General features: G+C 30.7%; 56 protein-coding genes (2 of these 56 running past the window's edge). 9 read left to right on the forward strand and 47 right to left on the reverse strand.

Annotated features, from left to right (window positions below; all coding sequences use genetic code 4):
- The 4 genes from SAPIS_RS04815 to SAPIS_RS04830 form a co-directional block, all read right to left on the reverse strand.
- A protein-coding gene (locus SAPIS_RS04815; protein WP_023790209.1) for a dihydrolipoamide acetyltransferase family protein crosses the window boundary here: on the reverse strand, nucleotides 1–920 show its 5' portion. 25 nt of this gene lie to the left of the window's left edge; the window shows 920 of its 945 coding nt (coding positions 1–920); it begins with the start codon at nucleotides 918–920; its stop codon lies off the left edge, out of view.
- Between the two features lie 77 nt (nucleotides 921–997).
- Entirely contained in the window at nucleotides 998–1,987 is a 990-nt protein-coding gene (locus tag SAPIS_RS04820) for an alpha-ketoacid dehydrogenase subunit beta (RefSeq protein ID WP_023790211.1), read from the reverse strand.
- Entirely contained in the window at nucleotides 1,987–3,096 is a 1,110-nt protein-coding gene (gene pdhA / locus SAPIS_RS04825) for a pyruvate dehydrogenase (acetyl-transferring) E1 component subunit alpha (RefSeq protein ID WP_023790213.1), read from the reverse strand. Before pdhA ends, SAPIS_RS04820 begins: the two co-directional genes overlap by 1 nt.
- Before the next feature lie 10 nt (nucleotides 3,097–3,106).
- Nucleotides 3,107–4,102 (reverse strand): lipoate--protein ligase, encoded by a 996-nt coding sequence (locus SAPIS_RS04830; protein ID WP_023790215.1) that lies wholly within the window; start codon nucleotides 4,100–4,102, stop codon nucleotides 3,107–3,109.
- A gap of 151 nt (nucleotides 4,103–4,253) precedes the next feature.
- Here SAPIS_RS04830 and SAPIS_RS04835 point away from each other — a divergent pair, with 151 nt between their 5' ends.
- Nucleotides 4,254–5,129: a Cof-type HAD-IIB family hydrolase gene (locus SAPIS_RS04835; RefSeq protein ID WP_023790217.1), complete on the forward strand. Its 876-nt coding sequence runs from the start codon at nucleotides 4,254–4,256 to the stop codon at nucleotides 5,127–5,129.
- Nucleotides 5,130–5,181: 52 nt separating this feature from the next.
- Nucleotides 5,182–5,613 (forward strand): peroxiredoxin, encoded by a 432-nt coding sequence (locus tag SAPIS_RS04840; protein WP_023790219.1) that lies wholly within the window; start codon nucleotides 5,182–5,184, stop codon nucleotides 5,611–5,613.
- Between the two features lie 34 nt (nucleotides 5,614–5,647).
- Here SAPIS_RS04840 and pepF read toward each other — a convergent pair whose 3' ends face one another.
- The 8 genes from pepF to SAPIS_RS04880 all read right to left on the reverse strand — a co-directional run bounded on the left by pepF (nucleotide 5,648) and on the right by SAPIS_RS04880 (nucleotide 14,794).
- On the reverse strand, nucleotides 5,648–7,435 hold the full coding sequence (gene pepF, locus SAPIS_RS04845) for an oligoendopeptidase F (protein ID WP_023790221.1): 1,788 nt from the start codon (nucleotides 7,433–7,435) through the stop codon (nucleotides 5,648–5,650).
- A 41-nt stretch (nucleotides 7,436–7,476) separates the two neighbouring features.
- The gene (locus tag SAPIS_RS04850; protein WP_023790223.1) at nucleotides 7,477–8,817 is read right to left on the reverse strand and encodes a M17 family metallopeptidase; all 1,341 of its coding nucleotides are present in this window, start codon (nucleotides 8,815–8,817) and stop codon (nucleotides 7,477–7,479) included.
- A gap of 72 nt (nucleotides 8,818–8,889) precedes the next feature.
- Nucleotides 8,890–9,483, reverse strand: a complete 594-nt coding sequence (locus SAPIS_RS04855; RefSeq protein WP_023790225.1) for a GIY-YIG nuclease family protein — start codon at nucleotides 9,481–9,483, stop codon at nucleotides 8,890–8,892.
- 148 nt (nucleotides 9,484–9,631) lie between these two features.
- Nucleotides 9,632–10,819, reverse strand: coding sequence for an elongation factor Tu (gene tuf, locus SAPIS_RS04860; protein WP_023790227.1), 1,188 nt, complete (start codon nucleotides 10,817–10,819; stop codon nucleotides 9,632–9,634).
- 107 nt (nucleotides 10,820–10,926) lie between these two features.
- Nucleotides 10,927–12,996, reverse strand: a complete 2,070-nt coding sequence (gene fusA, locus SAPIS_RS04865) for an elongation factor G (RefSeq protein ID WP_023790229.1) — start codon at nucleotides 12,994–12,996, stop codon at nucleotides 10,927–10,929.
- Nucleotides 12,997–13,019: 23 nt separating this feature from the next.
- Nucleotides 13,020–13,487: a 30S ribosomal protein S7 gene (rpsG, locus tag SAPIS_RS04870; protein ID WP_023790231.1), complete on the reverse strand. Its 468-nt coding sequence runs from the start codon at nucleotides 13,485–13,487 to the stop codon at nucleotides 13,020–13,022.
- Between the two features lie 42 nt (nucleotides 13,488–13,529).
- On the reverse strand, nucleotides 13,530–13,949 hold the full coding sequence (gene rpsL, locus SAPIS_RS04875) for a 30S ribosomal protein S12 (RefSeq protein WP_023790233.1): 420 nt from the start codon (nucleotides 13,947–13,949) through the stop codon (nucleotides 13,530–13,532).
- An 86-nt stretch (nucleotides 13,950–14,035) separates the two neighbouring features.
- Complete coding sequence (locus SAPIS_RS04880) at nucleotides 14,036–14,794, reverse strand: hypothetical protein (RefSeq protein WP_023790235.1); 759 nt, start codon at nucleotides 14,792–14,794, stop codon at nucleotides 14,036–14,038.
- Between the two features lie 72 nt (nucleotides 14,795–14,866).
- Between SAPIS_RS04880 and SAPIS_RS04885 the strand changes: the two genes are divergently transcribed.
- A complete protein-coding gene (locus SAPIS_RS04885; protein ID WP_023790237.1) occupies nucleotides 14,867–16,000 on the forward strand; it encodes a hypothetical protein in 1,134 nt (377 codons plus the stop codon).
- A gap of 29 nt (nucleotides 16,001–16,029) precedes the next feature.
- Here SAPIS_RS04885 and SAPIS_RS04890 read toward each other — a convergent pair whose 3' ends face one another.
- The 32 genes from SAPIS_RS04890 to SAPIS_RS05040 form a co-directional block, all read right to left on the reverse strand.
- Nucleotides 16,030–16,224, reverse strand: a complete 195-nt coding sequence (locus SAPIS_RS04890; RefSeq protein ID WP_023790239.1) for a hypothetical protein — start codon at nucleotides 16,222–16,224, stop codon at nucleotides 16,030–16,032.
- Nucleotides 16,225–16,296: 72 nt separating this feature from the next.
- Nucleotides 16,297–16,983, reverse strand: a complete 687-nt coding sequence (locus SAPIS_RS04895; protein ID WP_023790241.1) for a hypothetical protein — start codon at nucleotides 16,981–16,983, stop codon at nucleotides 16,297–16,299.
- Between the two features lie 40 nt (nucleotides 16,984–17,023).
- The gene (locus tag SAPIS_RS04900) at nucleotides 17,024–19,306 is read right to left on the reverse strand and encodes a hypothetical protein (RefSeq protein WP_023790243.1); all 2,283 of its coding nucleotides are present in this window, start codon (nucleotides 19,304–19,306) and stop codon (nucleotides 17,024–17,026) included.
- A gap of 12 nt (nucleotides 19,307–19,318) precedes the next feature.
- On the reverse strand, nucleotides 19,319–21,163 hold the full coding sequence (locus SAPIS_RS04905) for a hypothetical protein (RefSeq protein WP_023790245.1): 1,845 nt from the start codon (nucleotides 21,161–21,163) through the stop codon (nucleotides 19,319–19,321).
- Nucleotides 21,164–21,255: 92 nt separating this feature from the next.
- On the reverse strand, nucleotides 21,256–21,780 hold the full coding sequence (locus SAPIS_RS04910) for an L-threonylcarbamoyladenylate synthase (protein WP_023790247.1): 525 nt from the start codon (nucleotides 21,778–21,780) through the stop codon (nucleotides 21,256–21,258).
- Nucleotides 21,781–21,894: 114 nt separating this feature from the next.
- Nucleotides 21,895–23,325, reverse strand: a complete 1,431-nt coding sequence (locus SAPIS_RS04915; protein ID WP_023790249.1) for a hypothetical protein — start codon at nucleotides 23,323–23,325, stop codon at nucleotides 21,895–21,897.
- 8 nt (nucleotides 23,326–23,333) lie between these two features.
- Nucleotides 23,334–24,152 (reverse strand): peptide chain release factor N(5)-glutamine methyltransferase, encoded by an 819-nt coding sequence (prmC, locus tag SAPIS_RS04920; RefSeq protein ID WP_023790251.1) that lies wholly within the window; start codon nucleotides 24,150–24,152, stop codon nucleotides 23,334–23,336.
- A 3-nt stretch (nucleotides 24,153–24,155) separates the two neighbouring features.
- Nucleotides 24,156–25,244 (reverse strand): peptide chain release factor 1, encoded by a 1,089-nt coding sequence (prfA, locus tag SAPIS_RS04925; RefSeq protein WP_023790253.1) that lies wholly within the window; start codon nucleotides 25,242–25,244, stop codon nucleotides 24,156–24,158.
- Between the two features lie 11 nt (nucleotides 25,245–25,255).
- On the reverse strand, nucleotides 25,256–25,858 hold the full coding sequence (locus SAPIS_RS04930; protein WP_023790255.1) for a thymidine kinase: 603 nt from the start codon (nucleotides 25,856–25,858) through the stop codon (nucleotides 25,256–25,258).
- A gap of 32 nt (nucleotides 25,859–25,890) precedes the next feature.
- The gene (locus SAPIS_RS04935; protein WP_023790256.1) at nucleotides 25,891–26,844 is read right to left on the reverse strand and encodes a DHH family phosphoesterase; all 954 of its coding nucleotides are present in this window, start codon (nucleotides 26,842–26,844) and stop codon (nucleotides 25,891–25,893) included.
- Between the two features lie 9 nt (nucleotides 26,845–26,853).
- The gene (locus SAPIS_RS04940) at nucleotides 26,854–28,713 is read right to left on the reverse strand and encodes a hypothetical protein (protein ID WP_023790258.1); all 1,860 of its coding nucleotides are present in this window, start codon (nucleotides 28,711–28,713) and stop codon (nucleotides 26,854–26,856) included.
- A 90-nt stretch (nucleotides 28,714–28,803) separates the two neighbouring features.
- On the reverse strand, nucleotides 28,804–29,091 hold the full coding sequence (gene rpmE, locus SAPIS_RS04945) for a 50S ribosomal protein L31 (protein WP_023790259.1): 288 nt from the start codon (nucleotides 29,089–29,091) through the stop codon (nucleotides 28,804–28,806).
- A gap of 97 nt (nucleotides 29,092–29,188) precedes the next feature.
- Complete coding sequence (locus SAPIS_RS05480) at nucleotides 29,189–29,362, reverse strand: hypothetical protein (protein WP_023790260.1); 174 nt, start codon at nucleotides 29,360–29,362, stop codon at nucleotides 29,189–29,191.
- 57 nt (nucleotides 29,363–29,419) lie between these two features.
- Nucleotides 29,420–30,313, reverse strand: a complete 894-nt coding sequence (fba, locus tag SAPIS_RS04950) for a class II fructose-1,6-bisphosphate aldolase (RefSeq protein WP_023790261.1) — start codon at nucleotides 30,311–30,313, stop codon at nucleotides 29,420–29,422.
- An 82-nt stretch (nucleotides 30,314–30,395) separates the two neighbouring features.
- The gene (locus tag SAPIS_RS04955; protein WP_023790262.1) at nucleotides 30,396–32,006 is read right to left on the reverse strand and encodes a CTP synthase; all 1,611 of its coding nucleotides are present in this window, start codon (nucleotides 32,004–32,006) and stop codon (nucleotides 30,396–30,398) included.
- A gap of 55 nt (nucleotides 32,007–32,061) precedes the next feature.
- On the reverse strand, nucleotides 32,062–32,499 hold the full coding sequence (rpoE, locus tag SAPIS_RS04960) for a DNA-directed RNA polymerase subunit delta (protein WP_051372145.1): 438 nt from the start codon (nucleotides 32,497–32,499) through the stop codon (nucleotides 32,062–32,064).
- A 19-nt stretch (nucleotides 32,500–32,518) separates the two neighbouring features.
- Nucleotides 32,519–33,712 (reverse strand): HD domain-containing protein, encoded by a 1,194-nt coding sequence (locus tag SAPIS_RS04965; RefSeq protein ID WP_023790266.1) that lies wholly within the window; start codon nucleotides 33,710–33,712, stop codon nucleotides 32,519–32,521.
- A 9-nt stretch (nucleotides 33,713–33,721) separates the two neighbouring features.
- The gene (gene gltX / locus SAPIS_RS04970) at nucleotides 33,722–35,152 is read right to left on the reverse strand and encodes a glutamate--tRNA ligase (protein WP_023790268.1); all 1,431 of its coding nucleotides are present in this window, start codon (nucleotides 35,150–35,152) and stop codon (nucleotides 33,722–33,724) included.
- Nucleotides 35,139–35,621, reverse strand: coding sequence for a 2-C-methyl-D-erythritol 2,4-cyclodiphosphate synthase (ispF, locus tag SAPIS_RS04975; RefSeq protein ID WP_023790270.1), 483 nt, complete (start codon nucleotides 35,619–35,621; stop codon nucleotides 35,139–35,141). Before ispF ends, gltX begins: the two co-directional genes overlap by 14 nt.
- A gap of 91 nt (nucleotides 35,622–35,712) precedes the next feature.
- Complete coding sequence (ychF, locus tag SAPIS_RS04980) at nucleotides 35,713–36,810, reverse strand: redox-regulated ATPase YchF (RefSeq protein WP_023790271.1); 1,098 nt, start codon at nucleotides 36,808–36,810, stop codon at nucleotides 35,713–35,715.
- Complete coding sequence (locus tag SAPIS_RS04985) at nucleotides 36,810–36,998, reverse strand: DUF951 domain-containing protein (protein WP_023790273.1); 189 nt, start codon at nucleotides 36,996–36,998, stop codon at nucleotides 36,810–36,812. Before SAPIS_RS04985 ends, ychF begins: the two co-directional genes overlap by 1 nt.
- The gene (locus SAPIS_RS04990; RefSeq protein WP_023790275.1) at nucleotides 36,988–37,869 is read right to left on the reverse strand and encodes a ParB/RepB/Spo0J family partition protein; all 882 of its coding nucleotides are present in this window, start codon (nucleotides 37,867–37,869) and stop codon (nucleotides 36,988–36,990) included. Before SAPIS_RS04990 ends, SAPIS_RS04985 begins: the two co-directional genes overlap by 11 nt.
- Nucleotides 37,856–38,629 (reverse strand): ParA family protein, encoded by a 774-nt coding sequence (locus SAPIS_RS04995; RefSeq protein WP_023790277.1) that lies wholly within the window; start codon nucleotides 38,627–38,629, stop codon nucleotides 37,856–37,858. Before SAPIS_RS04995 ends, SAPIS_RS04990 begins: the two co-directional genes overlap by 14 nt.
- A 13-nt stretch (nucleotides 38,630–38,642) precedes the next feature.
- On the reverse strand, nucleotides 38,643–39,338 hold the full coding sequence (rsmG, locus tag SAPIS_RS05000) for a 16S rRNA (guanine(527)-N(7))-methyltransferase RsmG (protein ID WP_023790279.1): 696 nt from the start codon (nucleotides 39,336–39,338) through the stop codon (nucleotides 38,643–38,645).
- A gap of 60 nt (nucleotides 39,339–39,398) precedes the next feature.
- The gene (locus SAPIS_RS05005; protein WP_023790280.1) at nucleotides 39,399–40,970 is read right to left on the reverse strand and encodes an APC family permease; all 1,572 of its coding nucleotides are present in this window, start codon (nucleotides 40,968–40,970) and stop codon (nucleotides 39,399–39,401) included.
- 24 nt (nucleotides 40,971–40,994) lie between these two features.
- Entirely contained in the window at nucleotides 40,995–42,866 is a 1,872-nt protein-coding gene (mnmG, locus tag SAPIS_RS05010; RefSeq protein WP_023790282.1) for a tRNA uridine-5-carboxymethylaminomethyl(34) synthesis enzyme MnmG, read from the reverse strand.
- A gap of 18 nt (nucleotides 42,867–42,884) precedes the next feature.
- Nucleotides 42,885–44,423, reverse strand: coding sequence for a methionine--tRNA ligase (gene metG / locus SAPIS_RS05015; RefSeq protein ID WP_407636225.1), 1,539 nt, complete (start codon nucleotides 44,421–44,423; stop codon nucleotides 42,885–42,887).
- Nucleotides 44,407–44,928 carry a phosphoribosyltransferase gene (locus tag SAPIS_RS05020; RefSeq protein ID WP_023790286.1) on the reverse strand — a complete coding sequence of 174 codons (522 nt, stop codon included), beginning with the start codon at nucleotides 44,926–44,928 and terminating at the stop codon, nucleotides 44,407–44,409. The genes metG and SAPIS_RS05020 overlap by 17 nt, the downstream gene beginning before the upstream one ends.
- Nucleotides 44,929–46,224: an adenylosuccinate lyase gene (gene purB / locus SAPIS_RS05025; protein WP_023790288.1), complete on the reverse strand. Its 1,296-nt coding sequence runs from the start codon at nucleotides 46,222–46,224 to the stop codon at nucleotides 44,929–44,931.
- A 12-nt stretch (nucleotides 46,225–46,236) separates the two neighbouring features.
- On the reverse strand, nucleotides 46,237–47,526 hold the full coding sequence (locus SAPIS_RS05030; protein WP_023790290.1) for an adenylosuccinate synthase: 1,290 nt from the start codon (nucleotides 47,524–47,526) through the stop codon (nucleotides 46,237–46,239).
- Nucleotides 47,527–47,535: 9 nt separating this feature from the next.
- The gene (gene pth, locus SAPIS_RS05035; RefSeq protein ID WP_023790292.1) at nucleotides 47,536–48,099 is read right to left on the reverse strand and encodes an aminoacyl-tRNA hydrolase; all 564 of its coding nucleotides are present in this window, start codon (nucleotides 48,097–48,099) and stop codon (nucleotides 47,536–47,538) included.
- Nucleotides 48,092–49,138 carry a ribose-phosphate diphosphokinase gene (locus SAPIS_RS05040; RefSeq protein ID WP_023790294.1) on the reverse strand — a complete coding sequence of 349 codons (1,047 nt, stop codon included), beginning with the start codon at nucleotides 49,136–49,138 and terminating at the stop codon, nucleotides 48,092–48,094. The genes pth and SAPIS_RS05040 overlap by 8 nt, the downstream gene beginning before the upstream one ends.
- A 652-nt stretch (nucleotides 49,139–49,790) precedes the next feature.
- Here SAPIS_RS05040 and SAPIS_RS05050 point away from each other — a divergent pair.
- The gene (locus SAPIS_RS05050) at nucleotides 49,791–51,323 is read left to right on the forward strand and encodes an ABC-F family ATP-binding cassette domain-containing protein (protein ID WP_023790296.1); all 1,533 of its coding nucleotides are present in this window, start codon (nucleotides 49,791–49,793) and stop codon (nucleotides 51,321–51,323) included.
- Between the two features lie 13 nt (nucleotides 51,324–51,336).
- Here SAPIS_RS05050 and SAPIS_RS05055 read toward each other — a convergent pair whose 3' ends face one another.
- The 3 genes from SAPIS_RS05055 to rnmV are packed head-to-tail and all read right to left on the reverse strand — an operon-like array spanning nucleotide 51,337 to nucleotide 53,341.
- Nucleotides 51,337–52,014 (reverse strand): GHMP family kinase ATP-binding protein, encoded by a 678-nt coding sequence (locus SAPIS_RS05055; protein ID WP_041612635.1) that lies wholly within the window; start codon nucleotides 52,012–52,014, stop codon nucleotides 51,337–51,339.
- Complete coding sequence (rsmA, locus tag SAPIS_RS05060) at nucleotides 52,001–52,804, reverse strand: 16S rRNA (adenine(1518)-N(6)/adenine(1519)-N(6))-dimethyltransferase RsmA (RefSeq protein ID WP_023790300.1); 804 nt, start codon at nucleotides 52,802–52,804, stop codon at nucleotides 52,001–52,003. Before rsmA ends, SAPIS_RS05055 begins: the two co-directional genes overlap by 14 nt.
- A complete protein-coding gene (rnmV, locus tag SAPIS_RS05065; protein WP_023790302.1) occupies nucleotides 52,805–53,341 on the reverse strand; it encodes a ribonuclease M5 in 537 nt (178 codons plus the stop codon).
- Nucleotides 53,342–53,438: 97 nt separating this feature from the next.
- Between rnmV and mreB (SAPIS_RS05070) the strand changes: the two genes are divergently transcribed.
- The 5 genes from mreB (SAPIS_RS05070) to mreB (SAPIS_RS05090) all read left to right on the forward strand — a co-directional run.
- A complete protein-coding gene (mreB, locus tag SAPIS_RS05070; RefSeq protein ID WP_023790303.1) occupies nucleotides 53,439–54,482 on the forward strand; it encodes a rod shape-determining protein in 1,044 nt (347 codons plus the stop codon).
- Between the two features lie 91 nt (nucleotides 54,483–54,573).
- Nucleotides 54,574–54,927, forward strand: a complete 354-nt coding sequence (locus SAPIS_RS05075) for a helix-turn-helix domain-containing protein (RefSeq protein ID WP_023789092.1) — start codon at nucleotides 54,574–54,576, stop codon at nucleotides 54,925–54,927.
- The gene (locus tag SAPIS_RS05080; RefSeq protein ID WP_041612618.1) at nucleotides 54,855–55,862 is read left to right on the forward strand and encodes an IS3 family transposase; all 1,008 of its coding nucleotides are present in this window, start codon (nucleotides 54,855–54,857) and stop codon (nucleotides 55,860–55,862) included. Before SAPIS_RS05075 ends, SAPIS_RS05080 begins: the two co-directional genes overlap by 73 nt.
- Before the next feature lie 100 nt (nucleotides 55,863–55,962).
- Nucleotides 55,963–56,991, forward strand: a complete 1,029-nt coding sequence (locus tag SAPIS_RS05085; protein ID WP_023790306.1) for a rod shape-determining protein — start codon at nucleotides 55,963–55,965, stop codon at nucleotides 56,989–56,991.
- 186 nt (nucleotides 56,992–57,177) lie between these two features.
- Nucleotides 57,178–57,671, forward strand: the 5' end (the start) of a protein-coding gene (gene mreB, locus SAPIS_RS05090; RefSeq protein ID WP_023790308.1) for a rod shape-determining protein. It continues 544 nt past the right edge of the window; the window shows 494 of its 1,038 coding nt (coding positions 1–494); it begins with the start codon at nucleotides 57,178–57,180; the stop codon falls past the right edge of the window.

A 57,671-nucleotide genomic window follows, 5' to 3' on the forward strand; every position in this document is an offset into this window, starting at 1 on the left:
GCAGGATTTTCTAAATAACTTGCTATTTTAGATAAAAACCTTCCTGCATCGGCTCCATCAATAACTCTGTGGTCAGCGGTTATTGATAAGGGCATAAAGTCTCTAATTGCAATTTGATTGTTTAAGACACCGGGTGCTTTTGTTATTGTACCAATCCCTAAAATGGCAGACTCAGGGAAATTAACTATTGGTGTTGCATAATCTAAACCAACCGCTCCGAAATTCGTAATTGTAAATGTTGCACCTGACATTTCTTTACTACTTAGTTTTTTAGTTCTAGCTTTAACAGCTAAATCATTTATTTTAACAGCAATCTGCAAAACACTCAGTTTATCTGCGCCCTTTATAACAGGGACCATTAAACCATCAGGGGTGTCGCAAGCCATACCAATATTTATTTGACTAGCATATTTGATTGCTTTTTGTTCTTGATCAATTCTGACATTTAAATTAGGCATTTCTTTCAAAGCCATTGCTGTAGCTTTTATAACAAAAGCTAAATAAGTTAATTTAATATTCAAAGAATCAGCGTAGTCTTTAATTTGTTTTCTCAAAACCACTAAATCAGTTACATCTACATTTCTAAGACCTGTAAAACCAGCTACCTGAGCGTGGGCTGTTTCCATTGCCTTAACAGTTGCTTTTCTGATTGGATTTCACGGTTTTGATTCAAAAGATAATGGATCATTGAATTCAGGCACATCTATTGTAGGACTTGAATAATCGATATTAGATTTTTTAGTTGGGGCTTCACCAACATTAACTGATTGTGTTTGTTCAACTAAAGGTTTTACTACAAAATTTTCAATATCTGATGCTAGTATTCTTCCGTTTGGACCCGTACCAATTACATTATTTATGTCAATTCCTTTTGCGGCAGCCATCTTTATAGCTAATGGTGAAGCTTTGATTATTGACATATGATTTTTAATAAATGTTTATTAGATTTCATTTATTTTCTCCTTTTTTCTTAATACCCGTATGGAATATACAATTTCTAGAATTGGAAGTTTAAAGCTTCTTCCATTTTTAAAATGATTTTATTTGGTACTGGTTGGTGATATCCTTCACCAGAATCAAAAGGTATTATTATATCGTACCCTGTACAACGCATAAGTGGTGCTTTTAAATATTCAAAACATTCTTCTGCCACAGTTGCAATAATTTCTGATGATACTGAGAAAGAACGTATTGCCTCATGAACAACTACCAATCTTCCTGTTTTTTTCACAGACTCTATAACCATTTCTTTATCTCAAGGTTGAATACTTCTTAAGTCTATCAATTCGATAGTAACATCTGGATTTTTAGCTTCCAGTTCTGCAATAGCTTTTTGACAATCAACAGTTTGGGCACCATATGTGACAACTGTTAAATCATTTCCTTCTTGAATCTTGAAGGCTTCGCCAATAGGTACAGTGTAATAATCTTCTGGCACCTCTTGTTTAAATGCTCTATATAATTTAGTTGGTTCAAAAACTATAACAGGATCTGGTGATTCGATAGCTGCTAATATCAAACCTTTTGTGTCATATGGGGTTGATGGACAAACAACTTTAATTCCAGGAACATGAGCATAAACAGCTTCCATAGCTTCTGAGTGTAACTCAAGCGCTCTAATTCCTCCCCCCATCGGCATTCTGATAACAACTGGTGCTGGATATTTACCTCTAGTTCTGTTTCTCATTCTACCAAGATGACCAAATATGTTCTGTAAAGACATTCATCCAAGACCTTCAAATTGAAGCTCAACGACTGGTTTCAAACCATTCAATGCCATTCCAATAGCGACTCCAACAAACATACATTCACTTATAGGAGCATCAAAACATCTATCTTCACCGAATTTTTTTTGCAATCCTTCAGTTGATCTAAAGACTCCACCTTCAAATCCAACATCTTCTCCATAAACAACGACTTCTGGTCATTTATTCATAGCAGTTTCCAAAGCATCTGAGACCGCTTTTACATTATTTAATACTTTCATTAGTGGTGTCCTCCTTTAGGTTTAGGAAATTTTTCAAAGAAACTTTTAGCTTCATTATATTGTTTCACTAAGTCTGGTGTTTTTTCTTTATATACAAAATCAAATACATCCTCTAAATTGTACTCTTTGTTAGCCTCGGCTCAGTCAAACTCAGATCTGATAAATTCATCTTGTTCTTGATTAAGAGCCTCTTCTTTTGTATCATCTCAAACTTTTTTACTAATTAAGTAGGCTTTCATTCTAACTAGAGGACATCTTTTTTGGGCAGCCTCAAACTCATCTTTTGGTCTATATATATCTGGATTGTCAGAAGAAGAGTGAGCACCAAGTCTATAAGTATCGCATTCGATAAAAACTGGTCCTTTACCTTCACGAACATACTCAACAGCTTCTTTTACAACACCATAAACAGCTAAAAAGTCATTACCATCCACTTTTATAGACGGTATTCCAGTAGCAATACCTTTAACCGCAATGTTGATTGCTTTTGTTGATTTTGCATAAGGAGTAGAAATAGCTCATTTATTATTCTCACAAATAAATATTACTGGTAATTCGTGCAATTTAGCAAAGTTCATAGCCTCGTATGTTTCACCTTCACTCATTCCACCATCTCCAGTGGTAGTAACTACAACTCCTCCTGTTTTTTTATATTTCTCCGCAAATGCTATTCCTGCAGCTTGTGAGAATTGAGAACCAATAATTATATTTGGTGGTAAACAATTAACTCCCTCAGGAGATTTAGCTCCATACTCATTTCCCATTCAGTAAAGCATTATATTTCTCATGGGTACACCCATTTTCAATCATGCTGCATTATTTCTATAACCTGGTGCCAATCAATCCTTACCTTTTATTAAAGGTCAAGTATAGCCAAATTCACTTGCTTCTTGACCAGTTGAAGAAAGAAATGATAATAATCTTCCTTGTCTCTGTGCTTTATTTTGAAAATCATCTTGTCTTCTAGACAAGTTCATTAATTTATAAACTTCCACAAGTTCTTCATCACTAATTTCAGGTAACAAATCTTTATTAACGATTTTACCTGCGGCATCCATAATTTCTACTCTTTCATTTTTTATTGGGTCAAATTTCCCTAAGTATTTCATATTTTTCCTCCTATTGAATTAACAAATCAAGAATATCTTGGTTTGTAAAGTTTTCTCCGAAGATGTCTTTAATGTCAAACTCTTCTAAAACCTTTTCCAAATCTTTTGTATTATATTTTGTACCAATCAACCTTTCCTCAAGTTCCTCTGTACCAGCAAAACCCAAGAAATCCCCATATATTTTAGCGTCCTCAATCACTCCTTTTTTGACTTCTAGAAGAACCTCAACTGTGCCTTTTCCTTCAAATCTATTTTTATTACGATAAGAAAATGTCTCGTTTTTGGAGAAAGTTCAGTCTGGGTTGCAATATTTCTTTTTGAAAATCTCTTCGATAGCAGCAAGATCATCTTTGGTAAGGACTATTTCTGTCACATCATCAGTTTTTTTATAAGTTTCGATTAGTCTATTCATAAACTCATCTATCTCGATCTTGTTTTCTACCTCTTGGTTAACATTAGTAACCCTTGCTGCAATAGATTCAATATTTTTAGATAAAATTTTGCTTCTATCGACAGTTAGATATTTGGTAAGTTTGTCTAAATTTGCGTTAAACAAAATAGTTCCATGTTGTAGAAAACGCTCTTTATGCTTTCACATTGCATTCCCTGATATTTTTTTACCTTTTATAACGATGTCATTTCTTCCCGAGAATTCTGCTGCTGCTCCCATTTCGTTCAAAGTTGATATTACTGGTTTTAACATTTCCGAGAAAAGAGAAACAGCTTTATTATCTTTATCAGTGTAGATAATACTAAAATTCAAATTTCCTAAGTCGTGAAATACTGTACCACCACCGGTGTTCCTTCTAATTATCGTTACACCATCATTTTGTGCCTTTTGCAAGTTTATCTCCCATGCTGAGTTTTGATTTCTACCGACAACAATGGTATTATCATTCTGTCAAAGAAATAAAATGGGTTGATCATACTTTTCTGCCATTGTAAGATATTCTTCAATCGCTAGATTATACCTTGGGTCAACACAAGTCGTTTTATAAATATACACAATAAGCTCCTATCTATTCTTCATACAGATAAATTATATTCTATAAAATAAAATATATGTGTGATATTAGTGAGATTTCTATTTAATGAAATTTTTTTTCAAAAAATTTCCAGTAAAGTATTTATAAAATTATGACTAGAGGGAAAGTATTATGAAATTACAACACTTAAATAAAAAAAGATTGATATTAGTTGATTTAGACGGTACGGTTTTAAAAAGCAATGGTGAAGAAATACACGAAAAAACTCTTAATGTTTTAGCAAAAGCAAAAGAGGATGGGCATAAGGTCTGTATAATCACCGGAAGACCGCATAGAGCAAGTATCAAATTTTACAAAGCACTAGGATTAAATACTCTATTAACGAATTTCGACGGAGCTCATATCCACGACCCGTATAAACGACAATTTAAAAGAATAGTATTACCTATAAGTGAGGAAATAATAAAGAGTATTATCAACATGCCAATAGTTATGAAGGGTACTTCAAATATTCTTATAGAGTCTTACGATAAAGCAATTGTCAAAGAAAAAAATGAATTTGTTGAAAAGTTTTTTCATTTAGATGATGAAGATGAAGATGAAGAATACTTAATTTCAGATCCTTATGATAAATGAGATGGTCCAGCAACGAATGTAGTTTTATTCTTAAAAGATAACAAATATAAAGATGAGTTATTACGCCAACTAAGTATGTACAAAAATACAATCAAAATACAGTCTGGTAATGCATACGGTAATTTAAGTAAAGTATCAATGACGATGATTACACTAACTAACAAGTTAGCTAACAAAGGGTTTGTTTCAGAAATATTAGCACAATATTACAATACTGACATAAGAGATGTAATTGCTTTTGGAGATCAGATGAACGACTACGAAATGATTAAAAAAGTAGGTTACGGGGTAGCAATGAAAAACGGTTCTGATGATTTAAAGAATGTAGCAGACGGAATAACAACACTAACAAATGATGAAGGTGGTGTTGGAGATTATTTGGATAAATTGCTAAGAGGCGAAGAAGTGTAAACTGAATGAGTTTTTTAATTATTACGGTTTACTATTATTACGGAGGAAGAAAATGAAACTACAAGATAAAGAATATAAACTTAGCACAGGGGTTACAAAAAAACTTTCTGAATTAACTGGTGAAAAAGGTTTAATAATGTTTTGTTACCCGAAAGCTTTTACTGGGTATTGTACTTTAGAGGTCCAAGAATACGAAAAAAGAAAAAATGAATTTATGGAGCTCGGATATAATATCGTCGGGGTTAGTGGAGATGATTACAAAGAGCAAGATAAATTTTCTTGTGAATATGAAATAACTTACCCGCTGATCGCAGATATTGATAAAGAACTAATTAAAGAAATAGGTGCTTACGAAAAAGACGTTAATCCCTTCGACACACGCAGAAACACTTATGTCTTAAAAAATAATCTCGAGTTAGTTAAAGAATTTCTAGATGTAAATCACTTAACACACATAGATGAAGTTTTAAAATTTATTAAATAATAAAAAGACAGACTGCGGTCTGCCTTTTTATTATTTATTTTTCGTTTGCGAATAAAAGATCTTCTAGCAAATCTAAATAATCATTCATGGCTGCTAAAAAAGGTAGATACGTGTCTAATTGCTCAAAATTGACCCCGCAGTCATTCAAAATTGACATTGGTTCCTTATGCCCACCTGATTTTAAGAAGTTTAGAATACCTTCTTTATCCCCTTTTTTGTAATCTGTATAAAGTTTATAACTTGCTACAATATCTAGAGCATATTTATGAACATAGAAAGGTGAGTGGAAGAAATGTGAAATAAACGGTCAATTGTAAACATTTCGATCTTTGTTATCGAAAAAGTCATAACCAAACTTATCTTCTTTCTCTTTGAATAAATTCATCAAAGTCTCGGATGTTACAGGTTCAGAGTTCTCAATTAACCTATGAGCCGAGTATTCAAAATCAGCAAATTGTATTTGTCTGAAAAAAGTCGCAATCAAGTCTGTTATTCTCTGTTGAAGTAGATAAATCTTATCTTCCTTAGTTTCTGTGTTTTCAAAGAGATAATCAAATAATAAATGCTCATTAAATGTAGAAGCGACTTCAGCAAGAATTATTGGATAGTCTGTATTCGGGTATTGTTGATACCTATCTGCAAAGATCGTATGCACTGAGTGACCTAATTCATGAGCCAATGTAAACACGGAGTTGATTTTATCATCTCAATTCATTAATATAATCGGTTCTAGTCCATTACCACCAGAAGAGTACGCTCCATCCATTTTATTCAAACTCTCAAAGTAATCTATTTTTGAGTCTTGAGAAGCAATGGATAGATAATTTAAATACTCTTCTCCCAAACCTTTTAATGATTCTTTTACAATCTCTAAGCCTTCATCAACATTGAAAGTTTTATTATAGCCACTAACCAAGTTTAAGTCTTTATCTGTTGTAAAAAACTTATCCAGCTTAAAACTTTTTTTCAATAGTCGTAAGTACCTTGTAAAAATATTTATGTTAGCTTCTCCTACTTCAATTAATTTTAAATACGTCTTTTCTCCAATATTATCGTGAAAGAGATTCATTTCCAAGACTGATTTAAACTTACGTACTTTAACATCTTCGAACTGTTTTTGTAAAATAGATTCATATATTTTTGCAAAAGAGTGCTTATTATCAATTATATTTTTAAAATATAATTCTCATGCTTTTTGTCGAATATTTTGATCATTAGGAATAGAGTTTTGTAGGATATCGTAGTAAAGGGTTGCAGTTAAAACCTTATCTCTTCCATCGTGATTTATACTTACTTCTTGTTTATCAGCATATGCTAAAACATCGTAGAGATTAGCTACAGCTTCCCTACTTCTAGAAACTTTACTTAAAAGCTCTTCCTTACTTTTTTCTAAAATATGACCTTGATTTCTGAAAAACTCTTTAAAGTTGAACAAGTAATGTTCTTTTTTATTTTTGATGATTCATTTATTTATTAAATCTTCTCCTAAAGTTAAAAGTTCATTTTTTATAAAACTTGTGTTTATATTGTAATAATTCAAAGCATTGTTATATAGACTGCTTAGTTCTTGTAGTTCACTATTTGTAGAATCTACATTTATCAAATTAATATAATAACCTAATTTAGAGTTAAGTTTGTCAACTTTTTCATCAAGTTCTAGATAAAGTAAAAAGTTTTTTTCTTCATTTAGCTTACCTTTAAGGCTAGATAATTCATCCACATATTTTTTAAGTAGAACTGAGTCTTCTCTTCACTTATTATGATTTTCGTATATGCCACTAAAATCTCATTTGTGTTTACTCTGTGCTTCGTTCCTATTCATTTTAAACCCCTTTTAAAAAAACACCTTCTGGTGTTTTGTTTTTATTTATTTAATAATTCAAACATTGCTCTAGTCATAGGAGCTCTACCACGTCTGTTTATGTCCGCAGTTGCTGCTATATCTAAATGTATATAAGCTTTTTTTTCAGCAAATGAATTTAAGAAAGCTGCCGCAGTTGATGAACCTGCTTCGCGTCCTGGTTCTGAGTTTGCTAAATCAGCTACTTTTGAACATTTCATTGCTTTTAAATGTTCGCAAATCAGCGGTTGTCTTCATATAGATTCTTGCGCTACTTTTGAAGCATTCTCAAACTCTGAGTAAAATTCATCATTTGTAGAAAATGCACCAGTAAATCATCTACCAAGTGCTACTGCGATTGCACCAGTTAATGTAGCAACAGTTATAATTTTCTCCGCTTTCTCGTTTCTTATTGCATAAGTAATTCCATCTGCAAGAACCAGTCTTCCTTCTGCATCAGTATTAGTGATTTCAACAGTTTGTCCATTCATTGAAGTTATAACTGATTCGGTTAGAGTTGCTTTCCCCCCGATTCTGTTGTCAGTTAACAATCCAATTGAAACCACATTACATTTTGCTTTAGCCTTAGCCAATGCCATTACAGTTGATGACACTATCACGGCTCCTGACATATCAAATTTCATGTTTTCTAAGAAGTTAGATGGTTTTAGGTTGTATCCACCACTATCAAAAGTGATACCTTTACCTACTAATGCAGTTCTGGTTTTTGAAGGATCTCCAACATATTCTAATACTACCAATCTTGGTTCCACTGAACTTCCTGCATTTACTCCTAAAAATAGACCCATACCTTGTTGTTCTATTTCTTTTTTATCAAGAACAGTTATTTTTATACCTTCTATTTCTTTTGCTTTGTTTACAATTCGATTTGCGATTTCAATAGAAGTACCAATATTAGGTGGTAAATCTTGTAGGTCTCTAGCAAAGTTCAAGTACTCTAGTTTGATTTGAGATTTATCAAAAATATCCCCATACTTAGCTGAGTCGAATTTCAAATCATAATTTTTGCTATTTGTTTTTTCAGATTTGAAATCTATTTGTTCATGAGCAGCAAACATTATTGTTTCTACAACAGTTTGAAAAGCTTCTTCCTTAACTTCAAACATTTCTAAAAAAGATTCAACGTCAACATTCATATCATATTTGTTAGAAGAAATGAATGCTTCTAAATGTTTTCTTAAAGATGATTTACAATTTCCTTTACCAATGAATAAATATATTGTTTTCTCTTCTGATATTAGAGTACCAACACCAGCCTCTTTAACTATAAGCTCATTCTTTGTATTATTTTCATTGCAAGCTTTTAATGTAACTGCAAAATTATTTTGATTATTTGTTACCATATTCTTTTCTCCTTCTTTAATCATAAATTTATAATAACATTTTTATACTCTTTTTTTCAGTTATATTATTAATTAACCGATAAAAAAAGTATTTGTACATAATTTATTTCGACATTTACCGTATATGTAAAGATCTAAATATGGAAGGTCTTTTTTAAATGTGAGGTAAGTTCTTTTTACTCCATGACCAAAATCACATCTCATCTTCTTATTAGCTAGACTTTTATTAACATTTGTGAACTTTGAGCGAAACACATAAATATAATAAGTCTCTTTTTTTAAACGTTCATTTATATCATTGACTTCTTCAAGAATTAAAAATTTTAAATTATTAATGTCTGGTTCCTTTGTTAAGATTCTTGAAGCTAACTTGTTTCTTGTTCTTATGTTATAAATATGTTTTCTAAGTCGATTGAAAATATCTTTTGACTCTCCTACATATGTTAAGACTACATTTTCTTTTTTCTTAGAATATATCAAATAAACCCCTGCTGTTTTTTCTTTGTTTATTGATACTTCTTTATGGTCATATATTATTCTAGTTTTAGATAGTTCACTAACTACATTGTTTACATATGACACACTAGCATTTTTATATTTAGAGTTGCTAGATACTTTAATTTTTCAAATAGCCTTGAACTCTTTTTGAACTTTTAAATCTTTCATATTAACATAATATCACTCCGCTCAAAACATTTCGGTTTAACTTTATAATAGTAAGCGTTTCTAAGTTTTAGCAAGCGTAAGCACATTTTCGAAAAGGAAAGACATTATTGTATAAAAAAATGTTTTACATTTGTAAAACATTTAAACTTTATTCTATAATTGAAACTACTGTTCCGGCTCCAATTGTTCTTCCACCTTCACGGATTGAGAATTTAGTTCCTTGCTCAACAGCGATTGGTTTAATTAATTCAACTATTAATTCAACATTATCACCTGGCATAACCATATCGATTCCTGCAGGCAATTGTACTTCACCAGTTACGTCTGTAGTACGGAAGTAGAATTGCGGACGATATTTGTTGAAGAATGGCTTGTGACGTCCACCTTCTTCTTGTGTAAGTGCATATACTGAAGCATTCAACTTAGTATGTGGTTTGATTGTTCCTGGTTTTGCAAGAACTTGTCCACGTTCGATATTACTTCTATCAACACCTCTTAGTAATGCTCCAACATTATCACCAGCTTCAGCGAAGTCTAATAATTTTCTAAACATTTCTAATCCAGTAACAACAACTTTTTTACTTGTTTCTACTAATCCTACAATTTCAACTTCTTCGTTAACTTTGATGATTCCTCTTTCAACTCTACCAGTTGCAACAGTACCACGACCAGTAATTGTGAACACATCTTCAACAGGCATTAAGAATGTTTTTTCAGTATCACGAGCAGGTGTAGGAATAAATGAGTCAACAGCATCCATTAGTTCTTCTACTTTAGCTACTCATTTTTCGTCTCCGTTTAATGCTCCCAATGCAGACCCTCTAATAACAGGGGCTCCATCTCCATCAAAATCATAAGCAGATAATAATTCTCTTACTTCCATTTCAACTAGGTCGATCATTTCCTCATCATCAACCATGTCACATTTGTTTAAGAAAACAACGATTGCTGGAACACCAACTTGTCTTGAAAGTAAGATGTGTTCTCTAGTTTGAGGCATTGGTCCATCAGTTGCCGCAACAACTAATATTCCTCCATCCATTTGGGCTGCACCTGTAATCATGTTTTTAACATAATCGGCGTGTCCTGGACAGTCTACGTGAGCGTAGTGTCTCTTGTCTGTTTTATACTCAACGTGTGAAGTATTAATTGTAATACCACGTTCTCTTTCTTCGGGAGCATTATCGATATTTGCGTAATCTTTAAATTCTGCTCCTCCTTTTGAAGCTAATACTTTAGTAATAGCAGCTGTTAGTGTAGTTTTACCGTGGTCAACGTGTCCTATTGTCCCAATATTAACGTGGGGTAAACTACGGTCAAATGATTCTTTTGCCATATTTTCATTCCTTTCATTTTGGCTTTATAATAAAAAGTCATAAATAATTTTAATTGATTTTATACAAAATACAATAGTTTTATATTTGATAAATATAATAGAGAAGTTTACTTCCCATTTTTCTTAATAATTTCCTCAGCAATATTTTTTGGGGCTTCGTTATAGTGACTGAACATCATAGTATAATTTCCACGCCCTTGGGTGAATGATCTCAACTCTGTTGCATAACCAAACATTTCTGACAATGGTACTTTTGCTTTTACAGTTTGAGCATTTCCTCTTTGTTCTGAACCCTCAATTAAACCACGTTTTGAAGAAATATTCCCCATAACGTCTCCATAATATTCATCAGGCACAGTTACTTCAACTGACATTATTGGTTCTAATAAAACTGGGTTAGTTTTTTTAGCAGCTTCCTTCAAAGCAAGTGATGAAGCTATTTTATAAGCCATCTCGTTAGAGTCGACGTCATGGTAAGATCCATCAACGATAGTAGCTTTTACATCTATCATAGGGAAACCAGCAATTACACCATTTTGTAATGCGTTTTCTAGACCAACTCTAGCGGCGTTAATATATTCTTTTGAGATTTTACCCCCAACGATTTTATCAACTCATTCAAAACCTTTGTCATGATTAGGTTCGAACTCTATAACTACGTGACCATATTGACCACGTCCACCAGATTGTTTAACATATTTACCTTCAACTCTAGCAGACTGACGTATTGTTTCACGATAAGAAACTTGTGGTGCTCCAACATTAGTATCTACTTTGAATTCACGTTTCAATCTATCAACGATGATGTCTAGGTGTAATTCACCCATACCCGCGATAATTGTTTGTCCTGTTTCTTCATCTGTATAAGTTCTAAAAGTTGGGTCTTCTTCAGACAACTTGTTTAATGATATACCTAATTTTTCTTGGTCAGCTTTTGTTTTTGGTTCTAACGCTAAGTGAATAACAGGTTCTGGGAAAATCATTGATTCTAATATTATTGGATTTTTCTCATCTGTTAGAGTATCACCTGTTGTGGTATCTTTTAATCCAACAGCTGCAGCAATATCCCCAGCATATACTTGTTCGATTTCTTCTCTATTGTTGGCGTGCATTTTCAATAAACGACCAACTCTTTCTTTTTTATCCTTTGTAGCATTTAAAACATAACTACCTTTTGAAAGTACACCTGAATATACTCTAAAGAAAGTTAGCTTACCAACAAATGGATCAGTCATGATTTTGAAAGCAAGTGCAGAGAATGGTTCAGCATCATCTGGATGTCTAAATGCTTCAGAACCATCTTCAAGTGTACCTTTGATTGAAGGAACATCTAATGGTGATGGTAAATAATCAACAACTGCGTCAAGCAGTAATTTAACACCTTTATTTTTAAATGCAGACCCAGCAAGCACTGGGAAAAACTCAGCAGATATTACACCTTTTCTTATTGCTGATTTTAATTCAGGAATGGTTATTTCCTCACCATCAAGGAACTTAACCATCAATTCTTCGTCATATTCAACAGCAGCCTCTATTAAGTTTGCTCTTAATTCCTCTGCAGACTCTTTTAAGTCACTAGGAATTTCAATTTCTTTAGCGATTTCGTCAGCTGCACCGTCAAAGGTTCACGCCTTCATTTCAACTAAATCAATGATTCCTGAGAATTGATCTTCAGCCCCAATTGGTAATTGAATGGGAGAAGCTTTTGCTCCTAATCTTTCGCCGATTGTTTTAACTGAGTAAAGAAAGTCAGCTCCTGTTTTATCCATTTTGTTAACAAAAACAATTCTTGGTACTTTGTAAGTTGTTGCTTGTCTTCAAACTGTTTCTGTTTGGGGTTCAACCCCACTTTGACCATCTAAAACTGCTACTGCTCCATCAAGGACTCTCAAAGATCTTTCAACTTCAACTGTGAAGTCAACGTGTCCCGGAGTATCAATAATGTTAAAGCGGTGATCTGCTCAAAAAGCAGTTGTAGCAGCAGAAGTAATTGTTATTCCACGTTCTTGTTCTTGAGCCATTCAATCCATTTGTGATTCACCTTCATGTGTTTCACCAATTTTATGAATTTTACCTGTGTGAAATAAGATACGTTCTGTTGTTGTGGTTTTACCGGCGTCTATATGGGCCATAATTCCAAAATTACGAGTCCTATCTAGACTAAATTCTCTTGGCATATTTATTCTCTCCTTTTATTCTATTATCAGCGATAATGTGCAAATGCTTTGTTAGCTTCCGCCATTTTGTGAGTATCCTCACGTTTTTTTACTGATCCACCAACTCCGTTGGATGCATCAATAATTTCATTAGCTAATCTATCTATCATTTCTTTTTCATTTCTTAATCTTGAATAATTAATTAATCATCTTAATGCTAATGTAACTTTTCTTTCAGAAGAAACTTCAATAGGAACTTGATAGTTTGCTCCCCCAATACGACGAACTTTTAATTCTAAATGAGGTTTTATATTTTCTATAGCTTTATTAAATACTTCAATCGGATTTGTGTTTGTTTTTTCTTTAATAATTTCGAATGCTTTATATAGAATGTGTTGTGCAGTCCCACGTTTACCATCCAACATGATTTTATTAACTGCCTTAGTAACTAATTTTGAATTATAAACTGGATCAGGAAGAACATCCCTTTTTTCAGCTTGATGTTTACGCATAAATTCACTCCTTTCTTATTTAATTAATGTTAATTAATCGATTTATTTTTTAGCTTTTGGTTTTTTTGTACCATATAAAGAACGAGATTGCATTCTACCATTAACACCGGTTGTATCAAGTGTACCACGAATTATATGGTAACGAACCCCCGGTAAGTCTTTTACTCTACCACCACGTATTAAAACAACACTGTGTTCTTGTAAATTGTGACCTTCACCAGGTATATAAGCGGTAACTTCCATACCATTTGTTAATCTTACCCTAGCATATTTACGTAGGGCTGAGTTAGGTTTTTTAGGTGTCATTGTAGCAACCCTTGTACAAACACCTCTTTTTTGAGGCGATGAGATTCTAGTTACTTTTTTAAGAAGTGTATTAATACCTCTATTTAAAGCTGGCGCCTTAGTTTTAAAAGTTTTAGGTTTTCTGGGTTTTCTAACTAATTGATTAATTGTTGCCATTTAGTTTCCTCCTTTCCACAATACCGAGTGTATTGTTAACACACAAAATATATTATATATTAAAATTGCTGATAATGAATAAAAAGTTAATTATATAAATTTATATTTGGTATTAAGTTAGTGTACTGTGTATTTGTCATCATACCTTCGTTAAGAGGGTATTGAAGTAATAAATCTAAAAGAAAATAAAATAGGTAATATGTGTTCATATAATCCATAAATAACTCTATTCTTTTTTGAGATAGGTCATCAGTATTATGTATTGATAGTTCTTTGTAGGCTTTGTTGTATCTCAAATTAAATTCTAAAATATTCTCAACAACTTTCGAAAAAGCTCCGTGAGAGTCCAAATTAGTTATATGTATGATGTGATCGTTTAGGTTTTTGAAAAGATTTTTCTCGTCTTTTTTTAGATCTAGTTTTTCATATTTTTCTAATAATTCATTGGATTTAAAACCAACTGCTTGAACAGCGGTTGCAAACACAACATCAACTCCCGCCTTATCCTTTATAATGCTTGTGCCTAACTTTTCATTTTTTAGATTCGTATCAATCGATAATAATACAATTACAGCATTTTGTAATATCGAAAGAAAATGATTAATTATTATTAATTGTTCTGAATTCTCATTGATTGTTTTCCAATCATTTAAAGTTTTATCTAATCCAATACCAAACTGTTCGATATCCGCTCGTTTGGAAAAGGTTTGTAGGCTTTCGAAGCTCTCAAGTATATTTTTAGGTACTAGAAAATCGTTTCTAACATTCTCTCGAAAGTTTTGATAAACTGTGTTTACACGATTAATAATAATTTGTTCATACTTAATTTGGTGTATTTCTTTCATTTTTATCTCTTTTCTATACTTTATATATTACTATAAATTCATATTATAATGAATTACAAAGAGGTGTTAAAAATGGTGTGAGGCGAATCAAACTCAATAAATTTTTTAAACTGAGCGGATTATTGTAGAAACAATGTAATGAAAAGCAAGAATATAGCAAGTAGCGGTGGTGAAAACTTTAAAACTCGAAGCAACTCTGCGGAGTATCTAGCAGCTAAAGAGCAAATCCTTGGTATCATTAGAAATAACAGAACAATTAGTGTTCAAAACTTATATAATGCGATGCCTACAAAATTAGTTGCTAATCCAACAACAAAATATATCATATTACAGTTATACTTTGAAGATAATTTGCAAATACAAGGTCAAACTAAATCTAATAGCGACCATGAGACTGATTATGTATTAACTTTCGTAAAGAATGCTTTGCCTAAACAAAACACTATACAGCCTAGAAATGCACCACAAAAGAAACAATCCAACATTGAAGATCTTCTAGATAATAACTGAATGGCCAATGGTAGAAAGTTAGAGTTCGATAAAAAAGAAACTTTAGATAAAAGTAAGTTAAATATTAGCCTAAAAAATGACTCTGTCAAACCAACAAATGTACCACCTGTCAAACCAACAATAGACATTAGAGACTACATGAAAAAAGAGGAAAAGATAGCACCGATAGTTAATACTGATAAACCAGAAAGAAATTTAGAAATAGAAAATAAAAATCTTAAGTACATAAATATTTCAATCCCAAAAGAGGAAAAGATAATTGAATCTAAGGAATCGACTGCTACTATTGATTTAACTTATAAACCAGAACCAATAATCTCGGTTCAAGATGTAGAAGAAAAAGCTTTTTATGGACTTAGTGCTTATGAACTGTATTATTTAGAAAACTTTATGAGGGATGCTGCTAGATTTTACAAAGAACAAAAAGCGAGAATCAAGATAATGGTTGAGGTTTTGCGTGCAAAAGCAGATGTGATTTACTTAAAAAATAAAAGTTATCCTAATGGGTTTTGGACATTTCTTTTATATTGTTCATTTATAATAATTATCCCTATATTTATATATTTAGGTATTAATTCCAATAAAGTACGAAAAAAGGCAATGAAAGATTATAATAGAAATCTTAAAAAAGCGGGGTTTGAGCAAATAAAGAAAGAGCTAAAAGAAAAGCACCCTAAAATTGTTTTCTTTTCATAAAAAAATAGAAGCTAAAAGCTTCTATTTTTCTACATTTCTTGTTTTTTTCACTTACTTTTTAATAATTTTAGCTCGCTACTTATGTTTTTTAATTCATTTTTTTTGATTTTCATATCAAGTTTTGCACCTTTGATGGTTTCTTTACACTTTTGTATTTCAATTTCTTGAGCTACTCTTTTTTCCTTGATATGAGCTATCTTGTCTTTGTATTCTTCTTTAGTCATATAATTCTCCTTGGTTTTTAAATATAGTATTAATTCTAAATGTTTTTAATTAATAGTCAAGTGCTGATATTTTTAGTCCTTCAGGTTTTTAAAATAATTTTGAAGTTTGAAAATGCTTTTTTTGTCCAAGTCTTTGCATTCAAATCAAACTTGGGGTGCTTTTACATTTAATATAAAAGCACTTGCTATTTTTTTATCAGTACAATATTCGAACATCTTCTTTTCGAGAAATAACTGTGAACTATATCTTTCATTGTAATTTGTTCTACTAGTTTTAATTCCTATTATAAAGAAAGAGTTTCCATTATCCAGAACTAGATCAATTGTTCCAAAATAATTCATATCTTCGCCGAAGTAACACATTATTGGACTTCAATAAATTCTTTTAATATTGTACTTGTAAATAAAATTATTGATTTCTGTAATATATCTTTTGGCGAGATTTAAATGTGTTGTAACATTACAATTAGTTGTGACAAGTTTAACTTTTGGTCCACTCCTTTGTAAAATACTAGCTTCAATAATTTCTTTTATACATTGATTTTGATTAATTGAAGAATCTACAATTGAAGTATTTTTTATCGGGAAGTATGGAAAAACTTTATTCAATGCTTCATTAATTTCACTTAAGCAAACAACATCATTGACGATGTGAGTGCTTAAGTTTTTTTCAACATAAGAATCGCTATTTATTTCTCTAATCAAAATGTATTTGTTGCTTTCATCTAATGCAATTAAATCTGATATATCATTTATCATTATAAGTTCCTTTAAAAAATACAATCGAAAGTAAGGTAATTTATTTTCGATTGTATTGATGTTTTTTTAACAACGTGCTTAACATAGAGTTTGAGGAAGTGCTCTCTAAGACGTTAACTGTTTTAGATATAGATTCTAATTTATTCACAATTCTTGAAACTTCGCTTTTAATACTCTCCATGCCTTCGTTGTTAGATAATGTTGGCAGCGTTGATTCCAAACGCTTCATTCTTTTTTCTAACTCAGTGAACTTCATGTTATTTATTGATGATATTTCTGAGGTTTTCTTTTCAAGATCTTTCACTAATAAATTACCTTGATTTATTACAATTTCTTGTAAGTTTTTTATTTCTTGATTCAAATTATGTTCCATTTGGTTTAAGTTTTCAAACTCCTTGGTAACTTTACTTAAGTCATACGCAGAGCTGTGGTCGACATCTTTTTGTAAGTTGCCTAAAGTTGTCTCGTTGCTTAAAGATAAATCGTTGTAGACATCTTTCTCGCTACTTACTAAATCATTTTCAGTAGTATTGAGTTCATCAATATCCATATTTATAGCATAAGCTTTTCTCGCTTGAAGAAGTTTATTCATATCGTCTAAGTCTTCTTGTCTCTCTAAGATATTATTGTTTGAAGTTGTATTTGGAACCTCATCAGGTTTCCCCACAGTTTCTAACTTCACATTATTAAGTTCTCTTAATTTATCAGAAGCAAACTCTTTTTTGTCTTCATCTTGATAATTTAGATCATTAAGTTGGTTTGATTGCATAACAAATGGTGTTTTTGATAAACTATTCAATCTTTTCTTTTCTTTATTCAATGATTTTTCAGCAAGTGTAAAAATAAGGTCAGGTTGTTTAAAGTTAAAATCTTTATAAACATCTTTGATTTTGTTGGTTTTTACATCTTGAATCTCAGTCAGACCTCATAAATTCTCATCGTTGTTTTGATTAATTTCTTCAATTTGTTCGTTCGAAACCGACTGAATTGCTTGTGCTTCTTCAGATTCCTCTAATTTAGAATCTTCGTTTTTATCTAAGATATCGTTCAAATCAAACATTTGTGATTGTTTTTCAAAAGACTTAGTTACAAGATCTTTTAGTTCATCTTCTTCTAATTTCTTATCTACACCTGACGAAGTAATTTTGGTTTTATTACGTCCATATTTTTGCTCCGAATGGTTTAAAGATAAACTTGTATTTAAAATTTCATTCAATGAGACTTCTTGTTTTTCATCCTCAAACGCGTTAGGTTCATATTGGATTATTTCAGATGACGACTCGTTTTCTTTTTCAATAAAAGCGATTTGTAAATCTTCTGAACTTACTCTGCTACTTTTTTCAAAATCTATTTCATGATTTAAATAATCTATTAAATAACTTTCTGGTAAATTTAGTTTCTTAGCTAACATATTTAAGTTTGCTGCACGATTATTAAATTTTGAAATAAACCTTTCCTTTTTAGAACTTGATTCTGAAGAGTCTAATGACTCAATCTCGGCTCTGAATTTTTCTAGTTGATCTTTATATAATTTTCATTTGAAGTATGCTTTTTCTCGTTTTGCTTTAGATGTTTGCATAGATTTATTGTCGTTTGGCAACGCAGAACTATCATTTGTTTTTGCTTTTTCATTTTGTTCTTGAGCCTTTTTTGTTTCTTCAAGATATTTTTGACTCTTTTGTTCCACGTTGCCTGTTAACTTTCCCTCTCTATTTACCTCTTTTTCAAATTTTTTCTCTTCATGATAAAGAGAAATTAAGCTTCGCTCTTCAGCGTAATTGTTTAATGCCTCAGAATCAAACATTGTTGCTTCTAGAATAAACCAAGATAGCAGGAATATTCCTGATGCTATTAAAACAATAACTTGACCATATAACATTCCCACAACTGCAAATATTACAAGTGCAGACTTAATATAAGGTTTAGATATTTTTTGTTTTTTTCTAAGTCTAACAAACTCAGCAATTGCAATTGCAAATAAATAAATTGATACTGCAAGCATAATCCCAAATATCAATCACATCTTTCATTGAACCAGACCATCAGCTGCTCCGCTTCCGTTTTGTAGTGATACAAGTCCACCTGGGGTTGGTACTCACGGGTTCACCAAGTTACCATTAGTTCCTTCTTTTAAACTAAAAAATGGTAGTGAAAATGGTGAAGATGATAATCAATTGAACAATTTATATAAAAAAGTTTGGTTAGTAATGTCTGCTTGTGTAAGCCACAACGACGAAGTAAGACCAAGAGCTGCATAACCTGCCAGTGCGAGACTTGCAAGCATCACTAATGATCATGATAATATAATAAGTAACATAAACATGCTATTTCCTCCTTAATCATTGAGATCCTTTCAATTACCAGGAACTGAAAGGAGATTGTTATTTAATGGTTTTGTTGTATCATTGCTGTCAATCATTAAGCCATCTTTTCTTTGTTGATAAAGGTCATTTCGTTTTCTATTTTGAAATTGAACGAAAGTGCTTTCTGGGTCTACAAGAAATGCTGGGTTGAAAGTAGTATTAGCAAATTTCTCGACTCTTGCCAATTCTTCATCTCTTTCTTTGAAGATATTTTCTTCTCTTTTCCTTTGCAAATTCTTATCAACATTTATCCTTAGTGCGGGATTTAATAAATCTACTTTAGTTTTTGCCAAATTAACGTTTCTTGTGTTATTAGTTTCTTCTTTAGACAAATTAACACTATTTGTAATATATCTATTTCCACTATCTGCATCAATTGTTTTTATTTGATGTTGTGAACTTAAACCAGGATTTGTAGCGAGTCCGAGTTGGGGTTTATCCAAATTGAATTTTTTATCTATATTAACAAACTTGTCCGCGAACGAGTTGTTGTTCTGTTCAGGTAACTCATATTTGATTGGTGCAATAACCCTTGAGCTTAGTTCACTTAAAGACGATGACTGATCAATAGGTTTGTTCTCTCTTAAGAAAAGAGTTTGAGGTGGACGAGAAGATAGATAACCATCAACTCTAATAATATCTTCATAAGATTCTGATTCATTCACTATCTTTTTAAGAAAGGCTTCAGGAATGTTTAATAAGAACTTAAGAGATTTAACCCCACCAAATATTACTTGAATAAAATTAATTGTATTTGTAAGTTGTTTAACACTTGAAGGTTTAAAATTATTCAAAACTATTGGTATATTAATATCTTCAATCTCATATGCTTCAAAAGCTTCGCTAAATTCTGATCAAATAAAACTTATAGGATTATCGATATCGAAATCTTCTAACAACACTGATGACTCAGAAGCTTGTTTCCCGTATTCAGTTGTTGATAGGAATAACGAAGTTCTTTCTCATAAAGTTCTTTTATCGTCCAAGTCCAAGAAAGGCAAGGCACTGATTATTTTTTTTACTAAATAAAGATAAGGCAAACTATAAATGAATACATCTTTTAAATCAATTATTATATGATTTGTTCTTTTTATCAACTCAACATAGGGTGCGTTATCTTCACTTAACATTAAAAAACAATTTCCAGATAAGCTATTTTTCCTCAAGTCTTCTTTGAAAGAAGCAAATGACAATTGTTTAGGAAAGCTTTGCTTTGGTGTTGTTAGTGTTTCATAATCGTTTAATCCAAAGTCTCATTCATCGCTTAAGAGAGTTGTATCAAACTCTAAAGGCTTATTAGAAACCTTAGTATCTGATGTTGTTTTTTTTCTATTTTTTGAAAACTCATAATCATTTTCTATATCATTTGAGATCATATTACTTTCATCAGATGAATTAAATAAGCTTCAATCTTCTTTTGTAGTTTCAAAGAAATCATTGTTATTTTTTATTTCTTCAAATCTTTCTTCTGTTTCAAAAGGTAAGTTTCCTAAACTGTTTTGTTTATCATTCGTAAACGAGATATTGTTCACAAAGTTTTCGGTAGTTCCCTCAACATTTTTATTGAAGTCATTTTGAAAGTCGTTGGTATTGTCAACTGAATAATCAGTATAGTCTAACCCAAAAGGCGGCGCACTCAATCTGGTATTTTTAACAAAAGAGTTTTTTATGAAGGACGGTGCTAACTCGTCATCTTGAGACAAACCCATTTGTGCTCCTAACTGCACAAATCTTAGTTGCTCTTTTTCTTGTCGAATTTTTTCTTTTTCTTCTTCTTCTCTTTTTTTTCTCATTCTTTCAAACGGATTTACATACATACTGTCGCCCCCCTTCAAATACACTAGTAATTATATCACAAAAAAACTCAAAATGTTCATAAGAGTGTTGCAATGGAATATAGAGTTTGGTATTATATATTCCATCTTTTTTTCTCGTTCGTGATAATATTCACTAATCTAGAGGGCGGATTATTCAGATTCCCTATGAAAAAACATTTATTTTTTCCTAGGAAAGTGAATAATTCGGATTTCTCAGAAAGTGGATTTTGTCCGGATACATTAACACTGGTTGAGTAAATTGGTCCTACATTATCTATAATCGTTTTTATATCTTTTCTTTTTACAACTCTAATGGCAATTGTTGACTGCTTGTTTTTTAAACTCTTTGCTATTACTGTTGTTGGGTAGTCTGACATTAGATAGTTTTCTACATCATCATTCATTTCAATAAGTTTAGATGCTTGTTTTAAGTTTGAGACTAATATTATTAAAGGTTTTGTCAAGTCACTTTGTTTTAGTTCATTTATTTTTTGAGCATTGTCTGCATTAACAATCGAACTTAAACCATAGATTGTATCGGTTGGTAATATTATTATTTCATTTTTTTTTAATAAATTGATTGCTTGATTAATTTTGAATCTATTTAAAAATTTCATTAGTGCTCCTTATAATCAAATAAATTATATCATAGCGTTATGATTCTTTTCGCTTACCTGTTCTTCACAAAAAAAATTCGCTCAATTAAAAAATAACTCTTCGTGTTTTTTAAACTATGAAGAGTTATTTTTAAAATTTTTTTGATCATCTGTATTTGATTGGTCAATTATAAATTCTTTTCTATTTGTTTTTATTATCTTAGTAATTAATATTATGTAAGTAAAAAATATAAAAGTAGTTGATATAACAACTTGTGAAATAAATTGATTTCCTGGCAGTCAAAGGTAATTAATATGACTCTTTATTTGTTTGCTGTCGTATAAAAATGAGTCGCCAAAAATATTTCTGAACGCTTCTAAAGTTTCTTTTTGTTGACTATTGTCATTAATTTGACTTATTAGGTCGGTGTTTCAAAAATCTACTAGCAAATTTAGTTTATATACAGAGTACGCATTAACAACAACTACCAATATGATTTCAATAAACAAGATTGAGAATTGTGAAATGAAAAAAAGTTTATTTATCTTCCATCCCTTAATATAAAAGATTATGAATATACACATAGTTGCCATTAAAAACGAAGTCGTAATAATTGGTAAGACCGCAACCATAAAAAATGAGCTACCCGTGTTAGAAACTAAATTATTAAAACTATCAAACGATTTAAAACTTTTCACTAGTGACGGTAATATATATGTTCAATTCAAAAGTGATAATATTTCTCCATCGGTAACTGATAAGCTTATTATGTAAATAAGTTGAGGTATAAAAACAAGAAACGAAGCAATTATTAGTCACAATGAGATATTTCTATTATTGTTAATTGTAAGTTTATTTAACAAGTTAACTAACTTACTTTGTCCAACACCAGTTTTTCTTGTCGATAGATATTGTACTAAGTTTTCTGTTTTTTTAGACTCATTCGAATTCATAACATTGTTGCTGAATAAAGATAAGAATATTATTATAACCATTACCTTAAATAAATTAAATCATCAAGTAGAGATTGTTGTGGTTCATTGATACTTTTTACCATTACCATCTCCAAAACTTGCGGTGAACGTGTTAAATAAATCTTTTAAATCACTATGTATCGAGTCAAGGTTTTTACTTTTTGCTATAAATATAAAAAGATCGTAAAAACAAGAATAATAATATTCTGCAACAGAGAATGCAAAGACAGAAAGAATAATAAAGAGCATCAAAATACCAAAATATGAAGCTTTAACATGAAGGTTCATTCTTTTGTTTAAAACTATGAATGGCATCAAAAACAACAACAAAATCGAAAATAATAACAATGCAAATCCTGTTCACAAAAAAGTTTTCATTAAGTTCTCTGAGGGAGTTACATCATCACCAAAATATTTTATTATGGTTTGGTAATTTTCAAAATACTCTAAAAGATTTTTGTTCGAATAAAAAATCCCGATAAATGTGAATGAAGGAACCGATATAAGCATGAATACACAACAAGCAAAAAAAGATTTTTTAAATAAGTTTTTTTTACTCAAATTTCTTGTTGATATAAAAGTATCCTTCATATTTTCACCTACTTACTAATAACAAAATATCTTCAGTTATTAAAATAATCTTTTTTAAAATCTATTTTATATTTTACTACTTTATGTTTGAATAACTTTTCAATTCCGTTTTTTTGTTGAAAACCAAACTCAGATATTATTATTAGATTTTTATTTATTTTATATAAATTATCAAGAAGATCAAACAACTTTTGATAAAAGTACAAACCATCATTCACAGCAAAAAGGGCTAGATGCGGTTCAAATTTACTCACTGAATGCGCAACGTTTACATCACCTTTTTTTATATATGGTGGATTCATCAAAATAATATCTGGGGTTAATTGAAGTTCAAATATGAAATCTAAAAAATCGCTGTTTATCAGATTTGCCTCAATATTTAAAATTTCGGAGTTGTATTTTGCTACCTCAAGTGCACTTGATGATATATCTGATAATCAAAGTTCAATATTTCGAAACTTCTTTTTTAGACTTAACCCGATACAACCACTACCACAACAAACGTCTATGACTAAATTACCACTTTTAGTGAAATTAAGGGCCTCCTCAACAAGCATCTCAGTTTCTACCCTTGGTATTAGCACTCTATCATCCACGTAGAATTCGCTTTCATAAAAATACTTCTTTTTAGTTATATATTCTAGTGGAATACCTTGTTTAAATTGATTTATGTATTCAAAAAAAAGATCTAACTTTTTATTCTCAATAGTATTATTTATTGAGAAATCATTTGCAGATCATTTATTTAAGACCATTAATATCTCTTTAATCACCTTAAAATCAATATTCGATAATTGTTCAGAACTTAATAGATCTTTTATAACCATGAGTTAGTTTCCTTCGATGTGTTTTTCAATCAATTCTTTTTGTTCGTTATTTATTAATTCTGTAATAATCTCTTCCAAGTTTCCTTCCATCACTTGATCTAGCTTATTAAGTGTTAAATTAATTCTATGATCAGTTACTCTATTTTGTGCATAGTTATATGTTCTAATTTTCTCACTTCTCGCTCCTGTACCAACGGCGTTTTTTCTCATATTAGCTGCCTCTGATTGTTGTTTCTCTAACTCTGCTTCATAAATTTTTGATCTTAGCATTGTCATTGCAATATCCTTGTTATCATGCTGGCTTCTTCCATCTTGTGAAGATGCAACAACACCAGTCGGAATATGAGTAATTCGTACCGCTGAGTCAGTAGTATTAATGTGTTGTCCACCAGCTCCACTTGCTCTAAATGTATCAATTCTTAGATCACTTGCTTTTATTTGAACTTCTACGTCACTCATTTCTGGAAGAACTGCAACTGTGGCTGTCGATGTTTGAATTCTACCTTTAGATTCTGTTTTGGGAACTCTTTGAACTCTGTGACTTCCGGACTCAAATTTCATTTTGGAATAAGCACCAGTACCTTTTAAAAGAAAAGAAATTTGTGTAAATCCCCCTGCTGTTGATTCACTTTTTTCTAAAATATCTATTTTTCAATTATTTTTTTCAGCTAGCTTTGTATACATTCTAAATAAATCACCTGCAAAAATGTTCGCCTCATCTCCACCTGCTGCACCCCTAATCTCAAAAATTACATTTTTGTCATCATTAGGGTCCTTTGGTAATAACAGTAGTTCAATTTCTTCTTCTAACTTCTTAGTGTTATGTTGAGATTCGTCTAATTGAGCTTTTGCTAATTCTCTCATCTCCGGATCTTTTTCATTATCTAAAATACTTTTTGCTTCTTGAAGATCAGACACTACTTTTTTATACTCCATGTATTTTTGAACGGGCTGTTCTAAATTAGAGCGTTCTTTATTTAACTCAGTTAACAACTTGATGTCCCTTAAGTTTTCTTCTTTTTGAAGTTCGTTATCAATAGTTTTTACACGTTCTTCCATGATATCTAAAGCTTCAATTGTTTTTTTGTTCATTTTAAATTCTCCTATTTTGGTTCTATGTAACAGTGTCGGCATCTAGCCTCATACTTCTCTTGTGCAGAAATCAACACAATTGGTTCGTTAGCTTTGGCTGGTTCTCCATTAATAATTCTTTGAGTTCGGTTCGCATTACCACCACAAGAGTGACAAATAGAGGTTAACTTATCAACATATTCAGCTTGCACTAATAGGCGATCAACATTTTGAAATGGATTATTTTTAAAATCTTTATCCAAACCATTAGCAATAACTATTATACCTTTATCAGCCAATCGTGACAAAACTTCGACTATGTTTGTATCTAAAAATTGTATTTCATCCACCCCAACTATATCTACATTCTTTTTAGCGCTTTCCTCAAGAAAAATCTTTTCCAATTCTTCACTGTTTGTTACCTTAATTGATTCAATACTAAGTCCCGAGTGCGAAAACACATCTTCCTTAGAATATCGATTATCAATATCAGGTTTAAAAACCAGCACATTTTGTTGAGCATATTGATATCTGCGAAGTCTTCTTATGAATTCCTCTGTTTTACCAGCGAACATACACCCAGTGATTAATTCTATTCATCCTCTTTTTGACTTAAGATTGATTCTATAATCCATTTTGTTTCTCCAATTCTTAATTGACTTTAAAATTATATGTTATTATTTATAAGTTTTTTTAAATCTTCTATCAAAAGTTTCAACTCTTTAAGTGAAGTGAGTTTACAACCAGATGCTAATTTATGTCCACCACCGTTATATTTTATAGCAACACTATTTATATCAAAGTTTCTACTTCTTAATGATACTTTTAACTCACCCAATTTATTTTTATAAACTAGAAACCAAATATCAATTTCTTTAATTCCTGACATTGTTGACAAAGCCAGTTTCATTTTTTCTTCTCTAATACTGCTTTTTCTTAGATCCTTATCTTTTATAACTATATAACTTATCGGATAATCTTTTACTTGTTTTGCTTTAAGAAACATTTTATTTAATCATTTAACAACGACTAAGTTTTTAAGATATAAATCATCATAAATTTTTGTTATATCTATATTTTCTTGCAACAAGTTGCTTGCAACTTCGAAAGTTTCAGCAGAAGTGTTTCTGTATAAAAACCTTCCTGAATCTGTAATTAGACCAAAATAAAGAAATTCAGCCGCTGTTTTTGAAACTTTTAGTTTATTAAAGTAGGCTCATTGTGAAATAACTTGCGTGCAAGATATTGCTTTATCATCAACTAACTTGTCTTCCGTGAAATTATCTGACTCTAAATGATGATCTATTTTAAAAATCTCTTTTACATTGTTTTTGTGTTGATAATCAATTCTATCGAAGTTTGCAACATCGACAGTGATTAAAAGGGAGTTATTTAAAGTTGTTTCATCAATTGTAAACTCATCTTCAAAGTTAGCAGCTTCGTTCAATTTCGCTCCAACAACATAAACGCTCTTATCAGAAAAATTATCTTGTATTATATGCTTCAACCCCAATGCGCTTCCTTGGGCATCCCAATCAGGAGAGATGTGTTTTGCAATTATTATAGTATCAAATGTTTTTATTTTTTTTATTAAGTTGTTAGACTGTGTTTCGGTAATCATTTTAGTCTCCTATACTGCCTTAAGAATCGCTTTGTTATTAAAATATACTTTAACCTTATCACCTATATCATAACCCCTAGGTGAATAAAACAAAAGTTTTACATCGTTATTTAAAACTACTTCATACATTTCTCTGTCTATGAAAATATTGTTTTTACTTATTTCTCCTTGGAACTCGAAATAATGACCCGTTATGTCTTTCTTATTAGTGTAAATCTCGAATGGATTCAACAATATCTGGCCTTTTAACGGCAGGCTTTTGGTTTCAAGTTTCAACTTTTGATTATCGACTCTCAAGTTTTTGCCATCATAAGTGAAAGGTACTCTATTCTTATCAATGAAGAAATCACTTCCATAAGTGCTTCAACTTTCCCCTAAAAGATTCTCTAAGTTAGTTTTCTTTATGAAAGAGTTTTCCACTAACACAAAATCTTCTTTAACATTGTGTAACTTATTTATACTCTTTTCAATAAACACAACTGTGAATTTAGGATTTAGTTTTTTTAAATTATTTGCTGCATTTATAATTTCTTCTGCCTCATCGTAAGAAAGTTTTTCTAGTACATTATAAAAAACAATATTGTACTTGTTCAAATAAACTGACTTTAAAAGTTTGAACTGTATATTATTTATCGCACTAAACTTTAGTGAGTTTTTCAATAAGTTGAAAGATATCCCGAGATCTTCTGCCGTTGTATCGGTTCACGTTATTGCCTGCTTATAAACTGAAGTTATTTTATTTTTTAACTCACGTTTTTTTTCTCTAAATTTATTGAAGTCACCATCCATAACATCATCATCTAAAACTTTTTTATGGTACTTGTGCATTACTTCAACTATTTTACCCCTTAAGGTTGTTGACTCATCAAACAATGCATCATAAAACATTTTTTCTTGTTTTTTTCTAAACTCGTAACGTTGGTCTTGGACTAACTGTCTTCAAGAGAAGAATGTTTCTAATGTCTTAACCTTCTTTTGCTTTGCGTAATTAAATTTTATTAGCTCTTGTTTAATCTGTTTTTCTAACCCTTTTAGAACAACTTTGTTTTTTTCTATTTTACTTTTAACATTACCTACTTTAACATCAATTATTTTTAAATGCTTTCGCACTAGATAGATATGTTGTCTGAAGTTCAATTCTTTTGCCTTTTTCTTAATGCTTTTTTGTTTTGATTTATTAGCATTATATTCGCAAGTACATAATGAATTAAGATCTATAAAAGAATAGACTTTGTCCCAAAGACTTTGCAAGAAGTTTTGAAAAAGTTCTAAGTTGGCTGTTTTTTCTTTTAAATAAAAGTAATCTCTAGTTATAATTTTTATATGTTCTGCTAGGTTAGGATACCTTTCTTCTAAATTTGAGTCATTAAAGGTAACAATTTGCTTTAAGAAATCTGAAAGTCATTGTTCTTCTACTTCGATAGATCCATCAATAAACTTTTCAATCATCAATTCAACTTTTCTTCTCATTGAAAGGTCAGTCTCATTATTTTTAGAGGTAGAGAAAGAAAGAAAAGAATATTTGCTGTTTAAATAATTAACTTTTGCTTCAGTATAAAAGTTTTTGTTAAATAAAAGAGAAAAATACAATCAAAACTTTTCGGGTCATTGTCTAAAAAATCTATTCCCTGGTTTTATTAGAGATACTCTTGTTTTTGTTCATTGCTTATTAACTTTGTCATATCCATCAATTTTAAAAACACCACTTTTAACTGAATGATTACCTATTAAGATATTTTTTATTTGTTTTGAAGCCTGTCTTTCTCTTGCAAGGAGACTTACAACATTAGAGCTTTTTATATCTAAATTAATATTTTGTAAATTTATTTTTTTATTATTAAACTTTGTATTTTTTAACAAAAAACTCATGGTGAACTCCTTCCCACATAATATTATTGTATAACAATTTAAAATAAAATAAAAAACTAGGTAATCCTAGTTTTTTAGCAAAGTAAGAAATTATTTACTTTCTTTTGATTTTTTAGCATTTTCTGCTTTTTGAGCTGCACTTGCTTTTTCTCTTTCTGCAGCTTTAGCGTCTTTTTTAACAAATTTTTCTTTAAACTTTTCAACACGACCTTCTGCGTTAGCAAAAGATTGTTTACCAGTGTAAAATGGGTGACAGTTTGAACAAGTATCTATTCTTACTTCCTCACCTTTTGTTGAACCTGAAATAAATTCATTGTTGCAAGTTGTACAAACAAACTTAGCTTGAAAGTATTGCGGGTGTGCATTTAGTTTAGGCATATTTTTATCTCCTTTTATTTTAAATAACTTTAAGTTCAATACAAAAATAATAATACCATATAAACAAAAAAACTAATTAATTAATTAGCTTTTTTGTTTATTTTTCGTATTTAGTCTTTAAGGCTTCTCTGCCCCCGTCTTTATACTTTTTCATTCAGTTTCTAAGTGATACTACACTTATATTTCTAGTGGGCGCAAACTGAATAGCAGTTGCCCCCGATTTCTTGAAGTCCTCGATAATTTTGATTTTCTCTTCAACAGTAAGATGCATTCAAACCACTCTCCAATATTTAAAAATTTAATAATTTTTTAATATTTGCTATGGTTATTATTTTGCTTTTCCTTGACTCCCAAATACTTTTGTCAATTCTAAGAAAGTTTCTTTTATTGCTTTATATCCTGGCGCTAAAAGTTTTCTTGGATCGAATCCTTTAGCGTCATCATCTAAATCTTTTTTATCTTCGATGTATTTTCTAGTAGCGTCTCTAAATGATAATTGTAACTCAGTGTTTACATTAATCTTAGAAATACCTAATTTGATAGCTTTTTCTACTTGATCTTGAGGGATACCTGAACCACCATGTAGAACCATTGGTAGGTTGCAAGCTTCTTGTAAACTTTCTAATGTTTCAAAAGATAATGCTTTTCATCATTCAGGATATTTTCCATGAATATTTCCGATTCCGGCTGCAAGCATGCTAATTCCAGTGGTTGACATTTCAGCTGCTTGTTTAGGGTCACCTAGTTCACCTTCACCAACAACACCGTCTTCTTCCCCACCAATTGAACCTATTTCTGCTTCAACAGAAACTTCGTGCTCATTTGCAAAAGCCATTAATTCTTTAACTTTTGCAATGTTTTCTTCATAGGGAAGGTGAGACCCGTCGAACATTACAGAAGAGTAACCAGCTTCAATACACTTCTTAGCCATTTCAATTGATTGACCATGATCTAAGTGTAAAGCTACTGGAACTGTAATATTAAGTTCTTCTAGTAATCCATTAACCATTCCTACGATGGTTTTTAAACCACCCATATATTTTATTGCTCCTTCTGAAGTAGCAATAATAGTAGGTGTGTTTGACTCCTGAGCAGCTTCTAAAACCGCCTTCGCTCATTCAAGATTGTTTATGTTAAAGTGTCCTATAGCATATTTTCCTGCATGTGCATCCTTAACCATTTGACTAGCATTAACTAATCGATTGTGATATTTTTTTGACATAAAAAATTTCCTCCCAAAAGTTATTATACAACCATAAATACTTATAGTGTAGGTTATTATTAAAATCCTAGTGTGCTAACAATTACGTTGTTTTCTTGCTACTTTCTTTATCGATAGCACTTACGAAACCTTTAAATAATGGGTTTGGTTTGTTAGGTCTCGAAGTAAACTCAGGGTGATATTGACATGCTATAAAGAAATCATTACTTGGGATTTCAATTACTTCAACTAAATTTTCTTCTTGGTAAATACCAGAGAAAACCATCCCCGCTTCTTCAAACTTTGATTTAAATTTGTTATTAAATTCAAAACGATGACGATGACGCTCTAATGCATAATCGCTACTGTACAATGTTTTTGCTAGTGTTCCTTCTACTAACTTTGTTTTATAAACACCTAACCTAAGTGTTCCCCCAATTTTCTCTCTATTCTTTCCTTCAATGATATCTATAATAGGATATGGAGTATATTCATCTAACTCAGTTGTGTTAGCACCATTATAGTTCAATACATTTCTGGCGAACTCTATACAAGCCACTTGCATACCTAAACATATTCCTAAAAATGGAATATTTTTAGTTCTAGCATATTCTACTGCTAGTATTTTTCCTTCTACACCAGACTCACCAAAACCTCCAGGTACTAATATTCCCTTTGCGTCACTTAGAAAACTTTCAACATTCTCTTTATTTAGCTTGCGGGCATTAACCCATACGAATTTGATTTTCTTTTTGATATCATAGCCCGCGATTTTTAACGACTCCATAACCGACAAATAAGCATCACTTAACTCTACATATTTACCAACAATATGTACTGAAAGTGTTTCTTTGGAGCTTGCTATGTTTTCGTTAAATTGTAGCCAACCCATCAAATCGGTTTTTGAAAGTTTTAAGTTAAGTTGTTTAGCTACTATTTTGTGAAGGTTTGTTTGCTCAATTATCAGCGGTACTTTGTAAATGGACTCAACATCTTTACAAACTATGACATTTTCTTTTGGAATATTACAAAACAGAGAGATTTTATCCTTTAATTTTTGATCTATATCCCCTTCTGTTCTAGCCACAATCACATCTGGTTGTATCCCTAAGCTTAACATTTCTTTAACCGAATGCTGTATGGGTTTAGTTTTGTATTCACCCGATACCTTTAAGAAGGGTAATAAAGCAACGTGAATAAACATAACTTTGTCATGCCCTTGCTCCATTCTAATTTGTCTAATAGCTTCAATAAATGGTTGTGATTCAATATCTCCAACAGTTCCACCAATTTCGCTAATTATTACATCTGCATTAGACTCTAATTGTGCTTTGTATATTTTATCTTTAATCAAATTTGTTATATGTGGTATAACCTGTACAGTCTTACCCCCAAATTCACCTAATCTCTCTTTAGAAAGAGCTTCTGAATAAATCTTTCCAGCACTGGTAGATGAACTTTTACGTAAATTTTCATCAATAAATCTTTCGTAATGTCCTAAATCAAGGTCAGTTTCCCCACCGTCATTGGTTACAAAAACCTCTCCGTGTTCTATAGGATTCATAGTTCCTGGGTCTATATTAAGATAAGGATCAAACTTTTGCATAAATACTTTGATACCACTTTGTTTTAATAAAACTCCAAGTGAGCTACCTGTTATTCCCTTACCTAAACCCGAAACTACTCCACCTGTAATAAATATAAATTTTGTCATTTTAAATCTCCTTAAAAAATAAAAAGTAGTTAACAAACTACTATATTATATCATTCTAATCATCGTAATCCTCATCATCGTCATCATCGTCTAAATCTAAGAATAAATCATTTGATGTGTCAGTAGTATCATGAATAATGTTTTCTTTAACACCTTTTTTTAAAGTATCTCCTTCATCGAAGATATCTGTATGAACGTAAGAGTCAATATCATCGAATTCTTCTGTTGTCTCGAACTTATCAATGTAGTCATATTGTTTTTTAACATCTTCGAACTTAAGATAGTCTCTTAAACCTCATTTACCATCAGCTGTTAAAGCAAATCTATTGTCCAATACTAAATCTGTGTAAAGTTCAGCGATAATTTGATTTTTATTTACATTTTCGCCATTAATTTCTTTTGAGATTGTATTTCAAATTTCCTCAAATGAAGCATCTCCTTGCTTTTCCTTTAAAAGATTGAATGTAATTTCAATCGGTGTTAAATTTGCCATCATTATTCCTCCATAGTTTTTATTCTACATTATCCTTATCGAAAATATAAACTATTTTTTCATTATTTTTTTCATTTTTCGTATTTAAAATAGTTGATATTTGTGTTAATTTTATTTCATTTTCATCTTTGAGTATGTATATATTTTCGTCTTTGTAGTCGGTTTCATCCTTGTATAAAATAAAAGGTTTCATTTTGAAAACTTCAAAATAAAACTCAGCCCCTTCCCCGTGGTTTTTTTTCATAGTATTAAAATTGTCCATAGTTATTTCGGAGGTTGCGCCTAAGAATCTTCTATTGATTATCCTACTTGCCAAATCTTTCAAAATCTCATCTTTTTCATTCGCAAATGCTTTAATGTATTCCATTAGTGAGTAATCATCTAGACGTAAATAATTTTCCAGAGTTATTTCTCTATCTTCTAGAATTTCTAGGATATAAGGTAAAAAATACAAACTTTGAAAATTATAATTATCTTTATAAAGTGATCTTGCTCTTTTAAACATAAGGTAAAAAGTCCTATCAAAACCCGTTGATACCTTATGGTTATAAATTTGCTTGAACATATGATATCTTCCTAATAAATAATGTTCAAGTGCATTGATAGTTTTTGGTGGAAATGCTATCTTACCATCTCTTACTTTGGCGTTTCTAATTATTCACTCAATATCAAGATTAGAGTAGTTGACACCTGTATTTACAGAATCACGCAGTAAATAATCCAACCTGTCAGCATCTAATTGGCTTGAAACTAAGAAATTAACTATTGGATTTTTATGTTCTCCATTAATTACATCAGCCACATCCTTAGGGTTAATTTGATGAATTTTTAAAACTTTGTTAACTTCTGTATTTCCTAAAATTATCTTTATAGAGTATTCTTCATGACTTATTTTTGAAACTGATTCAAAGGTGTGAGAAAAAGGACCATGACCAACGTCATGTAACAAACCAGCTATTTTTAAAATAAGTTGGTCATTTGCATCAATGTGTTTAGCAATTTCTTCGTTTTGCAAGAATTTCGATAAAACGTGAAATACTCCTATACAGTGAGAAAATCTAGTGTGGTTTGCTCCCGGAAAAACAAACTGACCACCGCCAAGCTGTATAATCCTTCTTAATCTTTGGAATTCTTTTGTATTAATAAGTTCCATTATTACTTTATCTTTGATTTGTATGTCCCCGTGAACATTATCTCTTATAAATTTTTCCACATTAACCACCTATACTAATGACTCAATATTTTTAATCACATTATCTCTACCTATTAACATAATTGTTTTAGCAAGTTCTGGACCATGTTCAGAAAGTGTTGAACAAATTCTTAATGGCATAAATAAGTCTTTACCTTTTCTGTTATGTTTTATTCCCATATCTTTGATCAATGATTTGATTTCTTTCTCATCAAACGTTACCAAGCTTTTTAATTTTTCTTTGAAATCGTGTAGCATAATTTTATAGTCGCTGAAATCACTAAGTTGTTTTAATGTTTCTTCGTTTATATGTTGAGAATCAAAGAACATATTTAAATGTGCATTAATTTGTGCACCAAACTCCAACTCTTTTTTGAATAATAATAATACATCATTCAATCAAGATTCATTTTTGGAATCGATATCAAAATTTTCTTTATCTATAAATTTTTTTGTAAAAGATAAATATTCTTCTTCAGTTAACTTTTTCATTCACTGACTATTAATTCATTTTAACTTCATAACATCAAAAGTACTTGGAGACTTTGAAAATCTTTTTTCATCGAAAATATTAATTAATTCGTTTCTTTCAAATATCTCTTGCTCGCCACTCGGGCTTCACCCGAGTAGTGAAATGTAATTGAAAATTGCCTCAGGTAAATAACCTTTTTCACGATACTGGCTGATGAAAAACAAACTATTTCCACTTCTCTTTGAAAGTTTCTTTTTTGTATCATCAACAATAAGTGTCAAATGACAAAATACCGGCATATCTCAGTTGAATGCTTCATATATCATACATTGTCTTGGAGTGTTAGAAATATGTTCCTCTCCTCTAACCACATGAGATATTTTCATATCATAATCATCAACGACAACTGCGAAATTATAAGTAGCTATACCATTTGTTTTCAAAATAACAAAGTCACCGATCTCTTTTGAATCAAATTCAACAAGACCTCGAACTAAGTCATTTATTTTATATATTTTATTTTCTGGTACCTTGAATCTAATATTGTAGTCCTTATTATTTTCATCATTTTTTAGGGTTCTACAAGTCCCTGCATATTTTGGCGCTAATATACCGTTTTCTAGTTGTCTATTTCTTTCCAACTCTAGTTGTTCAGGAGTACAATAGCATTTATAAGCCTTACCTTCATTCACTAGTTTCATTGCCATGTCTTTATAAATTTGAAACTTTCTTGATTGCATGTATTCACCGTAAGCTTCTTTAGGGTTTAAAAACGACTCATCGGGAATGATTCCAAGTCATTTTAAATTATCAAATTGTGAGTCGATTGCTCCGTCCACATTTCTCTCTAAATCCGTATCTTCAATTCTTACAATAAAATCTCCATCATAGTGTTTTGCAAAAAGATAATTCATTAATGCTGTTCTAGTATTTCCGATATGCAAAAATCCTGTTGGTGAAGGTGCGTATCTAAGTCTATATTTTTTCATTTTTTTTCTCCTCTTTATAAATCAAAACAGAACTATAACAAACTATTGAGTTTAGTAAAGTTCCTTCTGAGGTAGTGGCTTTTAAAGATATATCATTTTCACTAATCTCTAAGATTTTTGCCATATTCTGTTTAATAAGTTTTTTTGTTTCTTTCAAACTAGGTTCATCAAGTTGTATAGTTATATCGATGTTTGAGATTCTATAATTCCTTTTTTTTAGTTTCTCAAGTGTTTCTTTTATCATAATAATCGAGTCAAAACCTCTAACGTAAAATTCAGGTTTATAATATGTTCCCAAGTCTTCCAGTCCCATCGCTCCCAATAAAGCTTCTGTTAAAGAGTGTCAAATAACATCACCATCACTATAGGCATCAACTGTTTTTTTGCATTCTATAAAAAAACTTCCCAACATGAAACCTTTACCTGATTTCAATTTATGTATATCTTTTGAAAACCCTACTTTAAACACAAAAGACCTCCAATAAAGTAGATTATAAACTATTTTAAATTGATAATTAAGTTCTAATTATTTTTAAAGTAAAAAAAACCTTTCGGTTTTTTTATCTATTGAATTTAAAGAAACACACATCGCCATCTTGAACAATATAATTTTTACCTTCAAGCCTTATCTTCCCAGCATTTTTTAAAGCTTGCTCTGTCTTATGTTCAAAAATATCAATGCACTTGTAAACATCTGCCTTTATGAAACCCTTTTCAAAATCTGTGTGAATTATCCCTGCACATTGCGGTGCTGTGGAACCATCTTTGAATTGTCAAGCTCTTGCTTCTTGTGGTCCGGCTGTAAAATAAGTTTTCAATCCTAGTGTTTTATAAGAGGCTTTAATCAGAATTTCTAATCCTGGTTCATTGATACCAACATCCTTAAGAAAAATTTGTTTTTCTTCTTGTGGAAGTTCACTTAGTTCTTCTTCAACCTTAGCAGAGATTTTCACTACCTCGGAGTTGTTTTCATTTGCGTATTTCTTAACGGCTTCAACGTACTGATTATCATCTAAAATTTCGTTCTCAGCTACATTTGCTACATATATCATTTTTTTAGTTGTTAATAATTGAAACGATTTTAATATATGTAGTTCTTCTTCATCATAAGATAACTTATTTAATAATTTACCTTCTGCTAACTGTTGTTCGCATTTTTTAAGTAAGTTATACTCATTTAAAATATCTTTATCCTTAGATGATTTAAACTTTGGTTCCAACTTTGCTAGTCTTTTCTTTACACTAGCTTCATCAGATAGAATTAATTCTAATTCTATAATTTCTATATCTCTTATAGGATCAACACTGCCTTCTACATGAGTTATCTCCTTAGAGTCAAAACACCTAACGACTTGGCAAATTGCATCGGTATCTCTAATATTTGCTAAAAAGGCATTTCCCAAACCTTCTCCTTTACTTGCTCCCGCGATCAGCCCAGCTATATCAACAAATTCTATTGTCGTGTAAATGGTTTTTTTACTTCCAAATAGTTTTGCTAACTGGTCTAGTCTATCATCTGGAACTTCAACTATTCCCACATTAGGTTCAATTGTAGCGAATGGGTAATTTGCAGCTTCGACTTTTGAATTTGTGATTGCATTAAACAATGTTGACTTACCAACGTTTGGCAACCCCACTATACCTACTTGTAAACTCATTATTTTATTTCACTTTCTATTTCTTTTATTACTTTGATTAATTTGTCCTTCGTAAATTCTAAAAAAATACTAGGGTTTATTGATGATTTTAATTTGTATGTTGTACCGATTCTTACCACTATTCATTTTTGAGTTTTACTTGGATGTGGTTTTTTTAATATCACAATGTCGTTTAATTTAATTGTCATCGTTTAATCCTAAAAGTTCTAGTATTCTATTTAAGTCATCGGTATCACCGTAACGAATAACTAACTTTCCGCTGTCAATTGAAACTCTCGTTCCAAGCTTTCGCATTATTTTATTTTCTACATGTATGATGCTAGATTCTTTACTCTGTGATTTACTTTCTAAAGTTGTATTTTCAGTTTTGGTCTTTTTTCTTATCAAACTTTCAACTTCTCTAGCTGTTAAATCATCTGTTAATATTCTTTCAAATACTTCATCAAACAGAACTTTATTATTTAATATTGATAATAAAGGCTTCGCTTGACCCATAGATATTTTTTTCTCCATCATTGCTTTTTGCACATTGTCTGGAAGATTCAATAACCTCATTATATTTGCTACGTGCGATCTTGACTTACCAACTCTTGTAGCAATTTCTTCTTGTTTTAGTTTCCAGTTTTTCGAAAGTTTTTTATAGGCTACTGCCTCTTCAATATCTAGAAGGTCAACCCTTTGAATATTTTCAACTATTGCAAACTCTTCCATTTGTAATTCAGATAGATTTAGAATAACAACCGGCACTTCTTTGAGGCCTGCAAGCTTAGATGCTCTAAGTCTTCTTTCACCAGCAACTAATTCATTGTTGTTATTAATAATTAAGGGTTGAATCAAACCATGAATTTTTATAGATTCACTTAATTCAGTTAGTTCTTCTTCGTTAAAAACTTTTCTTGGTTGAAACGGATTGGGTTTCAATAAATTGATATCTATATTTACTGATGCACTTTTTGCAATTGTCTTATCATTCTCGATAACTCCAACAATGTCAGAAACTGATTCTCCAAAGATGTCATCCAACCCTTTGAAATTATATTTTTTCTTAGACGCCGCCATTTTCTTTCAACACCTCTTTCACAAACTCTATATAAGCAATTGAACCTGGACCTGATTTGTCATACTCAAAAATTGATTTACCCTCAATAGAAGATTCTGAGATTTTTATATTTCTTGGTATAACGGATTTATAAACCTTAGGTCCAAAAGTTTTAATTATTTCTTCAAGGACATCGTGAGCTAGTCTTGTTCGTGAGTCAAACATTGTTACTAACACTCCCTCGATTGTTAAGCTTGGGTTTAATGTTTCTTTTACTTTCTTAATTGTTCTCAATAGTTGTGCAACTCCGTGCATAGCATAGTGTTCAGCTTGAATAGGAATCAAAACAGTATCTGAGATAGCTAATCCGTTTCTATTTATTAGACCCAAACTTGGGGGGCAATCAATTATTATAAAGTCGTAGTTTGTTTTTATTGCATTTATTTGATCACGTAATACGTTTTGATTATTATTTTTTTGTTCTAAAAGAACTAAATCAACGGCCGCTACATCTATTGAACTAGGTGCAAGGTCTACATTTGGTTTAATATTTTTTACTATGATTTCCGAGATATCTTTATCACCCACTAAGATATGATACATACTCAATGTATTGTTATCTATTTCATAGCCAACACCTGTTGTAGCGTTGAATTGTGGGTCCATGTCTATAAGAAGAACCTTTTTATTGGCCATTGCCAAACCACATGCTAAGTTTACAGAAGTTGTTGTTTTACCAACGCCTCCTTTTTGATTTGATATCGAAATAATTTTTGCCATAATATTCTCCTATTTACTTTCCTAAAGGTCTTTTTTTAATTTGTCCATATTGTCTTGGATACTGATTAGCGGTTTTATTTTCTTTTAAGAAAAATAAATTGGTTCGTTCTCCTAGGAATTCATAATATAGATTTTGTTCTTTTAATAATTTTAATCCAATTAAATACTCTTTATTATTTAATTCTAAAATTTCTTTTTCGACATTTTTACCTTTCAAACAGATAAAGTATCCATTAATAGTTAGTGCCTGCACCCCTATTTCTAACAAAATATTTAGAGGTGCCATTGCTCTCGATACGATAATATCAAACTTTTCTTTATTGTTTAAGGAAAAAACTTCAGCTCGTTCATTTCAAACATAAATGTTTTTTAAGTTGAGATTATTGATTACCATTTTTAAAAAGCTTACTTTTTTAGAGTTGGATTCAACAAGGTGGAGTTCAATCATAGGATGAAAAATTTTCAAAACTATTCCAGGAAAACCTGCACCGGTACCTATGTCCAAGACTTTTTGTGTATTTAATTCAAAGTCCTTAGTAAATAACAAGGAATCGAAAAAGTGTTTGTAAATGATGTCTTGGTCATTTATTATGGTTGTGAGATTATATTTTTTATTCTCTTCTTGCAAAAGGTTTTTAAACTTGATTAATTTTTCTTTGACTGATTCCTCTATTTTATAACCTATCATTTCAAAACTTGTTCAATCCATTCTTACCTCCAAAAATAAAAAAAAGCTTATCGCTTTTTTATTTTACACTAAATTTTATTCTTATTTTCCTTCACTTGTTTTTTGTTTTTTATTTATTTTAAATCAGCTTATAGGATTAAACTTTTTAAAAGTGCCGTTAGTGCCGTTTTGATTTCTATCTATTAAATATTCATTGACCACTCAGAAAAGTAAAACGAGTGAACCAGATATCAATGTGCTTACTGGTTGAATGTACTTATCTCTATTGTTACTCATAAAATTATTTATAAAGAAATCATAATTCAAATAACAAAGAGCAGTTGCCAAAATAAAAGTTGTAATTATGTTCGTAATGAATGATTTTCTAGTATTGTACAATACCTCCACTTTTTTTGTTTTATAGTTGACCAACAAACCAATCATAAGAGATAAATATATCATAAATGCATAGACTGCTGTTGCACTTGAGGTTGCATCCGCAACATAAAAATAGTTAGGAGTATTTTCATTATTCACATAATCATTTCATGTTAATGGTAATGAAATAGCAATTGTTAACAATAAGATTATTAATGTTATTCCACTTCCAATCAAAGCGGCTTTTTTATGAGTCATAGCGCTTTTAGAACTACCTATAAAAATAAAGCCTTCGTCAACTGCGGACTGGATGGTTTTTGGAAGTAAAGTGGTATACCCATTGATAGTAGTTAATAGAGTGCAGGTAATTATTATTTTAAATAATAAAGAAAACTCGGGTTTGTTTTTAAAAATAGTGTCAAATAGGTTAAAAACATCTCCATCTTTTGCACCTACAAATATTGCAAATGTTATTAAAATATAAAACGCCGTTACCGCCATAATAGAAGTCATCATTGCTGGTGCTACAACAGTTTTGTGCTCGACATCTTTTTGGAGTGTTGCTCCATATATAAAACCGTCGAATGCAAATAATACAGGAACAACAGTAGCGAACACCGAGTTTACTTTTCATACATTTTGATTTTCGGTAAATGAGTTTTGTTCTACACTGTGGTTATAGTAAACAGTTAAACCGCCCGCAATAACAGCAATCAAAGGAATAAATTTTACGAAAGTAAAAACTGTTTGAATGATTTTGCTAGGTGTTGTAGTAAATGCATTTATAACTTGAAAAAAGATTAATAAGAATGTAGAAGCTAATATTTGGATTGATACATAAGTTTCTTTAGTAAACTTTGATCTAAAAGTACCATTTCCAGAGGCTTCTAAAAAAACATTTATCGCCTTAAACAAAGTGTCTATTGTAAAAATAGCTCCTATCGATGCCAAAACCGGCATATATAAGCAAACATAAAAAATGGCAAATAGTGAAGCTGATCGTCTGTTAATAAACTTTCCCGTTCAAGATTGAATTGTATTATGATTCTCTTTCTTTGAGCTTGATGCAATTTGAATAAAAGCTAGCATAATAAATGTGCAAAGAACACCTATAAACAATCAAATAGTTAGTGCAAGAATTGGATTTTTTTCAGCCGCGCTCAAAACTCCACCTTCTTGATCTCTATTTTTTAGATAAATTCCAGAACCAATTACTAATCCAAACACCATAGAGAATATAGTTAAGAATTCAAAAACCTTGTTTTTAGTTTTGTTTTTTTTGTTGATTTTCAACATGATTACTTTCCCTTTCTTTTTTTTCTATATGCTATTATATTTTTTCTTAAGATGAAACAATAACATTTGAATATCAGCGGGGTTAACTCCTGTGATTCTGGCTGCTTGACCAATTGAAGTTGGTCTAATTTTCTCAAGTTTTTGTGCTGCTTCAACAGCAATGTTATCAACCCTTGAATAATCAATATCAAATGGTATTTCTTTTGATTCTAACTTGACAAACTTCTCAATGCTTTCTCTTTCTTTTTTAACATATCCTTCAAATCTAATGTTGATTAGCACGTTTTGGATTTGATTATTAGAAAGGTCTTTGAACTCTTCAATATATTTTCTGAAAACATTGATGTCAACAGATGGTTGCTTAATCAATTCATAAGCGCTCATTCCTTGAGTCAAGCATGCTTGTCCAAGAGAGTTCAATTCATTAGCTAACTCAGACTTTGGAGTAAATCGTGTTTTTTTTGCTGCTTCAATCGCTTTTTGTATTTCTTTGTCAAATGCTTGAAATTTTTTTCATTCTACTTCTTTAATTAAACCTAGTCTATACCCATACTCCTTTAATCTTTGTTCTGCGTTGTCATTTCTTAAAGTTAATCTGTGTTCCGCTCTACTAGTTAAAAGTCTATAAGGTTCCACGACACCTTTATTTATCAAATCATCTATCATAACCCCGATGTAAGATTCACTTCTCTTTAAAATAAAAGGATCTTTGTTATCAACTTTTAAAGCCGCATTTATTCCTGCTATCAAACCTTGTCCGGCCGCTTCTTCATAACCGCTAGTTCCATTGATTTGACCAGCCATAAATAAATTACTTACTTTTTTTAGTTCTAAGGATAACTTTAATTGTTGAGGATTTATACAATCATATTCAATAGCGTAGGCTCATTTATCAACAATAACATTCTCAAAACCTGGTAAGCTTTTCAACATCTTCTCTTGAACCTCAATAGGCATTGAAGTTGAAAAACCTTGAACATAAAAAGTGTCTAAATGTTTTGATTCAGGCTCTAAAAATATTTGATGATTTTCTTTTTTTGAAAATCTAACGATTTTGTCTTCAAAACTAGGGCAATATCTCGGTCCAATAGACTGTATACTCCCTGAATACATTGCTGATTGAGATAGGTTGTCTTCAATAATCTTTTTAGTTTCAGAAGTAGAATGAATTAAATAACAAGGTTCTTGTTTTTCGTATTCTAAGATTGCATCTGTCGAGAATGAAAAAGCCAAGTTCATATTAGTACCTGGTTCTATCACTGCTTTTGATAGGTCTATAGAATCTTTCTTTACTCTTGGTGGTGTTCCTGTTTTAAAACGAGATGTTTCAATGCCTATTTCTCGAAGTCTTTGGCTTAGTGTTTTAACTGTTTTTTCGTTATTCGGCCCGCTTTCATATTTTTCTTTACCACGGTATATCAAACTTGAAAGGTAAGTACCGGTAGTTAAAACAACTGCTTTACAAGATAAGTTTTTTCCAGATTCCAATATTACACCTTGAACTTCATTTCTAATATTAAGAATAATATCATCAACAATCCCTTCTATTAAGAAAAGATTTTCTTGTTGTTCAACTGCTTCCTTCATATACTTAGAATATTCTAACTTATCAGATTGTGCTCTTAATGCTCAAACACCTGGACCCCTAGAGGAGTTTAAAAGTTTCATTTGTAAGCAAGTTCTATCAGCCGCTTTGCCCATTTCTCCACCAAGTGCATCGATTTCTCGAACCACTATACCTTTTGCTGGTCCACCGATAGAAGGATTACAAGGCATTGTAGCAATTTTGTCTTTATAAATATTTATTAAAGCTGTCTTTTTGCCAAGTCTTGCAGTCGCTAGTGCTGCTTCAACACCTGCGTGTCCAGCACCAACAACAATTATATCGAAATCCATACTAGACACTCTCCCTTCCTATTTAATCCTGTCGAATATAATCAATTTTTCTTTTATTTGTTCAAATTTAAAGTTTCTCTTAGTAAGTGTGTCAAACTTTATTTCTTTTGGGTCTGCACCCATTTGTCTAATCATATTATCATAATTTTTTGTTAATATGGGTTTTAATAAAAAGCTAATAATCAAGATATTATGTCTTAAAATTGTCAGAGTTTTTAATAACTCGTTTGTGTTGCCTTCTTTTTCTAAAACTCATGGTTTGACTTGTTCGATGTATCGGTTACATTCACTAGATAAATTTAGCACAACATTAATTGCTTCATTAAACTTGTATTCATTCATTTTAGCAACGTACGCTGTAATAGTTTTTTCCGCAAGTTCCAATAATTCGTTATCTTGTGCAGGCAATGTTTCTGGCAAAATGCCGTCAAAGTATTTTATTATCATGTTGCTAACTCTCGATAATAAATTTCCAACATTATTAGCTAGATTTGTATTATAAGATTCAATAAATAACTCTTCAGTAAAATTACCGTCCTTATCTGTTGGTAAATTATTAACAATGTAAAAACGAAGTGCATCACTAGAGTATTTTTCAATTATTTCCAATGGGTTGATAACATTTCCTAAAGACTTTGACATTTTTGTGTCTTTGCTCAAAATTCAACCGTGACTTAATAATTTATCTGGGGTTCTCAACCCTAAACTATTCAACATGATTGGTCAATAGATTGAATGAAATCTTGTTATTTCTTTTCCTACTAATTGTAAAATTTCTGATTCATCAAACCAAAACTTATTGAAATTTTCATCGTTATCCGTTCCTCAACCTAAAGCTGTAATATAATTTGATAACGCGTCTAGTCAAACATATATAACATGGTTAGGGTTTTCGAGAACTTCTATTCCTCACTTAAAATTAATTCTAGTTACGGAAAGATCTTCTAAATCATTGTTTATAAAATTATTAAGCATCTCGTTTTTTCGACTTGAAGGTTCTAAGAAGTCTGTAGAAAATAAATTATTCAAATATTCTTTAAACTGTGAGACTCTAAGCATATAAGTCTCTTCTTGAAAATCTTCAGCCTTGTTTTTGCAAACGTTGTGGTGACAGTTTTCGTCCATTTGTTCTTTGGTCAAAAACTCCTCGCAACTAATGCAATACTTTCCTTTATATTTTGAAAGATAAATTAAGTCTTTTTTCAATAAAAGGGAAAAGATTTTTTGAACCGCTATAATATGTTCTTGATCTGTTGTTCTTATAAACTTGTCATAACTTATGTCTAATTTAGTCCATAAGTCTTTGAAAGTTTCGACTATATCGTCTACATATTCCTTAGGAGTTTTATTTTCCTGCTTAGCTTTTTGTTCAATTTTTTGTCCGTGTTCATCAGAGCCTGTTAAAAAAAAGACTTCGCAACCCATTTCTTTTTTGAAACGGGCGATAACATCCGCCAAAGTCGTTGTATAAGTATGTCCAATGTGAAGATTACCACTTGGGTAATATATAGGGGTTGTTACATAAAAATATTTTTTCATTTTATTCCTCATTGACATTAATCTTATAAATGCCTTTTAGACCCCTGTAACTTTCTTTATATGTTAATCCATACCCAACAACGAAACAATCATCTATTTTAAATAGTGAATCCACTTCTAAGTCGAAATTTCTTGTCTTACAATCTTTTTCGATTAATGCTAAAAGTTCAACTTTTTGCGGATTTTCTTTTTGTATTAGTTCATATAAGTTTTTTAACGAGTTACCTTCATATAAAATATCTGTAACTATTAGAACATTTTTGTCATTCAGAGATTTATTGCTTCCCAAATTGATTTTTTTTCTTTCATCGCTTGTGGTTTCTTTGGTAAAAAACTGAATTGTAACATCTATTGGTAACTCTCTTATTAAATCAGCTACAAACACAAAAGAGCTTGATAACTCAGCAACTATGGTTAGTTGTTGATTTTCATAAGTTTTACCGTATTCAGTGGCAGCTTTAATAATAGCTCCTTTTATTTCTTCTTCTGTGATTAGCGTCACAAGTTTTTGGTTATCGTTCATTTAAACCATCACCCTTCTAAAAATTTTGTCAACGTTACGCATAAAAAAATTCAAATCAAATAAGTTTTCTAATTCTTGTTCAGTTTTTAAATATTTCGAAATTCCTTCAGATACAAGTATTTCTTTGAACTCTTTTTTGGTTTGTTGACATTTGAGTGTACACATTTGTATAAAATCATATACTTCTTCTCTAGAATGATTATACTTCATTAATATATAAGTTAATACTCTTTGGCTAAAGAAAATACCCTTTTGTTCCAATATATGCTCTATTATTTTTTCCTCATTAATAACTAGATCTTCAACTGTGCTTGTCATTCTTTTCAAAATGTAGCACAATATGTTAAATACGTCTGGTAGTATCAACCTTTCATTTGAACTATGAGATATATCTCTTTCATGCCAAAGAACATTGTTTTCTAGCGATGGAGTTACAAATGCTCGTATATATCTAGACAGTCCGCAAATATTTTCGCTGCTTATAGGGTTCTTTTTATGTGGCATAGAGCTAGAACCTTTTTGCCCTTTTTTGAATCCCTCACAAATTTCTTGAACTTCACTTCTTTGAAAACTTCGAATCTCTGTGGCTATTTTTTCAAGTGTTGAAGCTATGTTAGCAAAAACAGATATTAAAAAACTGTGTCTGTCCCTTTGAGTTACCTGTGTTGAAATTGTATCCAAACCTAGCCCCAACTCATTGGCAACAAATACTTCTACTTCTGGTTCAATATTTGCATAATTACCCATTGAACCTGAGATTTTAGCCACTTCGACTTGTCTACGAGCCAAGTCGAATCTTTCTAGTTGCCTTTTTATTTCTTCATATCATAACAAAAACTTAAGGCCTAAAGACGTTGGTTCACCATACATCCCGTGTGACCTACCCATAATTACAATATTTTTAGTTTCTATTGCTCGTTCTTTTAGAACATCCAGAAAATATTTTAAGTACTCTTCAACAACCTCGTTAGATTCTTTTATAAGTTTATTCTGAGCTGTATCTACTACGTCAGTTGAAGTTAAACCTAGATGAATTCATTTTTTTTCCTCGCCAAGGGTCTCTGAAACTGCCCTAGTGAATGCAACTACATCATGTTTTGTTTCTTTTTCTATATCAAGCATCCTTTTTAAGTCGATACTCGCAGTTTTTTCAATAACTAAAGAGTCTTCTTTCGGTATAACACCAATAGAGGATCATGCCTTAACTACTTTTTTCTCTACCTCTAATCATCATTTGAGTTTATTTTCTTCAGATCAGATTTCTTCTATTTTATCGATTGCATATCTTTTTAACATATTGGCCTCCTGCTAAAATATATTTTTCAAAAGAACTGTTTGAGTTCTATCGGGTCCAACAGAGAATCCAACAATATCGATTTCACATATTTTTTCTATCAATTTTAAATAGTTTTTTGCCGCATCTGGCAACTCGTTAAAAGATTTTACATTTGTTATGTCTTCTTTTCAACCTGGCGTTGTTATAAATTTAGGTTCACATACTTCATATTCTTCTGTAGTTGGAGGGATATTGTTAATTTCTTTACCATTCAATATATATCTATTACAAATTTTAATTTCATCAAAACCTGATAAAACATCTAGAAGTGTTACAAATATAAAATCTATCCCTGAGGTTCTGATAGCGTATTTTAAAGCAACCGCATCTAATCAACCTACTCTACGTGGTCTTTTTGTGTTAGAACCATATTCATTACCACGTTCTCTAATGATGTTTGCTTCTTCCCTTAATAATTCAGTTGGAAATCCACCTGCTCCGACTCTAGTACAATACGCTTTAACAACACCCAAAGTATTTTGGATAAGTTTGTGACCAATTCCAGAACCAATTGAAACATTATTGGCAGAAGTATTTGAGCTGGTTACATATGGAAAGGTTCCATGATCAATATCAAGTAATGCTCCTTGAGCTCCTTCGAATAAGACTTTTTTTCCTTCTTTGATTGCTGCTTCTAAATATTCACCGCAGTCTATTATATGATCTTTAATTTTATTATAGGCACTTATCAAGTCTTCATAGACTTTTTCAAAATCAAGCTCATCAAAACTATAAACTTCTTTTAACACTTTCATTTCGTAATCAAATATATTTTTAAATTTATTCTTAAAAGTTTCTAATTTTAAATCTCCGATTCTAATACCAGTTCTTGAAACTTTGCTTTGATAGCAAGGACCAATACCACGTTTGGTAGTTCCTATTTTTTTTTCACCTTTTTCGGCTTCTTGAAACTCATCCGTTTTTATATGATATGGAAGTACCAAATGTACACGGTCTGATATCAATAACTTTCCGTGTTCAATACCAGAACTCTTAATAATTTCAAGTTCTTCTACTAATTTTAATAAATTAACAACACAGCCGTTTCCTATTATGTTAATTACATTTTTGTTAAAAATCCCAGAAGGAATAATTGTAACTTTATGTTTTTGACCGTTAAACTTTATAACGTGTCCAGCATTATCACCACCAGCGAAACGTACAACTAAATTAGTTTGTTGGGCGAAATAATCTGTAATTTTACCTTTTCCCTCATCTCCTCATTGCGATCCTACAATTACTAAAGAATTATATTTATCCATGTTTTCTCCTTAATTAAATTTGTTCATTATTCTTTTTAAGTCATCATCAATAACAAACATTTTTACAAAATCAGCCACTTTCTCTATAGCTTCTTTTATTTTTATAATTTCATTTGTTGATAATTTCGAAAGTACTCAGTCAATAATTTTAAAATTTGATGGTGGCTTTCCAACACCTATTCTTAATCTATTGAACTTGTCTGTATTCAGATTTGAAATAATATTTTTTATACCATTATGCCCGCCGGCAGAGCCAGCTTCTCTAAACCTTAAATCAGCAACTTCTAAGTCTTTATCGTCATATATTATTAATATATCTTTTACTTGTAACTTATAATAATTCATTAGAGCCCTCACTGCTTCTCCTGAAAGATTCATAAATGTTTTCGGCTTAACAAAATATATATTTTCTCCGTTAATTTTGGATACATAAATGTTTGATTTAAACTTATCGGGTTTTTTATCTACATTGTAAAATTCCATCATTGTATCGAGAGCAATCCAACCAGCATTGTGTCTTGTTTTTTCATACTCTTTTCCAGGATTACCAAGTCCTACGATTAATTTAGCCATTATTTTTTTTATACTTCTTTAAATAACTTGCTACTTTTTTGTCTAATGAGTTTTTAAATTCACTGTACACTTCTGTTAAAGAACAATTCTCATAAGAACTTCTAATCATATTTGAAAGCAATTCAGCAACTGAAATAATTTTTAAACCAGAGAACTTTCTTTCTTCTGGGATATCAATAGTATCAGTTACAACGACTTGTTTGATTATTTTATCCTTGATTGATTGTTGCATTCTTTCTTTTGCTTGTCCATTAAATAATCCATGACACGCTATTATATATATCTCTTTTGCTCCAGCTTCTTTCAAAGCTTTAGCACCATTTATAATAGTCCCACCAGTGTCGATCATATCATCAATAACAAAGCAAGTTTTTCCTTTTATATCACCAAGAATAAATTCAACCTCTGCTTTGTTGGGTTCGGGTCTTCTTTTCGCTATAACAGCGATACCACTTGTTATGCTACCAGTGTATTCTGCAACACCATGTACTCTTGATAGACCACCGTGATCTGGTGAAACTAGAATACAATTATCTGGGTTTAAGTTATTTAATACTATTGTTTCAATTATTTCTGTTGCGACTGTTTGGGCTGTTGAAAAATTGTCTGTAGGAATATTAAAAAAACCCATAGTTTGTGCAGAGTGTAAATCGACTATTATTACTCGATTTGCACCGGCAGTTTCTATTAAATTAGCAACAAGCCTAGCAGTAATTGGTTGTCTACCTTTGGCTTTTCTGTCTTGACGCGCATAACCAAAATAAGGAATAACTACGTTGATTTTTTTTGCACTAGCACGTTTAAATGCATCAACAGCAATTAACAATTCCATAAGGTTGTTATTTACAGGTTGGTTTGTTGATTGAACTATATAAATTTCTTTACCTCTAACAGAATCTAACGACCTAACAATCATCTCACCATCGGCAAATATAGATGTTTTAGCCTTAGATTGTTCGACTCCTAATAAGTCACAAATTTTTTTAGTAAGTGGTTTGTTCGATGATAAACCGAAAATATTTATCTTATCTTTGTTCATTTTTTTATCTCCCTTTTAATCATAACAAATTTTTAATTACTCTTTTTGTCGAAAAAGAAAAAGCTTCAATAACACTATCACATGCAAATAAAGTGAATTTGAAGGTTGTGAGATGTAAAATAAACAATTGTAGTTACAACAAAATTAATAAGTGATATGGAAACAATTTCACAAAACGTTTTAATTATGAATAAATCGAATATATTTACTATTTTTTCGTGCTATATTTCTGTTTCGCTAATTACGAGTTTTCTAATTATTTTCGAACCTAACTTCCTCCTTTTTTAAATAATCTTTAAAATGTTGCTTATTATAGAGGAAAAAAATAAGGTAGTCTGTAGACAAATAAAAATTGAATGCAGCTTAGTAAACTACTGATTATAAAGAGTCTCCCCAATTCCAATTGAAATTATGGAAGATATGGTTAAAGTCTTTCGAAAACAATGTACTAATTAGTCATGACCCAAACAGGACAATAAGAAAAAAAACATAAAAAAACGTTCCCTATCGAGCAATTAGTTCATAGTTATTCAACAAATTTGCAAAGTTTCGCTGCTCTAGACAAGGTTTTTAAATAAAATTATGTATTTTTATACACCAATTATAAGTTATAATTGTTTTTAGCACCGTATTTACGGGTTTGGAGGAAAATATGGGTTTAGCATTTATTAATAATATTAGTCACAAAAACGGTGATAAAAAACTTTATACTGAAACATCAATGAAAATAAATAAAGGGGAACATATCGCTTTAATTGGACCAAACGGAGCAGGTAAAACAACTTTATTAAACATAATTTCTGGGAAAATCTTACCTGATTATGGAGAAGTAAAAATTCATCCTAAAATCAAAATTGGTTATTTAGATCAACATCAAGAGGTTGACAAAGAAATAACAGTTGAACAGTATTTAAAACAAGCTTTTCAAGAACTATTCGATTTAGAAGAAAGAATGAATAAAATCTATGAAGATATGGCTATTGAATATAAAGAAGATGATTTGGTTAAGGCGCTGAAATATCAAGACATACTTAATTTAAATGATTTTGAGACTATAGATAAAAGAATTGGAAATTTAGTTGAGGGACTTGGTATAGGATTGGATAAATTGCCTATGAAAATGGGTGATTTATCCGGTGGACAACGCGGAAAAACAATTTTGGCAAAACTATTACTTAGCGGAGACGATTTTTTGTTACTTGATGAACCAACAAACTTCTTGGATATACAACAAGTTGAGTGATTAGCAAGATTTTTACAAAATTACGAGAAAGCATTTGTTATGGTTTCTCATGATAATGATTTTATAAATAAAACTTGTAATATTATTTATGCCTTGGATAATTTTAAATTAACAAGGTTTGTGGGAAACTACGACAAGTACGTGGAAGAAATGACCATGTTAAGGGAGCAATATGATAAGGCATTCATAGCTCAACAACGAGAAATAAAAAGGTTAGAAACTTTTGTAGCCAAAAACAAAGCTCGTGCAAGTACTGCTAAAAGTGCTCAATCAAGACAAAAAGTGCTTGAAAAAATGGACAAAATAGAACAAAGAAGGGACCTTACAAAACCAAACTTTAAATTTAATTATAAAAGACCTTCTTCTTCTGTAATAATGAAAGCAAAAGATTTAGTTATTGGTTATGACAAACCGTTGTTACATAAACTTAATTTTGAAATAAGAGAAGGAGAAAAATGTATAATTAGTGGTAAAAACGGGGTCGGTAAAACAACCTTTTTAAAGACTGCATCAACAGAAATAAAACCGTATGATGGTGTGGTTGAGTTAGGTCACAATGTTCATTATGCTTATTTTAAACAGATAGAAGATGTTAAGGGCATCTCTCCAATTCAATATCTTATGGATAAATTCCCTGATATAACGGAGTCAGAGGCAAGAGCCAAAATAGGTCAGTTTGGAGTAAAAAATAGTCTTATGATGCAAGAAATGCAAAAACTTTCGGGAGGAGAACAAACAAGGGTTAGATTGGCTGCTTTAAGTTTAGTGCCTTGTAGCCTTTTGGTACTTGATGAACCTACCAACCATATAGATGTGCTCGCAAAAGAAGCACTTCTTGAGGCGATACAAGAATTTAATGGGACCGTATTATTAACAACTCACGATATCAATTTTTCAACGAACTGAGCTGATAGAGTGATAAACTTTGATGAGCTTGTTTAAAATCTAGATATATCTAGATTTTTTTTATGAAAGTTGAACCACTTCCAGATAAATGCCCAATCTTATCATATTTTTTTAATTGAGGGTAAATGGAATATACTGCAGGTGTAAGTTGATTCTTATACTTTTTTAGCTTATAGCACTTTAGGCGATCAAATTCATTATAAACTTTTTTCGTAGAACAATTTATACCAGTGAAAATCAAATCTTTTTTTGTGATGTTTCTTTGTGTATTAACTTTTTTTACTTTATTTCCAAAAGCCTTTACTCTTGCGGTTTTGAAAGATGAAAAGAAAAAATAACAGTCCGTTCCTACCACTTCAGCTATTTTTTTATAAACTTTTTTATTATTCGTAAAATGCTTGGTTACTGCAACCGCATTACTACTACCACCACCTAGGCCACCACCCATAGGGATATTTTTGTTTATAGATATTGTGTAGTGTTTATCAATGACATTATTTATTCTCAAAATATCCATTACCTTGTATACACTATTATTCAGCTCCAGTTCTTTCAAATTACACAAAATAATGTCTTTGTTTAAATTATTCTCCTTTATAGTAATCTCATCCCAAAGATCTTCGACTATTTGAAAAACTGAGTTTATTTTATGCAACCCTTTTTTTGGATATAATCTAGAAACTTTAAGGTCTAGATTAACCTTTGCATAACTTTTAATAACCATCATAATGAACCTCGTTGTACAAATTTATAAAGTGTTCTAGTGATAGATTTTCAGGTCTCTGTCTATAGTCAATTGCAAGTGAGTCTAATAAAGTTTTAGCTTTATTTTTGTCTTCAATTGCGTTTCCAAGATTGTTTAAAATCGTTTTTCTTTTATTATTGAATAACTTTCGAACAAAAGATATGAAATATTTATCATCTCTAACTTTTTCTAGATTCAATTGATTGAAAGTTAGTTTAATGATGGCCGAATCAACTTTCGGTGTAGGAGAAAACATATTTTTTTTAACTGTAAATTCATATTTAACATCTGAGTAAAACCTAGCAGCAACAGAAAGATTATTATAATTATTTTCATTCTCCTTAGCACATATTCTAAGCGCCACTTCTTTTTGTGTCATGAATATAGCTTGGTTTAATAACTTTGAGGAGTCAAAGGTCTTAAAAAGAAGTTCTGTTGTTATGTAATAAGGTGTATTCGAAATTATTGCCACCTTTTGAAAGTTTTGTTTATCTATCAATTTCTTGAAGTCAACCTCTAAAACATCCTCTATCAAGAGTTCAAAATTATTAACGTCAACTGAAGTGCTTAAGACTTGTTCCATATCTTTGTCGATCTCAATCGCAATTACCTTTTTAAATCTTTTCACCAACTCTTTAGTAAGAGCACCTCTACCGGGACCGACTTCTATTATTAATTGATTTTCATCTTGGTCAAGCAAACCTACAATTTTATTAATCAAGTTTTTATCAGTTATAAAGTTTTGTCCAAATTTTTTTTTAGCGAACTGCATTTATTGCTCCTTTAGGATGTTTTTTACATCTTTCACACTTAATTTTAATACATTTAATCATACAAAAAGTTTTTTAGAGTTTATATTCTCATTTCAATTATAAAAGGATGCTATTTTAACTCGATTTTGTTTTAAATAGAACTCATTATTTAAATACTCTTCTCATGATATGGTATTAATTTGATCACCTTTGAATTCAATAACATCTTTTAATGCTCGTTTAATCTCGTTTTCATCGGCTTCAGCTATTCCAATTTTTTTTGATGTTTTTAAAGATTTCTTATTGATAAATGCATTAAAACATTTAAAATCTAAGTAGGAATTAATTTTGTCTCGAATTTTAACGCCTGGGCCGTCAGGGTCCGTAAAAATTATTACACCTCGGGATTCATTAACATCCAGTATAAATTTTAAAGTATCTGTATTTAAAGCAAGTCCTTTTGTTTCGATTGTGTCGATATTTTCTTGACCAAAAATTTTTTTTAATTTCATTGTGTCGGTTTTACCCTCTACAATAACAACTTGCTTGACTTTCATTTATAATCGCCTTTCTTTACATACTACTAGTATTTTATAAGTGTGTGTAGTATAATTATACACGAAGGGTTTTTTTCTTATAGAGGAGGAAATAAAAATGGCATCATGAGACCGTAAAAGAGAATTCGTTGCCCTAGACTTAGGTACTGCAAATGTGGTAGCTTACTTAGGTGGACAAGGTATCATATATAATGAACCTTCAACAATGGCATACGACGTACATACAAACACAGTTATAGCAGCCGGAGAACAAGCTTATGAAATGGTTGGTAAAACAAACGACGACATAAGAATGGTTGTTCCTTTAGTTGATGGGGTTATAGCAGATTTAGACGCTGCAAAAGACTTGATCAAACTAATATTTTCACGTATCAAATTATCAGATATCCTAAAAAATGCTTTAGTAGTTCTTGCTTGCCCTTCGGGAGTTACTGAATTAGAAAGAGGAGCATTAAAACAAGTTGTTGCCGATATGGGGGCAAGAAATGTTTTAGTGGAAGAAGAAGTTAAATTATCTGCTATTGGAGCTGGAATAAATATTTCAATGGCTAGCGGACACTTAGTTGTTGATATTGGTGGAGGAACTACTGATATTGCAATCATTTCTGCGGGAGATATAATCATATCTAGATCAATTAAAACTGCTGGAAATCACTTTGACGAAGAAATTAGAAAATATATTCGTGCAGAGTACAACGTTTTAATCGGAATTAAAACTGCTGAAAAAATTAAAATCGAAATAGGAGCACTTACCAAAATAGACAATGGTCGTACTTTCCGTGCATTTGGTCGTGATGTAATCTCAGGATTACCAAGAGAAGTAATCATATCACCAGATGAAGTTAAAAATGCTTTATTGGCACCTTTTTCAAAAATTACAGACTTAATTGTTGAGGTAATGGAAAACACACCTGCAGAATTAGCAGGAGATATCATTAGAAATGGTATTACTATCTGTGGTGGTGGTGCTTTAATTAGAGGTATTGATACTTACTTTGAATCAATTTTCCAATTGAAAGTAACTAAGGCGCAAGATCCTTTATTAACTGTTATTGAAGGAACAAAGGAATACGAAAAACAATCAGAAAAATGATTAGAAGTAGTTGAGTTACGTGACTCAAGAGAATACAACATTAAATAATAAAAAAAGATGCTTATCTAATTTGAATATAATTCTCTAAGTATACATTATGTTAAAAAAAACATAAAATTATACAAGGAGAATTTTTTAAATGGCTAATTTAAAAGGAAACAAATCAAACATCCTAAATTTTGAGACTAAAAAAGAGTTGATTATCAAGCATTTTGATCAAAATTTATCTTATAAAGACCTATCAAAAATGTACAATATTTCATATTCAACAGTTAGAAGAATGTGTGTAGATTGAGAAGTTTTTGGTGATGAATCGCTTATTTCAAAAACTGGAAAACACAATAAGCACAACGGAAAGATTAGAATCAATTCAAAAGATCCAAAAGATAAGAAAATTGCAGAACTTAATAAAAAATTGAAATGATTAGAAATGGAGAATGAGGTTTTAAAAAAGTTCAATGAACTGATGGAGAATTCAGAAAAAAAATTATAAAGTATTACAAAACTATAGATAAATATAATAACAAATACACGGTTCTTTCTTTATGTAAATTATTTAATGTCACAAGAGCGAGTTATTATCGCTGATGTGGTAAAAATAAACCGGATTATGAAATAAAAATAGATATGGACTTAGCATATAAAATAAAAAATATATTCATGATAAACAATGGCATTTATGGTGCACCCAGAATAAAAATAATTTTAAATAATCAAGGCATAGTAGTAAGTCAATCTAAAGTTGCAAGAATAATGAAATTATTTAATTTATATTCAGTTATAAGAATAAAAAAGATGTATAGAAAACCGAAAGAAGTCAAAAAAATAACTTATGGTCCTAATCATGTTAATAGAAATTGATCTTTGTATTCAAAAAATGAGCTTTGAGTTACAGATATTACATATATACCTTTCAATAAAAAATTTGCATATTTAAGTGTTTTGAAAGACGCAAACACTGGATTCATAGTAGGTCATGAGGTATCTTTAAAAAATGACATAGATATTTACAGAAAAACACTTGAGAAAGCTTCGCTTCATAGACAAGATCTATCTAAGAAACTTATTATCCATTCTGATAACGGAAATCAATATACATCTATATTTGCAAAGCGTTATGCTAAAAAAAATAATATTATAATATCATTATCTAGACCAGGTAATTCTATTGATAATGGGATGTGTGAAACCTTTTTTTCATCATTAAAAGAAGAGTGAAAAATAAAACTAAAGCAGGATGAGTTTCTCAAGTTGAAATTAGCAATCGACAATTATATAGAATTTTACAATTATGAAAGAATAATGATTAAACACAAGAGCCCTCCAGCATATGCTTATTTAGATTTCAAATTATGAAAAAAAATACTTCAAACTTGGTTGAAGTATTCTTATAAAAAACATTTTGTATACTTGACAAAATATATTTAGCTTATCTAATTTGCATCTTTTTTTATTTTGAAGTATTTGGTAGATTATTTAAAAAAAGTGGTTAAAATAATATTATGTAGATTAATCGAGGAACATAAACATGGTAAAAGGAAATTTAAATCAAAAAAGACACTTGGCAATTGATATTGGTACAAGCAAAACAAGGATTTATATTGATAATTTAGGGATGATTTATAATGAGGCGACTTTAATCGCGTTAGATTATAAAACAAAAAAAATAGTTGCAGTTGGAGATGAGGCTAAAAAGTTTGTTGGAAAACTTAGTGGTACTTTACAACTAAAATATCCTATGAAAAAAGGTGTTATTTCCGACATGGCTCTTCTTAAACTTTTCTTAAGCAACATATTAAAAAAATACAAAGAAGAAATTAAAGATTCAATAGTAACTTTAGCTTGTCCAACAAGCTTAACAGAGGTTGAACGAAACTCATTAATCAAAGCTATTAAAGAGTTGGGTGTTTATTTTGTTAGTGTTGAAGATGATATAAAACTAGCATTACTGGGTGCCGGAGTTGATATTACGAAACCAACAGGTAGACTTTGTTTGGATATTGGAGCGGGTAAAGCCACTGCTGCAATTATATCCTCAAACGAAACCATTACATCAAAATGAAGTAAAGCAGCTGGTAATGTAATTGATTCTGAAATAATCAAATTTTTAAAGGCTAAGAAACAGATATTAGTTGGTGATATTACAGCCGAGCAAATAAAAAATACAATTTCATCTTTAACTAAAACTAAAAACCCACTTAAAATGATGGCTTATGGTTATGATCTAAATTCAGGAATGCCTAGAAATGTTGAATTATCGGACAAAGATATCTCAAAATTAATCCTTGCAGCGTTTAGTAACCTAACAAATTTGATAACTAGCGTTCTTGAGGAATCTCCAAATGAATTGGCCGGTGACGTTATTAAAAACGGATTGTATATAACTGGTGGTATGGGAAACACTCATGGAATTAAATTTTTCTTTGAAGATTTTTTTGAAATTCCTGCAAACATAGTGAGGAATTTTGCAACCGCAACAATTGACGGTGCAATAGCACACAAAAATTTAACAATCAAAAAAATTGAAGACTCAAACGAGAAAATAAGCGATTGATAGTCATATAAATTAGTTATTTGTTAGGTTTATTCTCAAAAAGTGATATAATATGAAATCAATATCGAAACAACTTCAAAGTTGAAAGTTGTTTTTTTTGTGGTATAATTAAGAAAGATTACGTACTCTACTTTTAAATAGAACTACGTAATTCGTTTTTTAAAAAAAAGGAAAAAGGAGATTTAAATCATGGCAATTGGAAATAAAAAACCAACTTTCGTGTCAATGGATTTGGGTACTGCTAACACACTTGTTTACATAGCTGGACAAGGTATTGTTTATAATGAACCATCAATCGTTGCATACAGAATCAAAGAAAACAAAATCATTGCAGTAGGTGAAGAAGCTTATAAAATGATTGGTAAGGGAAACAAAACAATTCGCGTTGTTAGACCTATGGTTGACGGTGTTATCACCGATATTAGAGCAACTGAAGCTCAATTAAGATATATTTTTACAAAATTAAGAATTACTAAACAATTAAAACATTCTATAATGTTATTAGCATGTCCATCAGTAATTACTGAGTTAGAAAAAACTGCTCTTAAAAAAATAGCAGTTAACTTGGGTGCTGATCAAGTGTTTGTTGAAGAAGAAGTTAAAATGGCCGCTCTTGGTGGTGGTGTAAATATATATGCTCCAACAGGTAACCTAATCGTTGATATGGGTGGGGGAACTACTGA

It is taken from the genome of Spiroplasma apis B31 (genome assembly GCF_000500935.1).
GTDB lineage: Bacteria > Bacillota_I > Bacilli_A > Mycoplasmatales > Mycoplasmataceae > Spiroplasma_A > Spiroplasma_A apis.